At 67.6% G+C, this 55,864-nt stretch carries 53 protein-coding genes (2 of these 53 only partly in view); 28 read left to right on the forward strand and 25 right to left on the reverse strand.

The genetic code is table 11. From position 1 onward, the window contains the following. The 3 genes in view from prsK to AAHM44_RS02550 are tightly spaced (at most 49 nt apart) and all read left to right on the forward strand, a layout consistent with a single transcriptional unit that may run on beyond the window. Positions 1-302: the final stretch of an XrtA/PEP-CTERM system histidine kinase PrsK gene (gene prsK / locus AAHM44_RS02540; protein ID WP_342248896.1), read on the forward strand. It extends 1,771 nt beyond the left edge of the window; 302 of the gene's 2,073 nt are visible here — the last part of the coding sequence; its start codon lies beyond the left edge, outside the window; it ends in the stop codon at positions 300-302. Continuing rightward, positions 299-1,657, forward strand: a complete 1,359-nt coding sequence (gene prsR, locus AAHM44_RS02545; protein WP_184162015.1) for a PEP-CTERM-box response regulator transcription factor — start codon at positions 299-301, stop codon at positions 1,655-1,657. Before prsK ends, prsR begins: the two co-directional genes overlap by 4 nt. A 49-nt stretch (positions 1,658-1,706) precedes the next feature. Then, positions 1,707-3,728 carry a tetratricopeptide repeat protein gene (locus AAHM44_RS02550; RefSeq protein WP_342248897.1) on the forward strand — a complete coding sequence of 674 codons (2,022 nt, stop codon included), beginning with the start codon at positions 1,707-1,709 and terminating at the stop codon, positions 3,726-3,728. Here the strand turns inward: AAHM44_RS02550 and AAHM44_RS02555 are convergent. Then, entirely contained in the window at positions 3,688-4,359 is a 672-nt protein-coding gene (locus AAHM44_RS02555; protein WP_342248898.1) for a TetR/AcrR family transcriptional regulator, read from the reverse strand. The genes AAHM44_RS02550 and AAHM44_RS02555 overlap by 41 nt on opposite strands. An 84-nt stretch (positions 4,360-4,443) precedes the next feature. On the opposite strand from AAHM44_RS02555, the gene AAHM44_RS02560 reads away from it, so the two are divergent. From AAHM44_RS02560 to AAHM44_RS02575, 4 genes are all read left to right on the forward strand, one after another. After that, complete coding sequence (locus tag AAHM44_RS02560; RefSeq protein ID WP_184162024.1) at positions 4,444-5,184, forward strand: 3-oxoacyl-ACP reductase family protein; 741 nt, start codon at positions 4,444-4,446, stop codon at positions 5,182-5,184. Positions 5,185-5,258: 74 nt separating this feature from the next. Continuing rightward, positions 5,259-6,071 carry an ATP-binding protein gene (locus tag AAHM44_RS02565; RefSeq protein ID WP_269573716.1) on the forward strand — a complete coding sequence of 271 codons (813 nt, stop codon included), beginning with the start codon at positions 5,259-5,261 and terminating at the stop codon, positions 6,069-6,071. Positions 6,072-6,136: 65 nt separating this feature from the next. Further along, positions 6,137-6,487: a DUF3060 domain-containing protein gene (locus AAHM44_RS02570; protein ID WP_342248899.1), complete on the forward strand. Its 351-nt coding sequence runs from the start codon at positions 6,137-6,139 to the stop codon at positions 6,485-6,487. Positions 6,488-6,596: 109 nt separating this feature from the next. After that, positions 6,597-7,613: a sensor histidine kinase gene (locus AAHM44_RS02575; protein WP_342248900.1), complete on the forward strand. Its 1,017-nt coding sequence runs from the start codon at positions 6,597-6,599 to the stop codon at positions 7,611-7,613. Between the two features lie 3 nt (positions 7,614-7,616). Here the strand turns inward: AAHM44_RS02575 and AAHM44_RS02580 are convergent, their stop codons facing one another. After that, complete coding sequence (locus AAHM44_RS02580; protein ID WP_342248901.1) at positions 7,617-9,395, reverse strand: ABC-F family ATP-binding cassette domain-containing protein; 1,779 nt, start codon at positions 9,393-9,395, stop codon at positions 7,617-7,619. Between the two features lie 104 nt (positions 9,396-9,499). Between AAHM44_RS02580 and AAHM44_RS02585 the strand changes: the two genes are divergently transcribed. The 4 genes from AAHM44_RS02585 (at position 9,500) to AAHM44_RS02600 (ending at position 12,733) form a co-directional block, all read left to right on the forward strand. Then, a complete protein-coding gene (locus AAHM44_RS02585) occupies positions 9,500-9,805 on the forward strand; it encodes a hypothetical protein (protein ID WP_260395867.1) in 306 nt (101 codons plus the stop codon). A 19-nt stretch (positions 9,806-9,824) separates the two neighbouring features. Then, on the forward strand, positions 9,825-10,493 hold the full coding sequence (locus AAHM44_RS02590) for a response regulator transcription factor (protein ID WP_184162042.1): 669 nt from the start codon (positions 9,825-9,827) through the stop codon (positions 10,491-10,493). Positions 10,494-10,635: 142 nt separating this feature from the next. Then, on the forward strand, positions 10,636-11,943 hold the full coding sequence (locus AAHM44_RS02595) for a sensor histidine kinase (protein WP_184164921.1): 1,308 nt from the start codon (positions 10,636-10,638) through the stop codon (positions 11,941-11,943). A gap of 223 nt (positions 11,944-12,166) precedes the next feature. Further along, complete coding sequence (locus AAHM44_RS02600; protein WP_269573711.1) at positions 12,167-12,733, forward strand: hypothetical protein; 567 nt, start codon at positions 12,167-12,169, stop codon at positions 12,731-12,733. A gap of 63 nt (positions 12,734-12,796) precedes the next feature. On the opposite strand, the gene AAHM44_RS02605 is transcribed toward AAHM44_RS02600, so the two are convergent. Continuing rightward, positions 12,797-13,786, reverse strand: coding sequence for an LLM class flavin-dependent oxidoreductase (locus tag AAHM44_RS02605; protein ID WP_342248902.1), 990 nt, complete (start codon positions 13,784-13,786; stop codon positions 12,797-12,799). Positions 13,787-14,030: 244 nt separating this feature from the next. On the opposite strand from AAHM44_RS02605, the gene AAHM44_RS02610 reads away from it, so the two are divergent. Genes AAHM44_RS02610 through AAHM44_RS02625 form a run of 4 tightly spaced genes read left to right on the forward strand, consistent with a single transcriptional unit; the run spans position 14,031 to position 17,442 of the window. Further along, positions 14,031-14,702, forward strand: a complete 672-nt coding sequence (locus AAHM44_RS02610) for a pyrimidine 5'-nucleotidase (RefSeq protein ID WP_342248903.1) — start codon at positions 14,031-14,033, stop codon at positions 14,700-14,702. Next, positions 14,699-15,517, forward strand: a complete 819-nt coding sequence (gene dapD / locus AAHM44_RS02615) for a 2,3,4,5-tetrahydropyridine-2,6-dicarboxylate N-succinyltransferase (protein WP_269573709.1) — start codon at positions 14,699-14,701, stop codon at positions 15,515-15,517. Before AAHM44_RS02610 ends, dapD begins: the two co-directional genes overlap by 4 nt. 57 nt (positions 15,518-15,574) lie before the next feature. Continuing rightward, positions 15,575-16,339: a tryptophan 2,3-dioxygenase gene (locus tag AAHM44_RS02620; protein ID WP_342248904.1), complete on the forward strand. Its 765-nt coding sequence runs from the start codon at positions 15,575-15,577 to the stop codon at positions 16,337-16,339. Further along, on the forward strand, positions 16,336-17,442 hold the full coding sequence (locus AAHM44_RS02625; RefSeq protein ID WP_342248905.1) for a class V aminotransferase: 1,107 nt from the start codon (positions 16,336-16,338) through the stop codon (positions 17,440-17,442). Before AAHM44_RS02620 ends, AAHM44_RS02625 begins: the two co-directional genes overlap by 4 nt. Positions 17,443-17,490: 48 nt before the next feature. On the opposite strand, the gene AAHM44_RS02630 is transcribed toward AAHM44_RS02625, so the two are convergent. Then, positions 17,491-17,781, reverse strand: a complete 291-nt coding sequence (locus AAHM44_RS02630; RefSeq protein WP_342248906.1) for a UrcA family protein — start codon at positions 17,779-17,781, stop codon at positions 17,491-17,493. Positions 17,782-17,944: 163 nt separating this feature from the next. Here AAHM44_RS02630 and AAHM44_RS02635 point away from each other — a divergent pair, with 163 nt between their 5' ends. Continuing rightward, complete coding sequence (locus AAHM44_RS02635) at positions 17,945-19,513, forward strand: winged helix-turn-helix domain-containing protein (protein WP_342248907.1); 1,569 nt, start codon at positions 17,945-17,947, stop codon at positions 19,511-19,513. Here AAHM44_RS02635 and AAHM44_RS02640 read toward each other — a convergent pair. Both AAHM44_RS02640 and AAHM44_RS02645 read right to left on the reverse strand, forming a co-directional pair. Beyond that, entirely contained in the window at positions 19,510-19,941 is a 432-nt protein-coding gene (locus AAHM44_RS02640) for a CoA-binding protein (RefSeq protein ID WP_269573704.1), read from the reverse strand. The two genes, AAHM44_RS02635 and AAHM44_RS02640, sit on opposite strands and share 4 nt — an antisense overlap. Positions 19,942-19,945: 4 nt before the next feature. Then, complete coding sequence (locus AAHM44_RS02645) at positions 19,946-20,902, reverse strand: P-loop NTPase (protein WP_269573703.1); 957 nt, start codon at positions 20,900-20,902, stop codon at positions 19,946-19,948. 70 nt (positions 20,903-20,972) lie between these two features. Here AAHM44_RS02645 and hflK point away from each other — a divergent pair, with 70 nt between their 5' ends. The 4 genes from hflK (at position 20,973) to AAHM44_RS02665 (ending at position 26,278) form a co-directional block, all read left to right on the forward strand. Then, complete coding sequence (gene hflK, locus AAHM44_RS02650) at positions 20,973-22,100, forward strand: protease modulator HflK (RefSeq protein ID WP_269573702.1); 1,128 nt, start codon at positions 20,973-20,975, stop codon at positions 22,098-22,100. A 59-nt stretch (positions 22,101-22,159) separates the two neighbouring features. Next, positions 22,160-22,948, forward strand: a complete 789-nt coding sequence (gene hflC / locus AAHM44_RS02655) for a protease modulator HflC (RefSeq protein ID WP_269576552.1) — start codon at positions 22,160-22,162, stop codon at positions 22,946-22,948. 94 nt (positions 22,949-23,042) lie between these two features. Beyond that, positions 23,043-24,539, forward strand: coding sequence for a Do family serine endopeptidase (locus AAHM44_RS02660; RefSeq protein WP_269573701.1), 1,497 nt, complete (start codon positions 23,043-23,045; stop codon positions 24,537-24,539). Between the two features lie 71 nt (positions 24,540-24,610). Continuing rightward, entirely contained in the window at positions 24,611-26,278 is a 1,668-nt protein-coding gene (locus AAHM44_RS02665) for a helicase HerA-like domain-containing protein (RefSeq protein WP_184162076.1), read from the forward strand. 33 nt (positions 26,279-26,311) lie between these two features. On the opposite strand, the gene AAHM44_RS02670 is transcribed toward AAHM44_RS02665, so the two are convergent. From AAHM44_RS02670 to AAHM44_RS02680, 3 genes are read right to left on the reverse strand one after another with little or no spacing between them, the layout of a single operon-like run. After that, positions 26,312-27,379 carry an AI-2E family transporter gene (locus AAHM44_RS02670; RefSeq protein ID WP_342248908.1) on the reverse strand — a complete coding sequence of 356 codons (1,068 nt, stop codon included), beginning with the start codon at positions 27,377-27,379 and terminating at the stop codon, positions 26,312-26,314. A 32-nt stretch (positions 27,380-27,411) separates the two neighbouring features. Beyond that, on the reverse strand, positions 27,412-27,840 hold the full coding sequence (locus AAHM44_RS02675) for an SRPBCC family protein (protein ID WP_184162080.1): 429 nt from the start codon (positions 27,838-27,840) through the stop codon (positions 27,412-27,414). Then, positions 27,837-28,169, reverse strand: a complete 333-nt coding sequence (locus AAHM44_RS02680) for an ArsR/SmtB family transcription factor (protein ID WP_184162082.1) — start codon at positions 28,167-28,169, stop codon at positions 27,837-27,839. The genes AAHM44_RS02675 and AAHM44_RS02680 overlap by 4 nt, the downstream gene beginning before the upstream one ends. 87 nt (positions 28,170-28,256) lie before the next feature. Here AAHM44_RS02680 and AAHM44_RS02685 point away from each other — a divergent pair, with 87 nt between their 5' ends. Together AAHM44_RS02685 and AAHM44_RS02690 are read left to right on the forward strand one after the other, a co-directional pair. Beyond that, on the forward strand, positions 28,257-30,290 hold the full coding sequence (locus AAHM44_RS02685; RefSeq protein ID WP_342248909.1) for an OPT family oligopeptide transporter: 2,034 nt from the start codon (positions 28,257-28,259) through the stop codon (positions 30,288-30,290). A 4-nt stretch (positions 30,291-30,294) separates the two neighbouring features. Next, complete coding sequence (locus AAHM44_RS02690) at positions 30,295-30,912, forward strand: hypothetical protein (RefSeq protein WP_342248910.1); 618 nt, start codon at positions 30,295-30,297, stop codon at positions 30,910-30,912. A 164-nt stretch (positions 30,913-31,076) separates the two neighbouring features. On the opposite strand, the gene AAHM44_RS02695 is transcribed toward AAHM44_RS02690, so the two are convergent. From AAHM44_RS02695 to queF, 3 genes are all read right to left on the reverse strand, one after another. Beyond that, a complete protein-coding gene (locus AAHM44_RS02695; RefSeq protein WP_269573696.1) occupies positions 31,077-32,363 on the reverse strand; it encodes a glycoside hydrolase family 130 protein in 1,287 nt (428 codons plus the stop codon). 39 nt (positions 32,364-32,402) lie between these two features. Further along, positions 32,403-34,664, reverse strand: coding sequence for a glycosyltransferase family 4 protein (locus AAHM44_RS02700; protein WP_342248911.1), 2,262 nt, complete (start codon positions 34,662-34,664; stop codon positions 32,403-32,405). A 144-nt stretch (positions 34,665-34,808) separates the two neighbouring features. Then, positions 34,809-35,255, reverse strand: a complete 447-nt coding sequence (gene queF / locus AAHM44_RS02705) for a preQ(1) synthase (protein WP_269573695.1) — start codon at positions 35,253-35,255, stop codon at positions 34,809-34,811. Positions 35,256-35,309: 54 nt separating this feature from the next. On the opposite strand from queF, the gene AAHM44_RS02710 reads away from it, so the two are divergent. Genes AAHM44_RS02710 through AAHM44_RS02725 form a run of 4 tightly spaced genes read left to right on the forward strand, consistent with a single transcriptional unit; the run spans position 35,310 to position 39,766 of the window. Then, complete coding sequence (locus tag AAHM44_RS02710; RefSeq protein ID WP_269573694.1) at positions 35,310-36,134, forward strand: sulfurtransferase; 825 nt, start codon at positions 35,310-35,312, stop codon at positions 36,132-36,134. Continuing rightward, positions 36,131-37,318, forward strand: coding sequence for a cystathionine beta-lyase (metC, locus tag AAHM44_RS02715; protein WP_269573693.1), 1,188 nt, complete (start codon positions 36,131-36,133; stop codon positions 37,316-37,318). The genes AAHM44_RS02710 and metC overlap by 4 nt, the downstream gene beginning before the upstream one ends. After that, the gene (locus tag AAHM44_RS02720; RefSeq protein ID WP_269573692.1) at positions 37,315-38,586 is read left to right on the forward strand and encodes a mechanosensitive ion channel family protein; all 1,272 of its coding nucleotides are present in this window, start codon (positions 37,315-37,317) and stop codon (positions 38,584-38,586) included. Before metC ends, AAHM44_RS02720 begins: the two co-directional genes overlap by 4 nt. A 13-nt stretch (positions 38,587-38,599) precedes the next feature. Next, entirely contained in the window at positions 38,600-39,766 is a 1,167-nt protein-coding gene (locus tag AAHM44_RS02725; protein WP_446745941.1) for a GNAT family N-acetyltransferase, read from the forward strand. 84 nt (positions 39,767-39,850) lie between these two features. Here AAHM44_RS02725 and AAHM44_RS02730 read toward each other — a convergent pair whose 3' ends face one another. The 6 genes from AAHM44_RS02730 to AAHM44_RS02755 form a co-directional block, all read right to left on the reverse strand. Then, on the reverse strand, positions 39,851-41,632 hold the full coding sequence (locus AAHM44_RS02730) for a hypothetical protein (protein WP_269573690.1): 1,782 nt from the start codon (positions 41,630-41,632) through the stop codon (positions 39,851-39,853). Between the two features lie 65 nt (positions 41,633-41,697). Continuing rightward, a complete protein-coding gene (locus AAHM44_RS02735; RefSeq protein ID WP_342248912.1) occupies positions 41,698-43,212 on the reverse strand; it encodes a hypothetical protein in 1,515 nt (504 codons plus the stop codon). Between the two features lie 5 nt (positions 43,213-43,217). Next, positions 43,218-44,927 (reverse strand): hypothetical protein, encoded by a 1,710-nt coding sequence (locus AAHM44_RS02740; protein WP_342248913.1) that lies wholly within the window; start codon positions 44,925-44,927, stop codon positions 43,218-43,220. A gap of 54 nt (positions 44,928-44,981) precedes the next feature. Next, positions 44,982-46,109 carry a Vgb family protein gene (locus AAHM44_RS02745; protein WP_342248914.1) on the reverse strand — a complete coding sequence of 376 codons (1,128 nt, stop codon included), beginning with the start codon at positions 46,107-46,109 and terminating at the stop codon, positions 44,982-44,984. Positions 46,110-46,211: 102 nt separating this feature from the next. After that, positions 46,212-47,045: a hypothetical protein gene (locus AAHM44_RS02750; protein ID WP_342248915.1), complete on the reverse strand. Its 834-nt coding sequence runs from the start codon at positions 47,043-47,045 to the stop codon at positions 46,212-46,214. A 123-nt stretch (positions 47,046-47,168) separates the two neighbouring features. Continuing rightward, positions 47,169-48,386: an argininosuccinate synthase gene (locus tag AAHM44_RS02755; RefSeq protein ID WP_184162124.1), complete on the reverse strand. Its 1,218-nt coding sequence runs from the start codon at positions 48,384-48,386 to the stop codon at positions 47,169-47,171. A 119-nt stretch (positions 48,387-48,505) separates the two neighbouring features. Between AAHM44_RS02755 and AAHM44_RS02760 the strand changes: the two genes are divergently transcribed. Together AAHM44_RS02760 and AAHM44_RS02765 are read left to right on the forward strand one after the other, a co-directional pair. Then, positions 48,506-49,375, forward strand: a complete 870-nt coding sequence (locus tag AAHM44_RS02760; protein WP_342248916.1) for a hypothetical protein — start codon at positions 48,506-48,508, stop codon at positions 49,373-49,375. Positions 49,376-49,385: 10 nt separating this feature from the next. Further along, positions 49,386-49,805: a DUF1801 domain-containing protein gene (locus AAHM44_RS02765; protein WP_342248917.1), complete on the forward strand. Its 420-nt coding sequence runs from the start codon at positions 49,386-49,388 to the stop codon at positions 49,803-49,805. Here the strand turns inward: AAHM44_RS02765 and AAHM44_RS02770 are convergent. The 7 genes from AAHM44_RS02770 to AAHM44_RS02800 all read right to left on the reverse strand — a co-directional run. Beyond that, complete coding sequence (locus AAHM44_RS02770; RefSeq protein WP_342248918.1) at positions 49,793-51,055, reverse strand: cyclopropane-fatty-acyl-phospholipid synthase family protein; 1,263 nt, start codon at positions 51,053-51,055, stop codon at positions 49,793-49,795. The genes AAHM44_RS02765 and AAHM44_RS02770 overlap by 13 nt on opposite strands. A 101-nt stretch (positions 51,056-51,156) precedes the next feature. After that, complete coding sequence (locus tag AAHM44_RS02775; protein WP_342248919.1) at positions 51,157-51,894, reverse strand: molybdopterin-dependent oxidoreductase; 738 nt, start codon at positions 51,892-51,894, stop codon at positions 51,157-51,159. Next, positions 51,891-52,583: a cytochrome b/b6 domain-containing protein gene (locus AAHM44_RS02780; protein WP_269573681.1), complete on the reverse strand. Its 693-nt coding sequence runs from the start codon at positions 52,581-52,583 to the stop codon at positions 51,891-51,893. Before AAHM44_RS02780 ends, AAHM44_RS02775 begins: the two co-directional genes overlap by 4 nt. A 17-nt stretch (positions 52,584-52,600) precedes the next feature. After that, complete coding sequence (locus AAHM44_RS02785) at positions 52,601-53,359, reverse strand: sulfite exporter TauE/SafE family protein (RefSeq protein WP_342248920.1); 759 nt, start codon at positions 53,357-53,359, stop codon at positions 52,601-52,603. A 42-nt stretch (positions 53,360-53,401) separates the two neighbouring features. Beyond that, positions 53,402-53,830 (reverse strand): GNAT family N-acetyltransferase, encoded by a 429-nt coding sequence (locus AAHM44_RS02790; RefSeq protein WP_269573679.1) that lies wholly within the window; start codon positions 53,828-53,830, stop codon positions 53,402-53,404. Further along, complete coding sequence (gene rlmN, locus AAHM44_RS02795; RefSeq protein ID WP_446745943.1) at positions 53,827-55,011, reverse strand: 23S rRNA (adenine(2503)-C(2))-methyltransferase RlmN; 1,185 nt, start codon at positions 55,009-55,011, stop codon at positions 53,827-53,829. Before rlmN ends, AAHM44_RS02790 begins: the two co-directional genes overlap by 4 nt. Before the next feature lie 52 nt (positions 55,012-55,063). Beyond that, positions 55,064-55,864, reverse strand: the 3' portion of a protein-coding gene (locus AAHM44_RS02800; RefSeq protein WP_342248922.1) for an NAD-dependent epimerase/dehydratase family protein. 135 nt of this gene lie beyond the right edge of the window; only the last 801 of its 936 coding nucleotides appear in the window; its start codon lies beyond the right edge, outside the window; its stop codon occupies positions 55,064-55,066.

Here is a 55,864-nt window from a genome sequence, read left to right on the forward strand (position 1 = left end):
ACGAGCCCGTGACCCTGTCGGTTTCGGCGGACGGCGAGCGGGTGGCGATCGACGTGGTCGATCAGGGCTGCGGCATGTCGCCGGCCTTCATCCGCGACAAGTTGTTCAAGCCCTTCGTCTCGTCGAAGGAAGGTGGGTTCGGCATCGGCGCCTTCGAGGCGCGCCAGCTCGCCCATGCCATGGAGGGCCGCATTGAAGTGACCTCGCGCGAAGGCCGGGGCACCCGCTTCCGCGTGATCCTCAAGGCCGCGCATCCCGCCGATCTCGGCACCCGGGGCCACAATTGGGGGCGTGCCGCATGAGCGACAGCCGCGCCCTGCCCAAGCTGCTCATCGTCGAGGACGATGCCGGCCTCCAGCGCCAGTTGCGCTGGGCCTATGACGGCTATGAGATCTTCACCGCCTCCACCCGCGAGGAAGCGATCACCGTGCTGCGCGCCGAGGAGCCGCCGGTGGTCACGCTCGATCTCGGCCTGCCGCCCGATCCCGACGGCACCACCGAGGGGTTCGCCACGCTGGAGACGATCCTGTCGCTGCGCCCCGATACCAAGGTGATCGTCGCTTCGGGCCACGGCGCGCATGAATCGATGCTCCGCGCGATCTCGCTCGGCGCCTGGGACTTCTACCAGAAGCCGATCGACATCGACGCGCTCGGCCTGATCGTCGCCCGCGCCTTCCACGTCCATGCGCTGGAAGCCGAGAACCGCCGCCTCGCCGAGCGGGTCGAGGCGGGCGCGGTGCTGGGCGGCATGCTCACCGGCGCGCCGGAGATGCTCAAGGTCACCCGCACGATCGAGCGCGTTGCAAGCGCCGACGTGTCCGTCATGCTGCTTGGCGCCAGCGGTACCGGCAAGGAGCTGCTTGCCCGTGGGTTGCACGATCGCAGCGGGCGCAAGGGCCGCTTCGTCGCGATCAACTGCGCCGCGATCCCCGAGACGTTGCTCGAATCCGAGCTGTTCGGGCACGAGAAGGGCGCCTTCACCGGGGCGGTGAAGACCACCGAAGGCAAGATCGAGCTCGCCCAGGGCGGCACGCTGTTCCTGGACGAGATCGGCGACGTGCCCTTGCCGCTCCAGGTCAAGCTGCTGCGCTTCCTGCAGGAGCGCGTGATCGAGCGGGTCGGCGGGCGACAGGCGATCGCGGTGGATACCCGCATCGTCTGCGCCACCCACCAGGACATCGACGCGATGGTCGCCGACAATCGCTTCCGCGAAGACCTTTATTACCGCCTCGCCGAGATCGTCGTCCGCATCCCGAGCCTCGCGGAGCGCCCGGGTGACGCGGGGCTGCTCGCGCGCCATTTCCTGCAGAAATATGCCGCGCAGATGAACACGACCGCGCGCAGCTTCGCGCCCGACGCGCTCGCCGCGATCGATGCCTGGGGCTGGCCCGGTAACGTCCGCGAGCTCGAGAACCGGGTGAAGCGCGCGGCGATCATGGCCGAGGGCAAGCATGTCACCGCCGGGGATCTCGATCTCGAGGCCCAGGCGGAGATCGAGCCGGTCAACCTCAAGGCCGCGCGCGAGCTCGCCGATCGCAAGGCGATCCGCCATGCGCTTGCCCGCGCCGAGGGCAATATCTCCGGCACCGCGCGCCTGCTCGGGATCAGCCGCCCCACCCTCTATGACCTGATGAAGGCCTATGACCTCCAGCCCTAGGCGCCGCCGGCGCTCCTCTTCCCGGGGCATTCCGCTCCGGCGCCTGCTGGTGATCGGCGGCGCGCTCGTCGTGCTGCTCGCCGTGCTGGCCGGCGGATGGTTCGCGCTGAGTCCCGGCAGGATGGGCACGGCCGAAGCGGCGGAAGCCACCACCCGCGCCGAGGCGATGCTCAAGGCCGACAACGCCACCGGCGCGCGTGACCTTGCCGCGGAAGCGGTGCGCGGCGATCCCGACAACGAGAACGCCCATATCGTTCTTGCCCGCGCGCTGCTCGCGCTGGGCGACGGCGTGGGAGCCGAGGGCGAGATCCAGCGTGCGGTCGATGCCGGCTATGATCCCAAGGCGGTGCCGCAATGGCGCGCCGAAGCCTGGGTGCTGCAGGGCAAGACCGACAAGGCCCCGGCAGAGGCAGATAAGGCCCCCACCGCGATGCGCCCCTACGGACTTCGAATCCGTGCCCGCGCACTCACCGCCCAGAGCGATTTCGCCGGCGCCGGTGCCGCGCTGGACGAAGCGCTGCGCCTGGCCCCGGACAATGCCGGCGTCTGGATGGACATGGGACGCTATCGCTATGCGGCGGGCGACCTGATCGGTGCCGCCCAGGCATCAGACCGCGCGGTAAGGCTCGCCCCCGGCTATATCGACGCGCTGATCCTGCGCGGCGAAATCGTGCGCAGCCAATATGGCCTGGTCGCCGCCCTGCCCTGGTTCGAGCAGGCGCTGAAGCGCGACCCCGCCCGCCACGATGTACTGATCGAATATGCCGCGACGCTCGGGGATATCGGCCGTACCGTGGATGCTGTCACCGCCACCCGCCGCGCGCTGGCGGCGCGGCCGGGCAGCCCGCAGGCATTCTATCTCCAGGCGGTGATCGCCGCGCGCGCGGGCAATTTCGACCTTTCCCGCGCTATCCTCGAAAAAACCGGCGGCGCGATCAACGATCTGCCCGGCGTGATCCTGCTCGGCGGCACGCTCGCCCTGCAGAAGGGCGATTACGAACAGGCGATCGACAAGCTGGGCGACCTGGTCGGCATGCAGCCGATGAACATCACCGCCCGCAAGCTGCTCGCCTTCGCGCTGCTGCGCACCGATCGCGCCCGCAACGCGATCGACACACTGCGCCCGGTCGTCGCCCGCGCCGATGCGGACAGCTACGCGCTCACCCTGGTCGCCCGCGGCTTCGAGCGGATCGGCGACCGGGCAAGCGCCGCCCGCTTCCTCGATCGCGCCGCCTTCCCGGCTATCGGCGAAGCGAATGCGTTCAGCGCGGACGACAGCACCGCGACGCTCGCCGCCGATGCCGACCAGCGCCCCGACGATCCCCAGGCGACGCTGCCGCTGATCCGCGCCCTGATCGCCAGCGGCGACAAGGGCGGCGCCCTCACCCGCGCCCAGGCCATCGCGGCGAAGAACCCCGGCGCGCCCGCCGCCCAGATCGTGCTCGGCGACATGCTGATGCTGCTCAATCGCCCGGCCGACGCCGTCGCCGTCTACAAGCGCGCGGCCGACCTGCGCTTCGACGAGCCGACCCTGCTCCGCCTGGTCGAAGCGCTCGACCGCAGCGGCAAGCGCGAGGACGCCGCCAACGCGCTCGCGCTGTTCCTGTCGCAGAACCCGGGCAGCATCGCCGCCCAGCGCATCTCGGCGCACTGGCAGCTCGCCGCCGGCGACTATGACGCGGCGATCGACACGCTGGAGGACATCCGCGCCCGGATCGGTGACGGCGACGCCGCGCTCAACGGCGAGCTCGCCGCCGCCTATGCCGGCGCGGGCGAAACCGGCACCGCGGTCGATTTCGGCGAGGCTGCCTATGGCCTGGCCCCGGCCAATCCGGCGGTGGTCGACGCCTATGGCTGGGCGCTGTTCAAGGGTGGCGACAAGGAAGGCGGGCTGGAGCTGCTCCAGAAGGCCGTGATCCTGGCGCCGAAGCATCCGGGCCTGCGCTGGCACCTCGCCCAGATCTACGCCGCGCTTGGCCGCAAGGCGGAAGCGAAGCAGAATGCGGCGGCCGCGCTTGCCGATCCGAGCTTTACCGAGCGGGCCGAGGCCCAGGCGATGGCAAACGGGTAACGTCCACCCGGGTATCCCAGCCGAGCATCGCGACCTCGGCGACGCCCTCCAGCTCGGCCCGGCCCGCGCCATCGCGCGCCAGGATCGACATGCCGCTCTGTACCGTCTGAACGAAGCGGGCGAGCGCATCGAGATCGACAGCAGCAGGGATTTCCCCCTGCGCGACGCCACGATCGAGACGGGCGCGTAGCCGTTCGAAGGTGATCGCTCGCGCCGAGCGCACCCGCTCGCCAAGTTCGGCATTGCCTTCGCTGCCCACCGCCGAGAGCGTGACCATGCAACCGCGCGGCATATCGGCAAAGCAGCCCGTCAACGCCGCGGCGCTATCCATCAGCAGCGAGGACACCGCACCGCGCGCCGTGTCCGCCGCAAAGAAGCCTGCCCAGACAAACGCCTCGTTACTGTCGCGATAATGGCCCAGCGCTTCGGCATAGAGTGCCTCCTTCGAGCCGAAGGCGGCGTAGAGGCTTGGCGCGCCGATCTCCATCGCCTCTTTCAGGTCGGCGATCGACGTCGCGGCATAGCCCTTTTCCCAGAACAACCGCGTCGCCCGTTCGAGCGCACGCGCGCGATCGAAGGCGCGCGGGCGCCCGCGGGATCGGGTTTGCGTCTCTTCTCCAGAATTTTGCATCGATCGTTACATAATTCCCTTGACGCCCGCCTACAAGCTTCCCAGCTATTCTGTATCGATCACTATAGAATAAGGAACGGACGAATGACTGAGCTTCTCGGCAAGCGTGCATTGGTGACCGGCGCCTCGCGCGGCATCGGTGCGGGTATTGCGCTGGCGCTGGCGGACAAGGGCGCGGATGTCGCCATCACCTATGAGCGTTCGGCCGATCGCGCGGCCGAGATCGTGCGCGCGATCGAAGCGAAGGGCCGCCGCGCCATCGCCATCCAGGCCGACAGCGCCGATCCCGAAGCAGTGAAGCGCTCGGTGACGGAAGCCGTCGCGGCATTGGGCGGGCTCGACATCCTGGTCAACAATGCCGGCATCGCCCGCTACAGTCAGGTCGTCGACCTCAACCTCGAGGAGATCGACGCACTGCTCAACGTCAATGTCCGCTCGGCAGTGATCGCCACCGGCGCGGCGATCCCGCATCTCGGCGAAGGCGGCCGGGTCATCACCATCGGATCGTGCCTGGCCGAGCGCGTGCCCTTTGCCGGCTCGACGCTCTATTCGATGACCAAGTCGGCTCTGCTTGCCTTCACGCGCGGCCTGGCGCGCGACCTGGGCCCGAACGGAATCACCGCCAATCTCGTCCAGCCCGGCCCGATCGACACCGACATGAACCCGGCGGATGGAGATTTCGCCGACACGCTGCGCGGCCTCACCGCGCTTGGCCATTACGGCAAGCCCGAGGACGTCGCGGCAGTCGTCGCGTTCCTTGCCAGCCCGGCGGCGCGGTTCGTGACCGGATCGGTTGTAACCGTCGATGGCGGCATCAACGCCTGAGGAAACCCAGGCAATAGGCGCCGATAGGCAAGTTGGGGGTGAGCCGGCGGCGGCGCCACGCTATAGCCGCCCCCATGCACGAAGAAGTCCTTGCCCGCATCGCCGACGCACTCGACCGGCTGGCTCCGCCGCCGCCCCCGCCAGCCGACCTCGAGGCACATCCGGCCTATGTATGGCGCGGGCACGGACTCTCCCCGGCACGCGTGTTCGATCCGCTGCCGATCGAGATCCTTCGCGGCGTGGACAGCCAGCGCGAGGCGCTGGTCGGCAATCTCGCGCGGCTGTCGCAGGGCCATGCCGCGCAGGACGTGCTGCTCTGGGGCGCACGGGGCACCGGCAAGTCGGCGCTGGTCAAGAGCGCGGTCGCAGCGGTGCAGGCCGAGGGCGGCCGGCTGGCGCTGGTCGAGGCGGTGACCACCCAGCTCGATACGCTGCCCGAGCTGTTCGCGCTGCTCAGCACCACCGACCGGCCTTTCGCGATCTTCCTCGACGATCTCGGCTTCGACGGCGTCGGCGATGCGCGGGCGCTGCGCTCGCTGCTCCAGGGCGGGGCGGAGGCGAGGCCGGACAATGCCCGGCTGCTGGTCACTTCCAACCGCCGCCATCTCGTCACCCGCGACATTGCCGAGCAGGCGAGCGCGATCAATCCCCGCGATTCGGTCGATGACGGGCTGGCGCTGGCCGATCGCTTCGGGCTGAGCCTCGGCTTCCATGCCGTCGACCAGGATACCTATGTCGACATCGTCCGCGGCTATGCCGAGACGCATGGGCTGAGCTTCGATCCGGCCGAGGCGATCGGCTGGGCGACGCGGCGCGGCAGTCGATCCGGGCGCGTCGCCTGGCAATATGTCGTCGATCTCGCGGGACGGTCCGGCCGAAACCTCTGACCAGCAGAGGAACACCGCCCGCCGCTGCGCGTCTCCTTTCGGATTCGCAACGATGGGAGACGGCAATGCACGATTTTCGGAAACTGGCAGTGATGATCCTTGCGCCGATCGCGGCGAGTTGGGCATTGCCGGCCCAGGCGCAGACCGAGTTCAGCGGCGCGGGCGAGAATTCCGAGATCGACTGTAATGGCGGCACCGTCCAAATCGAAGGTGCCAGCAACACGCTGACGATCCGCGGCGCGTGCACCGGTCTGAACCTGACCGGCGCAGGCAACCGGGTCGTGATCGACCTCGCCACCAAGTCCACGATTCGGGTGGAAGGCGCGGATAACCAGATCCGCTGGCGTGCTCCCGGCGAGGCGCGGCCACGCATCAGCATGACGGGCGCCGGCAATCGGATCATGCGCGAGAAATGACCGAGAAGCTGACACCATGTCGTTGATTCGGCTTCACATAAACTAATCTGGATCAAAGCGACCGGCGGGAATGCTTGACTCTCGCCGGTGGCCGATGCCTCCTCCCTTCATGGGGCGAATAGGCGAAACCGATCTTGCCGACCGGCTGGCGCCGAGCGGGCGCGGCGCGTTGCTGGTGCAGCTGAGCTTCGGCCTGCTCATCACCGGGCTGGCCATTGGCCTGCGCGCGCTGATCGATGCGATCGCCCCGGCCGCCGGCCCCTTCTCGCTCGGCTTCCCCGCCGTCCTGATCGCCACGCTGTTCGGCCGCTGGCAGGCGGGCTTGCTCACCGGCGCGCTGACCCTGCTCTACAGCTGGTATTTCATCCTGCCCGAGCAGCACAGCTTCCTCCTGAAGAGTCCCGACGACATGGGCCGGCTGGTGCTCGCGACGATCAACTATGCCGCGGTGCTGCTGATCGCCGAGCTGTTCCGCCGCGCCGTGCCCCGTGCCACCCAGGAGCGAGATCGGGAGCTCGCCGAACGCGACCTGTTCCTTGCCGAATTCGACCATCGCGTGAAGAACAACTTCACCCTCGTCGCGGCGCTTCTGGACATGCAGCGGCGCCGTACGAAGGATGCGGAGACGCAGGAGGCGCTGTCCTCGGCGCTGACGCGGGTAGAGAGCATAGCCCGGGCGCATCGGCATCTTTATCGCGGCGGCGCGGCTTCGCCGGGCGATGTCGACATGGCGGTGTATCTCGAGGAGCTGAGCGCGGCGCTGGCCGAGGCGCTGTTCCTGCGCGGAGCGATCACGCTCGACTGCGTGTGCGACCATGCCGCCCTGCCCCGCGACCGCGCCGTCTCGATCGGGCTGATCGTCAACGAACTCGTGACCAATGCCGCCAAGCACGCCTTTGCAGGGCGCGAGAGCGGGCGGATCGAGATACGCTTCGAAACCGCAGCGCCGGGCTGGCTGCTTTCCGTGCGCGACGACGGAGTCGGCCTGCCCGCCGAGCCGAAGCCGCGCAAGGATGGAGGGCTCGGGCAAAAGCTCGTCGACGGCTTTGTCCGCCAGGCCCGGGGCACCGCGATTACGGAGACCGGAGCACAGGGTACGAAGGTCACCGTCGCGCTGGAAGCCTGAGCCTCAGCCCAGCGCCTCGACCATCTCGGCCAGTTCCAGCCAGCGCATCTCCGCCGCGTCCTTTTCATCCCGCAGCTTGCCGATACCGTCGCTGAGCTTCGCGAACTTGTCGGGATTCTTCGTATAAAGGTCCGGATCGGCCATCGCCGCTTCGTCCTTCGCGATCTGCGCCTCGATTTCCTCGATCCGCCTGGGCAGCAGGTCGTAGTCGCGCTGGTCCTTGTAGCTGAGCTTGGTCGCCTTTTTCGGCGCCTCCGGCGCAGCGGCGGCCTTGGGCGCCGCCTTCTTCGCATCCACCTTCGGGCGACGCTTGGCTTCCCAATCGGCATAGCCGCCGACCACCACATCGACCGTGCCCGACCCGTCGAGCCCCAGCGTCACCGTCACCGTGCGATCGAGGAAGTCGCGATCGTGGCTGACGATCAGCACGGTGCCTTCATAATCGGCGATCACTTCCTGGAGCAGGTCCAGCGTCTCGAGGTCGAGATCGTTGGTCGGCTCGTCGAGCACCAGCAGGTTCGAATGGCGGGCGAACTCGCGCGCCAGCAGCAGGCGCGAACGCTCGCCGCCGGACAGCGTGCCGATCTTCGCTTCCGCGATCGACGGATCGAACAGGAATTCCTTGAGATAGCCATGGACGTGCTTGCGCACGCCGAGAACGTCGATCCAGTCGCCGCCGTCCGCCAGCACGTCACGCACCGTCTTGGCCGGATCCATCAGGCTGCGCTGCTGGTCGATGATGACGCCGTTCAGCGTATTGGAGAGCTTGACCGTGCCCTCATCCGGCTGGATTTCGCCGGTTAGCAGCTTGAGCAGGGTCGACTTGCCCGCGCCATTGGCACCGACGATGCCGATCCGGTCGCCCTTGGTGACCCGGAAGGTCAGGTCCTTGATGATCGTCCGATCTCCAAAGCGCTTGGTGACGTGCTTGGCGTCGATCACCACCTTGGTGTTGCTGTCGTCAGCGGCGGTGACCAGCTTGGCGGCGCCCTGCGGTCCGATCATCGCGGCGCGGGTGGCGCGCATTTCCTTGAGCTTTTCGAGGCGACCCTGGTTGCGCCGGCGCCGGCCGGTGACGCCGCGCTGGAGCCAATGCTCCTCGATCTTCAGCTTGGCGTCGAGCCGCTGGGCGTTGCGCTCCTCCTCGGCATAGACTTGATCGGTCCAGGCTTCGAACCCGCCAAAGCCCACTTCGGCACGGCGAATCGCCCCGCGATCGAGCCACAGGGTCGATCGCGTCAGGCGGGTGAGGAAGGTACGGTCGTGGCTGATCACGATGAACGCGCCGTTGAAGCGGGTGAGCCAGTCTTCCAGCCATTCGATCGCGGCGAGATCGAGATGGTTGGTCGGCTCGTCGAGCAGCAGCACGTCCGGGTTCATCGCCAGCGCGCGGGCGATCGCGGCGCGGCGGCGCTCGCCGCCCGAGGCGGTCTTCGCCTCGCGGCTGAGATCGATGCCGAGCTGGTCGGCGATCGCCTCCGCCTCGTGCCGGGGCGGCGCATCGCTGCCCGAAAGGACATAGTCGAGCAAGATCGCGCAGCCCTCCATGCGCGGCTCCTGCTCGAGCAGCACGACATGGGTGCCCGGCACGATGGTGCGGCGGCCCTCGTCCCCCTCGATCGTGCCGGCGATCAGCTTGAGCAGGGTCGTCTTGCCCGCGCCGTTGCGCCCGATCAGCGCCAGCCGGTCCCGCTCGCCGACATAGAGGTTCAGCCCGCGGAACAGCCAGCCATGGCCCTGGACGAGACCGAGATTTTCAAAGGAGAGAACAGGTGCAGCCATGCGGGCCACCTAGGGGGTGGGACGATGTCCGGCAAGTTACAGCCGGCTGACTGGCACGTTCAGGGGCTATTCAATGCTCGGACCCTATGCCATCTCGCATGAAGATGTTGGTGACGCCCATCCTTTGCGCCTGCCTGGCGGCATTCGTGCCCGCCGGGGATGCGGCTGCGCAAGCGAATTGGCGCCAGGATTCGGACGGACCGCGCGCCGCCCGGCGCCAGGGCCCGCCGCTCTCGGTCCGCGAGATCGAGCGCCGGGTCGTGCCGCGCCTGCCGGGTGCCCAATATCTTGGTTTCGACTTCGATCCCGCGACGGAAGTTTACACGCTGAAGTTCCTGCGCAATGGATCGGTGATCTGGGTGGACGTCGATGGCCGCACCGGCGCGATCGTCCGCAAATCGGGCAGTTAGGCCCGCCGAGGGGAAACACATGCGACTTCTGATCGTCGAGGATGAGCCGACCCTGGGGCAGCAGCTCCGCAATGCGCTGGAAGGCGCGGGCTATGCGGTGGACCTCGCCACCGATGGCGAGGAAGGGCTCTATCTCGGCTCCAACGAGCAATATGACGCGATCATCCTCGACCTCGGCCTGCCCGAGATCGACGGCCTGACCGTGCTCGATCGCTGGCGCAAGGAAGGCAAGACCACCCCGGTGCTGGTGCTGACCGCGCGCGACAGCTGGTCGGACAAGGTGGCGGGCCTCGACGCCGGCGCCGACGACTATGTCGCCAAGCCGTTCCAGACCGAGGAGCTGATCGCCCGCCTGCGCGCGCTGATCCGCCGCGCCTCGGGCAACGCCTCGGCCGAACTGATCGCAGGCGACATCCGCCTCGACACCCGCTCGGGCAAGGTCACCAAGGCCGGCGAGCCGGTGAAGCTGACCGCGCAGGAATACAAGCTGCTGTCCTACCTGCTCCATCACAAGGGCAAGGTGGTAAGCCGCACCGAGCTGATCGAGCATATCTACGACCAGGATTTCGATCGCGATTCGAACACGATCGAAGTGTTCGTCACGCGCATCCGCAAGAAGCTGGGCGCCGACGTGATCACCACCATTCGCGGGCTGGGCTACAGCCTGGACGAGCCGGCCGACGCCTGAGTTGATGTCGAAGCTCGCCCAAAAGCTAGGCGAGCTGCGCCATCGACTGTTCGGCCGTTCGCTGACCGAGCCCGAGCCGGTCGCGCCCGGCGAGCCACAGCCGCGCCACTATACCCAGTCCACCGGATCGGTGAGCCGGCGCATGCTGCTGGTCGCTACCGCCTGGATCATGATCCTGCTGATCGGCGGCGGCGTGGCGCTCGACCGGGTGCTGGTGACCACGGTCACCAAGAATTTCGACGAGCAGCTCGACTATCTGCTCAAGGCGATGATCTTCTCGGCCGAACTCGACCAGAATGGCGAGGTGATGCTCAACCGCGAGCTCGCCGACCAGCGCTTCCTCGAATATAATTCGGGTGCCTATTGGCAGATCAGCGGCAAGGGGCATGAAGTGTTCCCGTCGCGCTCGCTGTGGGACCAGAAGCTCGCGGTCGACCAGCAGCACAACGACACCAACGTCCATGTCTATGACAGCCGCCAGCTGCCCGGCCAGCTGCTGCGCGTCGCCGAGCGGGACGCGACGCTGCCGGGATCGAATGTGCGCTGGCGCTTCCAGGTGGCGCAGAGCCGCGCGACGCTCGACGCGCAGATCGCCACGCTGCGGCGTACGCTGGTGCGCAGCTTCGTGCTGCTGGGGCTCGGCCTCATCATCATGGTGGCGCTGCAGACCTGGTACGGCCTGTTGCCGCTGCGCCGGGTACGCCAGGAGATCGCCCGGCTGCGCGCAGGCGAATCGACCCGGGTCGAAGGCAAGATGCCCGCCGAAGTGGCGCCGATGGTCGAGGAGCTCAACGCGCTGGTCGAGCATAACGACCGCCAGGCCGAGGAAGCGCGACTCCATGCCGGCAACCTGGCGCATGCGCTCAAGACGCCGCTCAGCGTGATCATGAACGCCGCCGCCGCCGGCCAGCCCGACCTCGCCCAGGCGGTGATCCGCGAGGCACGAACGATGCGCCGCCAGATCGACCATCACCTCGCTCGCGCCCGCGCCGTCGGCCGTCGCGGATCGGCACACAGCCGCGCGGCGGTATGGCCGTCGATCGAGGCGGTGGAGCGCGCGGTCGCGCGGCTCTATCCCAATGTCCGGATCGATATCGACGGGCAGAAGGATCTGGTGGCGCATATCGAGCGGCAGGACCTGGACGACCTGCTCGGCAACCTGGTCGAGAATGCCGCCAAATATGGCGGCGGCAGCGTGTTCATCACCGCCGGCGTGCAGGCCGGGTTCGTCGAGGTGCTGGTCGAGGATGACGGGCGCGGCATTCCCGAGGCGGACCGGATCCGCATCTTCGATCGCGGCGTGCGGCTGGACAGCGGCAAGCCGGGCACCGGCCTGGGCCTCGCCATCGTGCGCGACGTGGCCGAGATCTATGACGGTACCGTCAGCCTCGAGGAGAGCGAGGATCTCGGCGGGCTGCTCGTGCGGCTGCGGCTGCCCGCGGCGAGCTGAGCCGAACTGCAACAAACTGAAATTCTGACGCGACGAACCGGACGCAAACCGTCCGGGAACTCGCGGATTGCCCTCTTAATGTCCGTCGGGTCGCGTGGCGGCGCTGGTTCTGGGGCCAGCGTCGCCCAAACGCGAGGGTTTGAGATATTATTTTTCGTTTACAATATGTTAGCAATGATCTGCTAAACTGCCCGTTGGGGATTGTAGACGCAAAGGGACCAGCATGACTTCCATTTCATCGTTATCGCAGCGCCCCGATCCGCGCGCGCAGATGGATGCGCGGATCGCCGCGGCGGCATCGGCCGGCACGATCGGCAGCGACGACCAGAATGCGCTGAGCAGCGCGCTCGACACGATCGATACGAGCCTGGCTTCGGATCGCGCCAGCGGCGGCAAGCCCGGCGACATGAAGGACAGGATCAACGGGCTGATCGACAGCCAGGTCGAGAGCGGCACGCTGACCGACGACCAGGCCGAGGAGCTGAAGAGCTTCTTCGCGCAAGGCCCCGATGGCGCCCAGGGCGGGCCCGGTGGCCCGCAGGGCGCGGGCGGCCCGCCTCCCGGACCGCCGCCCTCGGGCACCAGCGATTCGGACGAGGATTCGACCAGCGATACCGACACCACCACGCAGATCAGCGAAGCGGCGGCGCGCCAGCTCGAAGCGATGACCGCTTTCCTCCAGAAGCTGCGCGACGCGGCGGCATCGGGTTCCGCCACCTATGGCAGCAACGCGGGGACGAGCAGCAATGGCAGCTCGGCGACCGGCTGGGTGATCGACCGCCAGGCCTGATCGCTCGCGCCTGTGGCGCTGAGGCGCGGCGCCGTTCCGGGGGGATCGGCGCCGCGTTTTGATTCAGAGGCCGCGCATCGCCTCGGCGGCGAGGGTGAGGCTCTTCTTGCGCGCATCGTGATCGAACATCGCGCTGGTCAGCATCAGTTCGTCGGCGCCGGTGCGGGCGATGAAGGCGGCGAGTTGCTCGCGGACCCTGCCGGGCCCGCCGATCGCGCTGGCCGACAGCACCTGGTCGAGCATCGCATTGCCGTGCCCACCCAGGCTCTCGCGATAGCCGGGCACCGGCGGCGGCAACTGGATGCCCTTGCCGGTGGTGCGGATCGCGACAAACGCCTGTTGCTGCGAGCTGGCGAGTAGCTCGGCTTCCTCGTCGGTATCGGCCGCGAAGACGTTGAAGCCGAGCATCAAATGCGGCTTGTCCAGCACGTCGGACGGGCGGAAATTGCGGCGATAGACGTCGATCGCCTGATCGAGCTGGCCGGGCGCGAAATGCGAGGCGAAGGCATAGGGCAGGCCGAGCATCGCGGCGAGCTGCGCGCCGAACAGGCTGGAGCCGAGGATCCAGATATCGACCTTCGCACCGGCGCCGGGGGTCGCGCGGATGCCGGTGCGGCCGTCATCGGCGAAATAGCTCTGCAACTCCGCCACATCGCGGGGGAACTCGTTGCCGTCGCTGTCGAGCCCGCGGCGGATCGCGGCGGAGACGCGCTGGTCGGAGCCGGGCGCGCGGCCGAGACCGAGGTCGACGCGACCCGGGAAGAGCGCATCGAGCGTACCGAACTGCTCGGCGACCTGGAGCGGCGAGTGATTCGGGAGCATGATCCCGCCAGAACCGATGCGAATCGTCGAGGTCGCCTGGCCTACATGCGCGATCACCACCGCGGTGGCTGCGCTGGCGATGCCGTCCATCCCGTGATGCTCGGCTACCCAGTAGCGGGTGTAACCGAGGCCTTCGACATGCCTGGCAAGGTCGGCGGCGTTGGCAAGGGCTTGCGATGCGGTCCCGCCCTGGATGATCGGGACGAGGTCGAGCAGGGAATAGGCTGTCATGCGCCGGGAGATGGGGAGCCCATCCGCCGACTGCCATAAAGTTTTGGTCTTCCGTGACGAAGCAATCATCCGTCGCGCTCATCATATCCGTCATCCCGCCCCATAAGCGCCATCCAGGCGAAAGCCGGGATCTCAGGCGAAGGCGGGGGAGGCACCGCACGCGCTCCCGGCTTTCGCCGGGATGACGCTATGAATAAGAAACACTTGCTTGATAGCCGCGCCCGCTGGGCCTAACCGCGCGGCCATGACCCCTGCCCTGTCGCACGTCCGCAACTGGATCTTCGATCTGGACAACACGCTCTACCCGGCGAGCGCGAACCTGTTCGCGCTGATCGATGCGCGGATCGGGCAATATGTCCAGAACCTGCTCGGTCTCGATCCGGTCGCCGCGCACAAGGTGCAGAAGGGCTATTTCCATGCGCACGGCACGACGCTGGCCGGACTGATGTCCGAGCATGGCACCGATCCGCATCACTATCTGGCGGACGTCCACGACGTCGACATGAGCGTGCTCGAAGTGAACGCGGCGCTGGTCGAGGGGCTCGCGCGGCTGCCGGGGCGCAAGCTGGTCTTCACCAATGGCGACGCGCCCTATGCGATGAAGGTGCTCGACCGGCTGGGCATGGGCGAGACCTTCGAGGCGATCCACGACGTGCACGCCACCCAATATCGCCCCAAGCCCGATCCGCTCGCCTATCAGGGGCTGTGCGAGGCCTATGACCTCGATCCCCGTGCCAGCCTGTTCGTCGAGGACATGGCGCGCAACCTCGCGCCGGCCAAGGCGATCGGCATGACCACGGTGTGGATCGACAATGGCTCCGAACAGGCGCCGGGCGACGCCGATCTTAGCTTCATCGACTATACCACCAACGACCTCGGAGCCTGGCTCCACAGCATCCTGGAGACTTCCGAATGACCGACCTGCAGACCATTATCGACGCCGCCTGGGAAGACCGCGCCAACCTCGGCTTCGGCACTGAGGGCGCCGTGCGCGAGGCCGTGGCCGAGGCGCTGAACCTGCTCGATCGCGGCGCAGCCCGTGTCGCCGAGCCCGTCGAGGGTGGCTGGCAGGTCAACCAGTGGCTCAAGAAGGCGGTGCTGCTGTCCTTCCGCCTCAATGACAATGTCGTGGTCCAGGGCCCGGGCGGCGCCAACTGGTTCGACAAGGTGCCCTCCAAGTTCGCCAACTGGGGTGAGGACGCCTTCCGCCAGGCCGGCTTCCGCGCGGTGCCCGGCAGCGTCGTCCGCCACGGCGCGCATGTCGCCAGGGGCGCGGTGCTGATGCCGAGCTTCGTCAATATCGGCGCCTATGTCGGCGAAGGCACGATGGTCGACACCTGGGCGACCGTCGGCAGCTGCGCGCAGATCGGCCGGAACGTCCACCTCTCGGGCGGCGTCGGCATCGGCGGCGTGCTCGAGCCGCTTCAGGCCGATCCGGTCATCATCGGCGATGGCGCGTTCATCGGTGCGCGCGCCGAAGTGGCCGAGGGCGTGCGCGTGGGCGAAGGCGCGGTGCTCTCGATGGGCGTCTATCTCGGCGCCTCGACCAAGATCATCGACCGCGCCACCGGCGAAGTGCATCGCGGCCATGTGCCGCCCTATTCGGTGGTGGTGCCGGGCACGATCCCGGGCGAGGCCGGCAAGCCGGGGCTCTACTGCGCGGTGATCGTCAAGACGGTGGACGCGCAGACCCGTAGCAAGACGGGCATCAACGAGCTGCTGCGCGACTGATTTAGTATCCAGCGTTACCGCTTTCATCCGGGCGGCGAGATGGCGTAGGGACGGATCATGACCGAAAGCATGACCTATGGACGCTATCTCGCGCTCGACGAGCTGCTCGCCGCCCAGCACCCGCTGTCGGACCGGCATGACGAGTTGCTGTTCATCATCATCCACCAGACCAAGGAGCTGTGGCTGAAGCAGGCGATCGCCGAGATTCGCCTGGCGCTCGACCTGGTCCGCGCCGACAAGCCGGTGGAGGCGTACAAGAGCCTCGCCCGGGTCAGCCGCATCCAGGCGGTGATGACGCTTTCCTGGGAAGTGCTGACCACGATGACGCCGAGCGACTATACCCGCTTCCGCGACGTGCTCGGCGCCAGCTCCGGCTTCCAGTCCGACCAGTTCCGCGCGGTAGAGACCTTGCTCGGCGTGCGCGGTGGCGGGGTGCCGGGGCCGCTCACCACCGAATTCTCCGCCCTGCCCAGCCTGTGGGACGAAGCCAATGCCGCGCTCGCCCGCGCCGGCTTCGACTTGCCCGCCGAGGTGCTGGCTCGCGACTGGGCCCAGCCCTATGAACCCAGCCAGGCGGTCGAGGATGCCTGGGCGCAGGTCTATCGCGAGACGGACAAATATTGGGAACTGTACCAGCTCGCCGAAAAGCTGGTCGATATCGACGACGCGCTGGCGACGTGGCGGCACAAGCACGTCCTCACCGTCAGCCGGGTGATCGGGATGAAGCCGGGGACCGGCGGCACGCCTGGCGTACCCTATCTCGCCTCGACGCTGTCGAAGCGCGCCTTCCCGGAACTGTGGACGCTCAGGACGCAGCTTTGAGCTACAAGCACCTCTTCCAGCGCGCCCTGGCTGCGGCGCCCGAGCGGCTGCACTTCGCGGCGCACTCGCACCATCTCTGGCCCGATGCCTCCTATCTCGGCCAGCTCGCCGCCTGGGAAGACGGGGTACGTCTTGCCGATCGAAAATGGGAGCGGGTGATGGGCGAGATCTGGCCCGCCGCCCAGCAGCACGTCGCCGCCGAGCTCAAGCTGCCTGATCCGAGCAGCATCGTCTTCGCGCCGAACACCCACGAGCTGCTGCTGCGCATCGCCTCGGCCCGCCCGGGGCCGTTGCGCATCCTTGCCAGCGACGGCGAGTTCCACAGCTTCCGCCGACAGTCGATGCGCTGGGAAGAAGCCGGCAGCGCGACCGTGGAGCGGGTGCCGCTCGAGGCGATCGTCGAGCGGGCAAAGGCCGGCGACCACGACCTGATCTTCGTCAGCCAGGTGCAGTTCGGCACCGGCCATGTGTTCGACCGGATCGCCGAGCTTGCCGCGCTGGCGGCGCCGGACGGCCCCTGGGTGGTGATCGACGGCTATCACGCTTTCATGGCGATGGAGGCCGACCTGTCGGCCGTGGCGGACAAGGTCTTCTACCTCGCCGGCGGCTACAAATACGCGATGGCCGGGGAAGGCTGCGCCTTTCTCCACGCCCCGCCGGGTTTCGGCATGCGACCGGAGATCACCGGCTGGTATGCCGAATTCGAGGACCTGGCGCTGCCGCCTGGCAGCATCGGCTATGCGCCCGATGCACGCCGCTTCCTGGGCGCTACCTTCGATCCTTCGGGCATCTACCGCTTCGTCGGGGTGCGCGACATGCTGCGACAGGAAGAACTGACCACCGCGAAGATCGCGGCGCATATCGACACCTTGCGCGCACAGCTGCTGGCCGAGCTACCGATCGAGGCCGAGCTGCTCAACCCGGGGAGCCCCGCGCGCTTCCTCGCGCTGCGCTCGCCCAATGCCCAGCGCTGGAAGGCCGAACTGGAAGCGGAGGATGTCATCACCGACGTGCGGGGCGACGTGTTGCGCATCGGCCTGGGCCTGTACCAGGACGGCCGCGATGTGACGCGGTTGATCGAGGCGCTTTCCTGGCTCCGCTGACAAAGCGACCGGGCACGCAATGCGCGTCGCGCCCGGCCGTGAGGGAGGTCATCGACGGGCGACCTGGGTGGCGCCCCAGCGCGCAGTGAGCTGGCGGGCGACGTCGCGCTGGACGCCGTCACGGCAGCGCTTGATCGCCACCGCCTCATCGGCGCCCGCACTCGCATAGGAACCGCAGACCTGCTCGGTTGCGACGGCGAGGCGACGATTGAGCTCGATGCGGCCCGCCTCGCTCTTCAGATCGAGATCGGCATGGCGGATGGCGACGCTGCGGTCCCCGGCCAGGGCCGGCGTAGCGAACAGCGTGGCGGCGGCGAGGGCGGCGATGAACTTGCACATGGGATGGCTCCTTTCCGTGGAATGCCGGCGTCGTTGCCGGATACCTCCTGATCGCCGGAAAGCCCGCCGGGCGAGAGGATGAGGAGCCGATGAAGAGCTGATGAAATGCCGATGATTCGCCGATAGGGTGGATTTCGACACTTGTTGCGGGGATGGGGGAAAGGTGGAGAGCCGCATCGACCTTGCGCATGAACCGGTATTCCGCCTCGGGCCGATCGAGGTGCGTCCCGCCCTGCGCCAGCTTGCGCGGGAGGATGGCAGCGAGGAAGTGCTCGAACCGCGGGTGATGCAGGTGTTGGTCGCGCTCGCCCGGGCGAACGGGGCGATCGTCAGCCGCGACGACCTGACCCGCAGCTGCTGGGAAGGCCGGGTGGTGGGCGAGGACGCGATCAATCGCGTCGTCTCGCGCCTGCGCCGCGCCGCCGAGGGGATCGGCCAAGGCGGCTTCCGGATCGAGACGATCACCAAGGTCGGCTACCGGCTGCTGCGCGAGGGCGAGGGCGGCACGCCCGCACCGGCGCCCGACAGCCCGCTCGCCCAAGCCCGCGCCGAGGCCGATCGCCTCCGCCTCGATCGCCGCGCGATGCTCGCAGGAGCCGGACTTGCAGTGCTCACCACGACTGGCGCGATCGGCTGGTATCGCTGGTCGCAGCCCCACAAGACTGTGCCAGATGATGTGAAGCCGCTGCTCGATCAAGCGATGGCCTCGATACGCCAGGGCACGCCGGAAGGGCTCAGCCAGGCAACCGGCCTGTTCCGGCGTCTGACCGAGCTGCACCCCGACCAGCCCGATACCTGGGGAGCACTCGCGATCGCCTATGCGATCGGTGCGGGTGGCGGCAGCCCCCGGAACGAAGCGGCGATGCGCATGCGTGCCGAGCAGGCCGCTGCCCGCGCGCTGCAGCTCAATCCGGCCAATCCCTATGCGCGCCTTTCACGGGCGATGCTCGATGCCGCAACCGACAGCTGGCTGCGGGACGAGCGGCTTTGTCGCTCGATCCTCACCACTCGCCCCGACATCGAATTCGCCTGGGGCATGCTCAGCGGCGTGCTGCTCTCGGTCGGGCGCTGCCGCGAGGCGGCCGACACATTCGTCCAGTTCTGGGGAAAAGGGCTCCCCGATCCTTCGCGCGCCTATACCCGTGCCGTGGCGCTTTGGGCCGCCGATCGGCTCGACGAGGCGGACAAGGCGATGGAGGAAGCGATGGCGCTGTTCCCCACCCATTTCGCGGTGTGGTTCACGCGCTTCTACCTGCTGCTCTATACCGGCCGCGCCGCCGATGCGCTGGCGATGTCGCGCCGGACCGACCAGCGGCCCACCGGTATCCCGGCCGACAATTTCGCGATGATCGAGGACGTCGCCCAGGCGATGATCACCCGCGCGCGCGCCGACATCGACCGGGCGATGGCGAGCAACCTGGCGGCGGCGCACAAGGGTGCGGGCTTTGCCGAGAACACGATGCAGTTCGCCGCCGCGCTGGGCCGGGTCGATACCGCGTTCGAAGTGGCCGAGGGCTATTATTTCGGCCGGGGCTTCGAGGTCGGAGAGCTGCGCTTCCAGCCCGAGCAGCGCGTCTGGACCCGGCGGGCCAACCGCCGCACGCGGCTGCTGTTCATACCCTCCACCGCGGCGATGCGCAGCGACCCGCGCTTCGGCAAGCTGGTCGAGGAAATCGGGCTGGAGCGCTATTGGCGCGAGACAGGATCCGTGCCCGACTACCGCAAGACCTAGTCCTGCTCGATCGGCGCGACGCCGAGCCGCGGGATCTCGATCGCGGGGCAGCGGTCCATCACAACCTTGAGCCCGGCCGCCTCGGCGCGGGCCGCCGCTTCCTCGTTGATCACGCCGAGCTGCATCCACACCGCCTTGGCGCCCGCGGCGATCGCTTCGTCCACCGCCTCGCCGGCGGCCTGGGGACGGCGGAAGATATCGACCAGGTCGACCGGCTCGATCTGCGACAGGTCGCGGAACACGAACTCGCCGTGCACATGCTCGCCGGTGATCTGCGGGTTGACCGGGATCACCCGGTAGCCATGCCGCTGGAGGAAGGCCATCACGCCGTAGCTGGGACGATCGGGCCGGTCGGACGCGCCGACCATCGCGATGGTGCGCACGCTTTCGAGCAGCGCCTTGATGTCCTCGTCCCGCGTCAACGGCATTGCTTCATCCTTTCAGCCAGTCGTCCACCTGCCCGGCCAGTCCTGCAAACAATTCGGCCTGCGTACCGTTCCCGGCAGCCGGCGGCTCGCCCGCGTCGGATGCCGTGCGGATCGCCATTTCCAGCGGTATCCGGCCGAGGAAGGGGATGCCCAATTTTGCCGAAATATCCTGGGCGCCGCCGGTGCCGAAGGGATTCGAAACGCCCTCGCAGTGCGGGCAGACATAGCCCGACATGTTCTCGATCAGGCCGATAATCGGCACCCCGGCCTTGTTGAACAGGTCGATCGCCCGCGTCGCGTCGATCAGCGCGAGATCCTGCGGGGTCGAGACGATCACCGCGCCGGCCGGCTTGTGCTTCTGGATCATCGTCAGTTGCACATCGCCCGTCCCCGGCGGCAGATCGAGCACGAGCAGATCGGTCTCGCCCCAATCGGCATCGACCATCTGGCCGAGCGCACCACCCGCCATCGGGCCGCGCCAGGCGATCGCCTGCCCCTCGGCAACCAGCCCGCCCATCGACAGCATCGGCACGCCGAACCGGGTCTGGACCGGCAGCAACACTTTATCACGCGCCTGCGGCTTCACCCCTTCGACGCCGAGCAGGCGCGGCTGCGAGGGGCCATAGATATCGGCATCGACCAGCCCGACCCTGCGCCCGCGGCGCTGGAGCGCGATCGCCAGGTTGGCGGCCACGGTGGACTTGCCCACCCCGCCCTTGCCGCTCGCCACCGCGATCAGGCGCCGGGTGCGCCGCTCGCTGGTCATCAGAACGCGCACTTCCTCCACCCCGGGGAGCGCGCCGGCGGTGCGGCGGATATCGGCTTCCAGCTCCTCGCGGCTGGCCTCGGCCAGGCCGGTCACGTCGAGGACGATGCTGGCGCGGCCGCCTTCGAGGCGGCCGGTGGCGCGGCCGGCGGTGATCGGGGCGAGCGCGGCGTTCAGGGCTTCGGTATCGGTCATCGCGTGGCAGATAGGCGCACAATCGCCGCGCGCCACTGTAAATCCGCGCGCGCCTGCTTATAAAGGTCGAATGGCAAACCTCTTTGGCTGGCTCAACAAGGCCGGCAACTTGCAGAACGAGGCTCCGAAGAGCCCCTGGGGCTCTGGCAGCGGCGGCGGAAATGGCGGCGGCGGCTCGGGCGATGGCAAAGGTGGCTCCGGCGGATCGGGCGGCTCGGGTCCCCGCAATCCCTGGTCCTTCCCGCCCGAGGGGCGGCGTCCCCGCTCCGGCGGCGGTGGCGGCGGAAATGGCGGCGGCAACGGCCCGTTCGAGGACCTGCTGCGCCGCATGGGCGGCGGCGGCCTGCCGGTGCCCCCGGGCGGCGCCAAGCTCTGGCTGCTCGTCGTCGGCGGCCTGTTGCTGGCCTGGATGGCCTTTACCAGCTTCCACGCGATCGGCCCGCGCGAGCGCGGCGTGGTCACCACGCTCGGCCGCTATAGCGGCACGCTCGGCTCGGGCCTGCAGTTCACCCTGCCCGCACCCTTCCAGATCGTCGAGACCGTCGATGTCGGCAGCGTGCGGACGCTGAAATTCCCCGAGAGCGGCGCCAACCTGATGCTGACCGGCGACCAGAACATCGTCGATCTCGCCTATTCGGTGAACTGGTACATCTCCGACGCCGCCGACTATTCCTTCCAGATCAAGGACCCGACCGAGACGGTGAAGGACACCGCCGAAAGCGCGATGCGCGCGGTGATCGCGACCACGACTCTCAACGAGGCGATCGGCGAGGGCCAGGGCCGCATCTCGACCGATGTCCAGGCCGCGATGCAGAAGATCCTCGACGAATATCATTCGGGCATCCGCATCCAGAGCGTCGCGCTGACCAAGGCCGCCGCGCCCGAGCAGGTCGACGACGCCTTCAAGGCGGTGCAGGCCGCGCAGCAGGGCGCACAGGGCGCCCGCAACAATGCCAATGGCTATGCCCAGCAGGTGATCGCCGTGGCGCAGGGCGAGGCCGCCGAGTTCGACAAGATCTACGAGCAGTACAAGACCGCTCCCGAAGTCACCCGCCGCCGCCTCTATTACGAGACGATGGAGCAGGTGCTCGCGCGCACCAACAAGACGATCGTCGAGGCACCCGGCGTCACCCCCTATCTGCCATTGCCGGGGATCCGCCCCGATGCGGGCAAGGCCCAGCAAGGAGAGCAGAAGTGAGCTGGCTGCGTAGCCCCATCGGCATCGCGGTTTCCGCGATCCTCCTGCTCATCGTCGTGATGAGCACCGTCGCGATCGTGCCCGAGACCAAGCAGGCGGTGATCCTGCGACTCGAAAAGCCCTATCGCACGGTCAATCAGTGGCGCGCGGGCGAGCAGTTCGGCCGCACCAATGCCGGCCCGATCCTGCGCATCCCGTTCTTCGACCGGATCGTCTGGGTCGACAAGCGGGTGCTCTCGGTCGACCTGCCCAACGAGCCGGTGCTCTCGACCGACCAGCTCCGCCTGCAGATCGATGCCTATGCGCGCTTCCGCGTGACCGATCCGCTCAAGATGGTCGTCACCATCGGCACCGAGGACCGCGCGCGCGACCAGCTCCAGCCGCTGTTCCGCTCGGCACTGCGCAACGAGCTCGGCAAGCGCCCCTCGGCGATCCTGCTCAGCCCCGAGCGCGGCCAGGTGATGGACAATATCCAGAACTCGCTGCAGCAGCTCGCTGCGCAATATGGCGTGTCGATCGTCGACGTGCGGATCAAGCAGACCGAGCTGCCCTCGGGCTCGCCGCTCGACAGCGCGCTCGAGCGGATGCGCACCGCGCGCAACCAGGAAGCCAAGACGATCGAGGCCCAGGGCATGAAGGATGCGCAGATCATCCGCGCCAATGCCGATGCCCAGGCGGCGCAGATCTATGCCCAGGCATTCAACAAGGATGCGGACTTCTACAATTTCTGGCGCGCGATGCGGTCCTACCGGACGACGTTCCTGAACAACGATCCGGCAAAGGGCGAAACGTCGATCATCCTGAGCCCGCAGAACAGCTATCTGAAGGAATTCATGCAGCAACGATGACGCTGTCTATCCGTTCATATTCAATCGCCGTTCAGCATTTCGGCGCAAAAATCCGTTTCGAACGCTTTTCCTTCGTCTGAGAGGACTCACTCACGTGCGTTATGCCTACGCCCTGACCACCGCCATCCTGCTGAGCGGCGCCGCCGCCACGATGACGCTCAACCAGCCCGCGGGCGCCCAGACCGCGCAGAACGAGCCGGGCGCCATCCAGGCGTCCGCGCCCCGCGCCGGCGCGCCGATGAGCTTCGCCGACATGGTCGCCAAGCTGCAGCCGGCGGTCGTCAACATCTCGACTACCCAGCGCGTCACCACCAACGCCAATCCGCTCGCCGGCACGCCGTTCGAGGCATTTGGCGGCGGCAACCAGCCGGTGACCCGCCAGGCCCAGTCGCTCGGCTCGGGCTTCATCATCTCGGCCGACGGCTATGTCGTCACCAACAACCATGTGATCGCGGCCGGCGCGCAGGGCGCCACGGTCGAATCGATCACCGTCACCCTGCCCGACAAGCGCGAGTTCAAGGCCAAGGTGATCGGCAGCGACGTCCAGTCCGACCTCGCCGTGCTCAAGATCGAGGGCGCCAACCTGCCCTTCGTGAAGTTCGGCGATTCGGCCAGCGCCCGCGTCGGCGACTGGGTCGTCGCAATCGGCAATCCCTTCGGCCTGGGCGGCTCGGTGACTGCCGGCATCGTCTCGGCACTGCACCGCGTCACCGGGTCGGGCGGCGCCTATGACCGCTTCATCCAGACCGATGCCTCGATCAATCGCGGCAATTCGGGCGGCCCGATGTTCGACCTGAACGGCAATGTGATCGGCATCAACTCGCAGATCCTGTCGCCGACCGGCGGCAATGTCGGCATCGGTTTCGCGATCCCCGCGGAAGAAGCCAAGCCGGTGATCGACACGCTGATGAAGGGCCAGAAGATCGCCCGCGGCTATCTCGGCATCCAGATGCAGGACCTGACCGACGACATCGCCGACGGCCTGGGCGTGCCCAAGGGCCGCGGCACCGTGGTCGCGCGCACCGAGCCGGGCCAGCCGGCGGACAAGGCAGGGCTCAAGCAGGGCGACGTGATCGTCAAGGTCGACGGCAAGGACGTCACCCCGGACCAGACTTTGTCCTATCTCGTGGCGAACGTGAAGCCGGGCACCAGCATCCCGCTCGAGCTCTACCGCGACGGCAAGCCGATGAAGCTGACCATCACCGTCGGCACCCGCCCGCCCGAGGAGCAGCTCGCCCAGTTCGATCCGAACGACGAGAACTCGCAGGCGCCGGGCGCCGATTCGGACACGATGGCGGCCGCCTCGCTCGGCGTGCAGGTCACGCCGCTTACCCCGCAGATCGCGCAGAGCGTCGGCGTCAATCCGAGCACGACCGGCGTGGTCGTGGTCCAGGTGAACCAGGCCAGCGACGCAGCCGGCAAGGGCCTGCAGCGCGGCGACGTGATCACCACGGTGAACCGCGTGGCCGTGGCCAATGCAGGGGACGTCGCCAAGCAGGTTGCCGCCGCCAAGGCCGCGGGCAAGACCAACGTCCTGCTCTGGGTCCAGCGCCGCGCACTCGGCCGCTTCGTCTCGGTCGGCATCAACTAAAACCACGCCCAATCGGGCTGACGGATGCCCGTTTCTCCTCTATTCCGATCTCCCAACCAAGGAGATCGGACATGGCGGGAGAGACGGGCATCTTCATTGGCGCAGGTGCCGGCGGCGCAAATCCCCAGAGCCTGGTGCTCAAGCGCGCCAACCGCCACGGGCTGATCGCCGGCGCCACCGGCACCGGCAAGACGGTGACCATCCAGGGGATCATCGAGGGCCTGTCGAACGCCGGCGTTCCCTGCTTCGTCGCCGATGTGAAGGGCGACCTTTCCGGCCTGGCCATGGCCGGCTCCCCCACCGCCAAGACGCACGAGATCTTCAAGGCGCGCGCCGCCGAGATCGGCCTGGCCGACTGGGCCTATGCCGACACCCCGGTGCAGTTCTGGGATCTCTATGGCGAGCAGGGCCATCCGATCCGCACCACCATCTCCGAGATGGGGCCGTTGCTGCTTTCGCGGCTGATGGACCTCAACGAAGTGCAGGAAGGCGTGCTCACCATCGCCTTTACCGTCGCGGACAAGGACGGGCTGCTGCTGCTCGACCTGGACGACCTGCAGTCGATGCTCGCCCACTGCGCCGAGCGCGCGGACGAGCTGACCGCGACCTATGGCAATGTCTCCAAGCAGTCGGTCGGCGCGATCCAGCGCGCGCTGCTCCAGCTGCGCAGCCAGGGCGGCGCGAACTTCTTCGGCGAGCCGGCGCTGTCGATGGAGGATTTCCTCGGGCTCGACGACAAGGGCCGCGGCGTGGTCAACATTCTGGCCGCCGACAAGCTGATGGCGAGCCCCAAGCTCTACGCCACCTTCCTGCTCTGGCTGCTCTCCGCGCTGTTCGAATCGCTTCCGGAAGTCGGCGATCCGGACAAGCCCAAGCTCGCCTTCTTCTTCGACGAGGCGCATCTGCTGTTCGACGACGCGCCCAAGGCGCTGCTCGACAAGATCGAGCAGGTCGTCCGGCTGATCCGCTCCAAGGGCGTCGGCGTCTATTTCATCACCCAGAACCCGATCGACGTGCCCGACACGATCGCCGGCCAGCTCGGCAACCGGGTACAGCATGCGCTGCGCGCCTTCACTCCGCGCGACCAGCAGGCAGTGAAGGCGGCGGCGACCACCTTCCGCGCCAATCCCGATGTCGATGTCGAAAAGGCGATCACCGAGCTGAAGGTCGGCGAGGCCCTGGTCTCGGTGCTGCAGGACGATGGCTCGCCGAGCCCGGTGCAGCGCACGCTGATCCGGCCGCCGGCATCGCGCGTCGGGCCGGTCACCCCGGTGGAGCGGGGCGTGCTGGTGCAGACCGATGCGATCGGAACGAAGTACGACACTTTGGTCGATCGCGAATCGGCGGAGGAGCTGCTTGCCGCCAAGTCGGCCGAGGCGTCCGCCGCCGCGGCCGAGGCCAAGGCGCAGGACGAAGCCGAGAAGGCCGCGGCGGCCAAGGCCAAGGAAGATGCGCGGCTCGCCAAGGAAGCCGAGCGCCAGCGGCTCGCCCAGCAGCGTGACGCCGATCGCCAGGCCCGGCTCGACGCCCAGGCCCAAAAGGCAGCGGAGCGCGAGGCGGCGAACAATCCATGGAACCGGGCGATCACCTCGGCGACGCGCTCGGCCTCCTCGGCGGCGGGCCGCGCGGTAGCGAACGAAGTCTCCAAGGCGGTGTTCGGCAAGAAGAGCGGCGCGGGGGCGAGCATCCTCGGCGGGCTGGTCCGCGGGGTGCTGGGGGGATTGTTCAAGGGACGGTAGGCGCCTCGCCCCTTTGCTTTCGCCGGGGAGCAGTCAGGTTTCGGATAGATTCGCTGCCGCCGGCGCCAGGAACTCCCGCCACAGCATCACCAGCACCGCCATCACCGCCGGGCCGATGAACAGGCCGAGCAGGCCGAGCGTCTCGACGCCGCCGAGGATGCCGATCAGCACCCAGAGGAAGGGCAGCTGGGTCGCCCCGCCGATCATCGCCGGGCGGAGGAAATGGTCGGCGATGAAGATGATGACGAGCCCGATCGCGACCACGACGATCGCGCCGACCACCGATCCCTGGAGCAGCAGCAGTATCGCGGCGAGCACGAACAGCAAGGGCGCGCCGAACGGGATCATCGCGGCGATGGCGGTGGCACCGCCGAGCAGCAGCGGGTGCGGCACGCCGGCGACCAGGTAGACGATCGCCATCAGCGCGCCGACGCCGAGGCCGACCAGCACCAGCCCGTCGATCGTGCCGCGCACCGACCGGATCGCCTGCGTCCCTACCCGCTCGCCGGCCGGACCGAACAGCCGCGACACGGCGATGCGTCCCTGCGCGATCAGCGCGTCGCGGTCGCGCAGCACGAAGAACAGGGTGAGCAGGGTGAAGCCGAACACCACCGCGCGGTGCGCGACATTGGCGCCGATCGCCCGGGAGTGGGTGAGCCACTCGCTGCCGCTCAGCAGGCGCAGCTGCTCGGCAGCATCCTCGGGCCGGGCGAGATGGGTCAGCCACCAGTCGCGAACGGCCTGGCTGCCGACCGGCAGGCGGGCGACCCAGTCGGGCACCGGCACGCCCTGCGCCTGGGCCTCGGCGATCAGCCGGGTGATGTCATGCGCCTCGCGCAGCGCCTGGCCGATGCCGAAGCCGAGCGGGATCAGCACCACCAGCGCCGCGAGCAGGGTGATGATCAGCGGGATGACGATGCGGTGCGAGCCGTGCAGCATCGCGCGCAGCTTGAGATGCAGCGGATCGACCGCGATCGTCAGCACCACCGCCCAGAGCAAAGCCGCGATGAAGCCATGCGCGACCCAGAGGCCAAGGAGCAGCAATGCGCCCACCAGCGCCAGGCGTGCGGCGCGCTGCGCCGTCTCGGTTCCCGTGTTCATTCCGCCAGCGTAGCGTCGCAACGCCCGATCGTTCAAGCGAGCGCGGCGGCAACCCCCTCCAGCCGATCGAGGAACTTGCCCCAGCCGAAGCGCGCGCCGCCATAGTTGCTGGCGTTGGTGAAGCCGCTCTGCTCCATCCGCAGGCGCGTGCCGCCCGCTACCGGCTCGAGCGTCAGCGTCACCACCGATTCGAAGCGCGGCATCGCTTCCTCGCCGCCGCCGGTATCCCAGCTATACGAGAGCTGGCGCCCCGGTTCGATCTCGCGCACCGCGCAGTCGATCCGCCCGCTCCAGCCCGGCGCACCTGGGCTCTGCAGCGTGAAGCGGTGGCCCTGCTCGGCAGCGAAGTCATTGGGCAGCAGCCATTCGGCGATCAGATGCGGCTGGGTGATCGCGCGCCACAGCTTCTCCGGCGGATGCGCAAAGTCCCGCTCCATCACCAGGGTGCGCGTCTCGGTCATTGATCCATTCTCCTGAGCAGGTCCTCGAGCCGATCGAAGCTGTCGGCCCACATCGCCTCGTGCAGGCGCATCCAGTCGAGCAGCGGCGCGAGGCCGCGGGGATTGGCGCGGTAGTGCGTCTCGCGCCCCTGTGGCCGGTCGAGCACCAGCCCCGCGCCCTTCAGCACCGCGAGATGCTTGGACACCGCCGGCTGGGAGATTCCCGCTCCCTCGGTCAGCGCACGCACCGTCAGCTCGGATCGCGCCAGCCGCTCGAACAGCGTCCGCCGGGTGGGGTCGCCCAGCGCGCGGAACAGCGCGTCGGCGGCGGAGTGGGCTATCGGCTCCATGCGCCAATCCATAACCATGTGGTTATTCAAATCAACCCGCCGCAAAAAATGCTGTCCTCGCCGGGCCTGCGGTGCCAGTTTCCCGCGATGACCGATACATCCAGCTCCGCTCGGCCGATGGCCGAGCTCACGCTCCGCGGCATCATCCTCGGCGCGCTGATCACCATCCTGTTCACCGCGGCGAACGTCTATGCCGGCCTCAAGGTCGGCTTGACCTTCGCTACCTCGATCCCGGCCGCGGTCGTCTCGATGGCGATCCTCAAGGCGTTCAAGAGCGGCACGATCCTCGAGAACAACATCGTCCAGACGATCGCGTCCGCCGCGGGCACCCTCGCCGCGATCGTGTTCGTGCTGCCGGGCCTGATCATGGTCGGCTGGTGGTCCGGCTTCCCCTATTGGACGACCGTCGCGGTGTGCATCACCGGCGGCGTGCTCGGCGTGATGTTCTCGGTGCCGCTGCGCCGCGCGCTCGTCACCGGCACCGACCTGCCCTATCCGGAAGGCGTCGCCGCCGCCGAAGTGCTCAAGGTCGGCTCGGGATCGGGCGCGGGCGACAAGGAGAATGCGGCGGGCCTGCGCACCCTGATCGTCGGCACGATCTTCTCGGGCGTGTTCGCGCTGCTCGGCAAGATGAAGCTGGTCGCCGAGGAAGCGGGCAAGAATTTCGCGGTCGGCGGCACCGCCACCGGCTGGTCGACCAGCTGGTCGATGCTGCTGATCGGCGTCGGCCATCTCGTCGGCATCTCGGTCGGCGCGGCGATGTTCTTCGGCATGCTGATCTCCTGGACGGTGCTGGTGCCCTATTTCGCCCATGGCGGCGACATCAGCGGCGGGATCGACGCGCTGGTCGGCTCGACCTTCCGCGGCCAGGTGCGCTTCATCGGCGCGGGCACGATCGGCGTCGCGGCGATCTGGTCGCTGCTCAAGATCATCGGGCCGATCATCGCAGGCCTGCGCTCCGCCCTTGCCGCCTCGCGCGCGCGCCAGGACGGCCAGGCGCTCGACATCACCGAGCGCGACATGCCGATCGGCGTGGTCGCCCTTATCACCCTCGCCACGCTTGTCCCGATCGCCTGGCTGCTGTGGACCTTTTCGGCCGGCGGGCCGGTGCACGATCATGCTTTTGCGGTGATCGGCGGATCGCTTGCCTATGTCCTGATCGTCGGCGTGCTGATCGCGGCGATCTGCGGCTACATGGCCGGCCTGATTGGTGCGTCGAACTCGCCGGTCTCGGGCGTCGGCATCCTTGCCGTGCTCGGCGCCTCGCTGCTGCTGGTGGCGGTGTTCGGGCATGAGGCCGATCCGTCGCGCACCAACGCGCTGATCGCCTATGCGCTGTTCACCACCGCGATCATCTTCTCGATCGCGACCATCTCGAACGACAATCTCCAGGACCTCAAGACCGGCCAGCTGGTCGGCGCGACGCCGTGGAAGCAGCAGCTCGCGCTGATCCTGGGCGTGGTGTTCGGCTCGCTCGCCATTCCGCTGGTGCTCGACCTGCTCAAGAACACGCTCGGCTTTGTCGGCATGCCCGGCGCCGGCCCCAATGCGCTGTCGGCGCCGCAGGCCGCGTTGATCTCGTCGATCGCCAAGGGTGTGCTCGGCGGCGACATCGACTGGAACCTGATCGGGCTCGGCGCGCTGATCGGCGTCGGCGTGATCATCGTCGACGAAGTGCTGGGCAAGACCGGCAAGATGCGCCTGCCGCCGCTCGCCGTCGGCATGGGCATCTATCTGCCGATGGGCCTGACCCTGCTGATCCCGGTCGGCGCGCTGATCGGCCATTTCTACGATCGCTGGGCCAAGCGCCAGGCCAACCCGGAATTCGCCGAGCGGATGGGCGTGCTGGCAGCGACCGGCCTGATCGTGGGCGAGTCGCTGTTCGGCGTGGCCTTTGCCGGCATCCTTGCCTGGGCCAACCGCAACTCGCCGATCCCGCCCAACGACGCACCGCTGGCGATCATGCCGGAAAGCTTCGAGGGCATCGCATTGTGGATCGCGCCGCTGCTGTTCTTCGGGCTGATCGCGGTGTCCTATGCGATGACGCGCAAGCTGGTCAGCAAGACGCCGACGGGCTCGGGGCCGGAGACCCCGGCGGACGATATCGCCACCTATCGCTGAGCCGATGCGCCGCCTCGACAAGTTGCCGCCCGCCTTCAAGCGCTATGCGAAGGTAGGCGGCGCTTTCGACTTTGCCGTGTTCGATGAAGCCGGTGACAGCGAGGCGGAGTCGGTCGAGGCGATCCGCCGCCTGCTGGGCGACGATCTCGACGAGACGGCGTTGCGCGCGGCGGGGCATCGGCGGATCAGGCTCGCCGAATTCCTCGGCGCGCACTGCCATCCGGAAAGCCGCAAGCTGATCAAACGCGGCACCTGGCGGACTACGGACGGCCAGGAACTGGTCGATCCGCCATTCAAAAAGGTCGAGCGGCTCGTGCTTTCCGGCGGTGGCTATGCGATTCCACTTCCCGGCGAGGGCGGCCAGTTTGCCCGCGCCTTTGTCGAGCCGCCCTATGGCCTCGACGCGTCGCCGCACGAGATTCAGGAACTGTTCGGCGAGATCCTCGGTTTCCTGCTGCCGCCGGACGAGCCGCACGGCATCCTCGACTGGGCCAGCCCGAGGCTGGCCGAGGTCTCGCCCCGCTTCGAGGCGGGCATGGAATGGTGGGGCGCGTTCCTCTTCACCATCCACCAGCCTGAGCGCGGCCGGCTGATCGCCTTTGCCGCCTCGACAACCGACTAGGGTCCGTACCGCGACTTAACTGTTCCCGGCGAAGGCCGGGCCCCAGTTGCAATGTCGTTCGAGAGTCTCCGGCGCCATCGAAAGTACGCCGAGGCTGGGCCCCGGCCTTCGCCGGGGAACTGAGAAGGCAGAAAGACAATGGCGGAAGTTGATCCGCTCCGGCCTCAGGCCATCTGGGCGAGCATCGAGGTGATCGGCACGAAGGCGAAGGCGACCGAGCTGTCCGCCACGCCGTACGGGATGAACAGCTTGTCGCCGTGCTTGATCGCGCCGCAGGTGTAGACGACGTTGGGCACATAGCCCTCGCGGTCCTGGTCCGCCGCCGCCAGCAACGGCTCGGCCGAGCGCGCCAGCACCTTGGACGGGTCGTTCTTGTCGAGCAAAGCCGCGCCGATCGAGTATTTGCGCATCGCGCCGACGCCGTGGGTGAGGATCAGCCAGCCCTCGTCGAGCTCGATGGGCGGCCCGCAATTGCCCATCTGGACCAGCTCCCAGGGGAATTTCGGCTTGATCAGCAGCTCGCCGCCTTCCCAGCTTGTGATGTCGTCCGAGGCATGGAGGAAGATGTTCTCGCCGTCCTGGCGCCCGAGCATCATGTAGCGGCCGTTCACCGTGCGCGGGAACAGCGCCATGCCCTTGTTCCGCGAGGCGCTGCCCGACATCGGCACGAGATCGAAGGTCCGCCAGTCGCGCGTGCGCAGCAGCTCGGACTGGATCACCGAACCGTTATAGGCGGTATAAGTGCCGATCCATTCTTCCTCGCCGTCGTCATGGCGGAAATGGGTGATGCGCAGATCCTCGAGCCCGTTCGACTGCGCCTTGGTGATCGGGAAGATCACCGTGCCCGACAGGGTCGAATCGCGGTGGCGATAGACGGTGACCGGTCCCTCGGGGATATGCGCCTCGTCCTCCTCGCGCGCGTCCGCCGCGGTGGCGAAGGGCGGCTCGGGCGCCAAGGCCAAGTCGTTGCCGTCGGTGATGATGCCTTCGCGGAAGGCGACCGAGGAGATATGCCCTTCCCCAACCGCGCGCAGGCTCATCAGGATGCGCAGGCTGCCCGGCGGCATGCCGGTCTGGTCATAATGCGGCACCGCGCTGGGGTTCATCAGCGCGGCGGCGGCATAGCTGTATTCATGGCAGAAATAGGCGCCGATCAGCTGGCGCTTCTCGTCGCCGATCTGGCTGCCGTCGAGCCCGAGCATCCCCTCGATCTCGTCATAGCGCGTCATGAACACGCGACGCGTCTGCCAGTGGCGCGCCTCGAAATCCTTGAGCACGATCTCGAGCTGGCTGCGCGCCTCGCCCGGCGACATCGCCAGCACTTCGGTCACCAGCCGCTCGCTGCGGCTCGGGCCCGACCCGTTGGAGGTCCAGGCGATATGGAAAGGGCGGACCACAACACGCGAAGGATCGGCCTTCAGGCGCAGCGCATGATTGAAAATATCGAGCATCCGGCTCCCAGCCATTGTCCCCGCACCGGCGCGAAATCGTTACGCGACGGCGGCTCGCAACGGTGTTGCCATGTTTTCGGTCGCTTTTGAAAGAGCCGAAATCGCGCAATTCGCCAGCTGGAGTGCCAGAATCGACTCGGCGCCCTGATTCCGGTTCAAGCCGTGCGGCATCAGCCCGTCGAAACAGCCGCCATCCTGGGCGCTGGCGAGCGGCAACTCCAGATCATTGGCGCCGAGATACCAGCGATAGGCGCGCACCGCTTCCTCGACCCAGCGATTCTCGCCGGTAGCCTCATGCGCGGCGACACAGGCCTCCACCGTCGCCTGCGCCTCGAGCGGCTGCTGGTCGAACTGCATCGGCGCGGCATAGGCGCGGCCGAAACTCTCGGTGCCGACGGCGCGGAAGCGTCCCTCGGGCGAGGTCTGCTGGGCGACGATCCATTCGAGCGTCTCCAGCCCGACGCTGGTGAACTCGCTGCGCCCCAGCGCCACGCCGGCGCGCAGCAGCGCCTCGGGCAGGCGGGCATTGTCATAGGCCAGGACGATCTCGAACCAGCTCCATTCCGGACGACGATTGCCGTCGAGCAGCTCGATCAGCTCCGCGCCGAAGCGAGTGAGGATCTCGCGGCTGCGGGCGTGGCCCGGATGCGCATCGAGCATCGCGGCGGCCCCCAGCATCGCAAAGGCGCGGGCGCGCGGGCTGCCCAGCTCGAGGGCGATGCCGGCCGTGGTATCGAACAGCGCCGAGGCCCAGTCGCGATGCTTCTGCGCCCTGGCATCGCGCGCGGTGACGCCAAGCGACCAGAGCGCGCGGCCGTTCGAATCCTCGGAGCCGACATCCTCGCACCAGGTGCGATCGAAGTTCATGAAGTTGCGGAAGCGCCGGAGATCCTCGTTCCAGGCATATTGGACGAAGGCGGCATAGACGCTGGTCCATTTGTCGCGCAGCGTCTCGTCGATATCGCCGATCTTCGACATCAGGATCAGCGCGCGGGCATTATCGTCGATGCAATAGCCATGGCGGCGATCGGGCACCGAATAGATCGAATGCTGGAGCATGCCGGTGGCGTCGCTCATCCGCTCCACCGCGGCGATATCGGGCTTGAGCGGACGCAGCTCCTGCTTCGCCCGGCCGACCCGGCGCGGGCGCGCGGCGACGATCCGGACCAGCGCATCCATCGCGGTTTCGGCAAGGCGCGGCCACAGCATCGTGCGGCCGCGGGCATAGGCGCGCTCGGCCAGCGCCATGCGCGCCGGCTTGTCGGCGAGCAGGCGGCTGATCTCGCGGGCGAAGGCATCGCTGTCGCCGAAGCCGACCAGCACGCCGTGATCGTCGGCAAGGATTTCGGTGGCGTGGATATAGGGAGTGGAGACCACCGGCTTGCCGACCGCGACCGCATAGGAAAGCGTGCCCGAGGTGATCTGCGCGGGATTGGGATAGGGCGTCGCATAGACGTCAGCCGCCTGGAGATAATCGAGCAGTTCGTCCTGCTCGACGAACCCGTCGACAAAGGCGACATGGTCGGCCACGCCCAGCTCGGCGGTGAGCGCCTTCAACCGGTCGCGATAGGCTTCGCCTTCATGCGCGACGAGATTGGGATGGGTGGCGCCGAGGATCACATAGAGCGAATCGGGCCGCGCCCGGGCGATCGCCGGCATGGCGCCGATCATCGTCTCGATGCCCTTGCTCGGCGCGAGCAGGCCGAAGGTGAGGATCACTTCGCGGCCCTGCCAGCCGAAGCGCGGCTTGAACGCCTGCGGATCGGCGAACGGGCGATCGGGCACGCCGTGCGGGATCATCGCGACCTTGCGATCGTCAACGCCGTGGACGCGCTTGAGGATCTCGCGGCCCTTCTCGGCCATCACGATCACCTGCGAGGCGCGGCGCAGCAGCGCATCCATCACCCGGCGCTGATCGGCATTGGGGTTTTCGAGCACGGTGTGCAGCGTGGCGATCACCGGGATCGACAGGCGATCGAGCAGCGCGATCAGATATTCGCCGGCGGGGCCGCCATAGATGCCATATTCATGCTGGACCCAGAGCGCCTGGGCGCCCGAGGCCTCGATCACCCGGGCCGCGCCGAGATAGGCGGCGCGGTCCTGCTCGGGGATCGAGGCGGTCACGGCATCGGGATAATCATATCGGCCCGGATGATCGTCCATCGCATAGACGTCGACCTTGAGGTCCGGGAAGCGCTGCCGGAGCGCGGCATAGGTATCGGTGGTGTAGGTCGCGAGTCCGCACTTGCGCGGGAGGAAGTTGCCGATCAGCGCGATGTGCTGGATATTCGGGGCTTTCATGCGCCGATCTTTCCTTTCGCTATCGCAAACTCAATTGCGTGTTGCCCCCACGCTCACCCTTCCAAACTCACTGTTTTCAATAAGGTTTCATCATGCTGCAACGCAGCACAATACGACTATCAAGTCGTCTTGTAAATCTGGCGTTCAGCCGCGGCCGCGATAGCCCGGAACGCCCTGATCGGGCACCCAGACACCTTCCGGCGGCGTGCCGGACTGCCAGAAAACATCGATCGGGATACCACCGCGGGGATACCAGTACCCGCCGATCCTGAGCCATTCCGGTTTCATCTCGTCGAACAGGCGCTGGCCGATGCCGACGGTGCAATCCTCATGGAAGGCGCCGTGGTTGCGGAACGATCCGAGGAACAGCTTGAGCGACTTGGATTCGACGATCGTGTCGCCGGGCACATAGTCGATCACCAGATGCGCGAAATCGGGCGCGCCGGTGATCGGGCAGAGCGAGGTGAACTCAGGTGCCGCGAAGCGGATGAGATAGCGGGTGCCCTTGCGCGGATTGGGCACATAATCGAGCTCGGCTTCTTCCGGCGTGGCGGGGAGAGTCGAGGTTTTTCCGAGATGCTTGGCGTCCATCCGGGCCATGTAGGCGTTTGCGCGCCGCTTTGCATCCTCCTAGGACATCCCGCCATGGATAGCCTCGTAACGACCGAATGGCTGGCCCGGGCCGACAATGTGCTGGTGCTGGACGCGACCTATACCTCGACGATCCCCGGATCGCCGCCGCGCGATCCCCGCGCGGAGTTCGAGGCCGAGCATATCGCCGGCGCGCGCTTCCTCGATCTCGATACGCTGATCGACGAGACCAGCCCGCTGCCCTCGACCGTGCCGACCGTCGCCAAGATCGCCGAGCGGCTACGCGCGCTGGGCGCGGATACCGAGACGCAGATCGTGCTCTACGACAATGGCCCGCACCACACCTCGTGCCGGGCCTGGTGGGTGCTGCGGCTCGCCGGCGTCGATGTCGCGCTGCTCGATGGCGGCATGGCCAAGTGGAAGGCCGAGGGGCGGGTCTGCGAGGAAGGCCTGCCATGGACCGAGCCGGGCGGCTTCGTGGTCCGCCCGCCACGTTCGCGCGTCCGCACGCTCGACGAGATGAAGGCCGAGACCGGGCAGATCGCTGATGCCCGCTCGGCGGCGCGCTTCACCGGCGACGAGGTGGATCCGCGCGCTGAAGTGGCGGCCGGGCATATCCCGGGATCGCGCAACGTCCCCTATCCCAAGTTCTTCAATGCCGACGGCACCTGGAAGACACCCGAGCATATCCGCGCGGTGTTCGAGGAGCATGGCATCGACCTGGGCCGGCCGCTGGTGACCACCTGCGGATCGGGGATCACCGCGGCGATCCTGGCGTTCGGCGCGCACCTGCTCGACAACGAGGCCGCACTTTATGACGGCAGCTGGACCGAATGGGGTAGCCGTCCCGAGACGGCCAAGGCATTGGGCCCGGCATGAGCAGCGAAAAGCACGACAAGACCAAGGTCGTTTCCGCCGGGCGGCGCAAGGAATGGACGCAGGGCATCGTCAACCCGCCGGTGTGGCGCGCCTCGACGATCCTCTATGACGATGTCGCGCATCTGCGGGCGAGCGGCGCGCGCGATACGCATCACCGGCTGTTCTACGGCCGGCGCGGGACGCCGACCCAATGGTCGCTGGCGGACGCGCTGACCGAGCTGGAGCCGGGCGCCGAGGCCACCCTGCTCTATCCGTCGGGCGTGGCGGCGATCGTCTCGACGCTGCTCGCGCTGCTGTCGCCGGGCGATCACCTGCTGGTGCCCGACAGCGCCTATGACCCCACCCGCAACTTCGCCAACGGGCTGCTCAGGCGGATCGGGGTGGAGACGACCTATTACGACCCGCTGATCGGCGAGGGCATCGCGGCCCTGTGCCGCGAGAACACCAAGGTGATCCTGCTCGAGAGCCCCGGCAGCCTGACATTCGAGGTGCAGGACGTGCCGGCGATCGTCGCGGTGGCGAAGGATCGCGGAATCGCCACGGTGCTCGACAATACCTGGGCGACGCCGCTGCTGTTCCCGGCGATCCAGCTGGGCGTGGACTATACGATCCTGGCGGCGACCAAATATGTCGTCGGCCATTCCGACGTGATGCTGGGGTCGGTCACCGCGGCGCAGGGCAGGTACCAGGCGCTGCGCGACACGACATACCAGCTGGGCCAGACGGCAAGCCCGGACGATGCCTGGCTCGGCGCGCGCGGCCTCAGGACCATGGCGATCCGGCTCGAGCAGCATGGCCGCGCCGCGCTGCAGATCGCCGAGTGGCTCAAGACCCGGCCCGAAGTGGCGCGGGTGCTCCACCCGGCGCTGCCAGATTGCCCGGGGCACGAGATCTTCCTGCGCGATTTCCGCGGCGCGTCGGGACTGTTCTCCTTCGTGCTGGACGGCGGCGGCGAGAAGGAGCGCGCGGCGCTGATCGACACGCTCGAGCATTTCGGTATCGGCTATAGCTGGGGCGGCTATGAGAGTCTGGCGCTGCCGGTAGACCCGCAGCGCTTCCGCACCGCGACCGAGTGGAAGGCCGAGGGGCCGGTGGTCCGTCTGCAGATCGGGCTCGAGGATCCGGACGACCTGATCGCGGACCTCGACCGCGGCCTCGCCGCATTCCGGGCGGCACGCGGATGATGCAGCGCTTCGGCGACTGGCTGGCGGGGCACAATCTGCCCTCGCCACCCGAGCTCACCGAAGCGGGGGTTGCCGTCGGCCTGGTCGTCGCGGCGCTCGGACTGGGCTGGATCGCCGGGCGCAGGATCGGGCCGCGGATCGCCGAATACTGGTCGCGCGACGCCGATCACGGGCCGTTGTTCAGCGGGCGGATCTGCGAGGTACTGCGCTACGGCGTCGCCACGCTGCTGCTGGGCGTCGTCCTGGCCGGCTGGGCCTGGCACCCGCTCGCCGCACTGGGGCTGGGGCTGGTCACCGGGACGACCGCGGCGATGTTCGCGGTGGCGGTACTGCGCGGGCTGCACATGCCGCGCTCGGTCGCCTGGACCGCGGCCGCGATCGCCTTTGCCGCGATCTTCAGCCACGCGATCGGCGGGTTCGCCGCGACGCGCGAGACGCTGGAGCGGGTCGGCATCGACATCGGCACGCGGCGGCTGACGCTGCTCTCGCTGCTCAGCATCGGGGTGACCGTGCTGACCCTGTTCGCCGGCGTGCGGCTGTTCAACCGCATCCTCACCCAGTGGATTGCCGGCGCGCGCGGCTTCGACCCAACCCAGAAGCTGCTGTTCCAGAAACTGGCGGCGATCGCGACGGTGGTGATCGCCTTCTTCGTCGGCATCGACCTGCTCGGCATCGACCTGACCGCCTTCGCGGTCTTCTCCGGCGCCTTCGGCCTCGCCATCGGCTTCGGGCTGCAGAAGACGATCGGTAACCTGATCGCCGGGATCATCCTGCTGATGGACCGCTCGATCAAGCCGGGCGACGTGATCGTGGTGGGGGACAGCTTCGGCTGGGTGAACAAGATCGGCGTGCGCGCGGTCAGCGTAGTCACCCGCGACGGCAAGGAGCATCTGATCCCGAACGAGATCCTGATGACCCAGGAAGTGGAGAACTGGTCGTATACTGACCGCAACGTCCGCGTCCGCATCCCGGTGACCGTGTCGTACGACTGCGACCTCAAGCTCGCCCAGGAGCTGATGCTGCGCGCCGCCAAGGAAAGCCCGCGCGCACTCAACGACCCGCCGACCAATGTCCGCCTCTCCGCCTTCGGCGAGAGCGGGGTGGAGCACGAGATCCTCACCTGGATCAGCGATCCCGAGAGCGGCGTTGGCAACGTGAAGAGCGACGTGCTCAACCGGCTCTGGGCGATGTTCAAGGAACACGGCATCGCGCTGGCGCTGCCACAGCGCGAGGTGCGGCTGCTCGGGCACGACGAGAAGCAACCTTAGGCCATTGCCCTGGATGGGGGGCCGTCCCTATCTTGCCTGCGTGCCCGCCTCGTCCGTGACCGCCCGCATCGCCGATGGAGTCAGCTCGATCCTGCCGGGCGACTGGGACGCGTGTGCGGGCAACCGCAATCCCTTTGTAAGCCATGCCTTCCTGTCGATCCTCGAGCGCTCGGGATCGGTGAACCCGCGCGCGGGCTGGCAGTCGCTGCCGATCGTGATCGAGGATGGCCAAGGCCGCCCCGCCGCGATCGCGCCCGCCTATGCCAAGAGCCACAGCCAGGGCGAATATGTGTTCGACCATGCCTGGGCCGATGCCTGGGAGCAGGCCGGCGGCCAATATTATCCCAAGCTCCAGATCGCCGTGCCCTTCACCCCGGTGCCCGGACCACGCCTGCTGCTGCGCGACGGGGCGCTGGCGCCGGGACTGATCGCAGGCATCGAGGCAGTTACCGACCAGAACCGTCTGTCCTCGGCGCACGTGACCTTCCTCGACGACGCGCAGCTGCCGCTGTTCGAGCAGGCAGGCTGGCTGGTGCGCGCCGGCACCCAGTTCCACTGGGCGAACGAGGGCTACGCCAATTTCGATGACTTCCTCGGCGCGCTCGCCAGCCGCAAGCGCAAGGCGATCCGCAAGGAACGCGCTGCCGCGATCTACGGCCTGGAGATCCGCCACCTGAGCGGTGCCGAGATTACCGACGCGCATTGGGACGCGTTCTGGAACTTCTACCAGGACACCGGCAGCCGCAAATGGGGCCGCCCCTATCTGACTCGCAGCTTCTTCACCCTGCTCGGCCGCGAGATGGCCGACAAGGTGTTGCTGATCTTCGCCTGCCGCGACGGCGTGCCGATCGCCGGCGCGCTCAACCTGATCGGCGCCGACACGCTCTATGGCCGCTATTGGGGCTGCACCGAGGAAGTGCCCTTCCTCCATTTCGAGCTCTGCTATTACCAGGCGATCGACGCCGCGATCGAACGCGGATTGCAGCGCGTCGAGGCCGGGGCGCAGGGCGAGCACAAGCTGGCGCGCGGCTATTCGCCGGTCACCACCTGGTCGGCGCATTACCTGCCCGATCCGGGCTTCCGCCGCGCCGTGGCCGACTATCTCGAGCGCGAGCGCGAGGCCGTGGCGCAGGAACAGGAATATCTCGGCGAGATGACGCCCTTCCGGCGGGGTGCTTGAGACAAATCGAGATTCAGTCTGCCGAATAGCTATCTCGCTCCCCGGCGAGCGCCGGGGAATCGCAATGGCTGAATGCCGTATGCCCTAGTGTTTTGCCTTCTTGTGCTTCGCCGCCTTGTGCGTCGGGCTGGGCGACGGCGTAGGCTCAGGCGTCGGCACCGGCGATTCGATCGGCTCGGGCACCGGGCTCGCCTCGGGATCGGGTAGGCGGCTTTCGCCGCCATGGCCTTCGCGCAGGATGATGTCGCGTTCCCAGCGCGGCACCGGCAGCTCGCCGGGCTTGATCACCGGCGCCGGCACCGAATGATCGATCTTGAACAGCGCGCTGGCGCCGTCGCGCCATAGCGGGATCAGGCCCTGCTCGAAGCGCGGATCATAGTTCGGCGTCTCGATCATCCAGACATAGTCGAACGCATCGCGCGGGAAGCGGGCCAGCGCCCAGGCGACCGGACGCCAATATTCGCGCGGGCACTGCACGTCGGTGACGATCTGCGAGGGATCATGGGCGAAGCGCTTGGCTGCTTCGTAGCGCACAGTGAGCAACTGGCCGCCGGCCATCGACCATTGGTCGTTGGTATAGGCGAGCTTGCGCTCCAGCGCGAGCGCGGGGACGTGCTGGAGGCGGGTCTGCTTCCACTCGTAGCGGCAGGTCTCGCCGACAAAGGTGATCAGGCGGGCGCCCTGCGGCAGATGCTCGAGCGCCTTCAGTTCGCGATCATAGGTGCCGCTGTAGAGCAGGAAGCTCCAGGTCGTCGCACCGATGCGGACGCAGAAGAACGCCATGCCGAGTGCCGCGACGGTGGCGGCGCCACGGATCGACAGGCCGGGCTTGGGCCGGATCGCGAGGATGCCGATCGCCAGCAGGAACGGCACCAGGCGCATGTCCGCATAGGCCGAGCCGAACACGACGCGCGGCAGCAGCGCATAGACCAGGGTCAGGAAGATCGCGGACAGCGCGAGGTTGCGCGAATATTGGATGTTCGGATCGCGCACCGCCTTGAACAGCAGCAGGAACAGCACGCCGACCGAGGCGAGGTCGAACAGCTGCCAGCGATCGCGGAAGACCTGGGTGATCCAGAGCATCTTCGCGCGCCAGTTGAACATGTCGAAGGTCTGGCCCGAGACATGGTCGCCCGAGCGCCACAGAACCATCATCACGGCGGGCGGGACGAGCACGATGCACTGCAAGCCGGCAAAGAAGCAGGGAAGGATCCAGCCGCCGACGATATCCTTGTACCAGGGCAGCTCCGGATTGCGGCGCAGATCGTGCTGGCGGATCAGCTCGGCCGAGAAGGCGAGCACGCCGAGCAGGCCCCAGCCATAGGTGTGGCAGACCCAGATCAGCACCGAGACCGGCACGAACACCAGCGTGCGGAAGGTGAACTTGCCGAGCCGCGCCAGCCGCAGCCACCAGCCGAAGGCGAGCAGCGCGAACGCCATCGACAGCGCGAAATTGACGAAGCCGAAATGGAAGGGGAAGGCATAGGCGAGCGGCAGCGCGAACAATGCGGTCGCCGGGATCCGGCCATGCACTTCGCGTGCAATCCACAGCATGCCCGCCACGGTCATCGCCGGAATCGCGACGACGATGATCTTCACCGCCAGCTCGAGCCCGAAGACATAATGGAGCGGGATGACCAGCAGGTCGACGCCCAGATTGCCCATCAGGCTCCAGCGGAAGTCGTACCATTCCTGGAGGAAGGGATATTGGTCATAGGTGAACTGGACACGGTAGCGCCCCATGTGACCCGGCAGATCGACCAGCGGAGGGATGGTCGGCCAGATCAGCGGAATAATGGCTATGAAGGTGCAGAGCGCCACGAACCATCGTGTCTGCCACCATTGCAACGCGTCGCCCCTGTCCATCGTGGCTCTTTAGGCCGAGCATGGCCGTGCCTACAAGCCAGTCTTGTCTATGAATCCGATGGGAATCAGCGGTGCACCCGGTAGAGATGGTCGGTGCCGTCGCTCCAGACCTCCGAAAGCTCGGCCAGCACGCGCGGATCATCGATCTGCGGTTCGATCAGCCAGACATAGTCGAACCGGCCGCGTGGCAGCCCGGCGAGCGCACCGCGCAGGTCGCGCAGTCCCGCTCCCGTTGCGCAGGGCCGGTTGGTGATCATCTCCGACGGATCCACCGCATAGCCCTTCACCCCCGGGGCGATGACATGCATCAGCCCGGTCGAGCCGAGGTCGAACTGGTCATTGGCGAACGCGCCGCGGCGGACCACGACCATGCTCGGCAGGTGGTTCTTGCGGAACAGCGCCCAGGGCGGCTTGCAATTGTTGGTGACGAAGCCGGCGACGCGGCTACCATAAGGGATGTGCTCGACCACGGCGAGGTGGCGATCCCAGTCGCGCGCCTCGATCGTCATGCTGGTGAAGGTGCCGGCGATGCGGATCAGGCAGAAGACCAGGCCGATCATCGCCATCCGGCGCAGATCGTGCCGGCCCGCCTCGGCGCGCGGCACCACCGCGAGCAGCGCCATCATCACGCCATAGGGTGCCAGCCGGGCATCGGCATAGGCGGTGCCGAACGGCATCACGACAAAGGCGGCGCACAGACCGAGCGTCACCACGCCCAGCTGCGGCGCGAACCGCCATTTGGGCGAGCGGGCGGCGTGGTAGAGCAGCAGGCCGATCGTCGCGACCGAGGCGACGTCGAACCATTCCCAGCGATCGCGCAGCACCATGCCGATCCAGCCGGGCTTGAGCCGGAAGCTCTCCAGCCAGTCGCTGGTGCCGGCGCCGTCGCCGGGGGTCCAGCGCAGCAGCATGACGAAGGGAAGTGCGAGCGGCAGGCAGTTCAGGCCGGCCCACCAGATCGCCGCGATCCAGCCGCGCCCGGCGGCACGCTCGCGCATCAGGTCGGACAGGAAGGCGAAGCAGCCGAGCACCAGCCAGCCGAACAGGTGCGCCCCCCAGATGAGCCAGGCGATCGGCACGAACAACGCGGCACGCAGGCGGAGGCGCTGCTGGCGGCCGAGGCGCAGCCACAAGGCGAAGGCGTTGAGCGCCAGCGCCATGGCCAGCGTGTAGTTCAGGAAGCCGTAGAGAAAGATCATGCTGTAGGCGAGCGGCAGCGCGAACAGCGCCGCGGGCTGCACCCGGCCATGCGCCTCGCGCGAGACCCACAATAGGCCCGCCACGGTGAGCATCGGGATGGCGACGACGATCAGCTTCACCGCCGGCTCGAGCCCGAGCAAGGGCGCGAGCAGGTACACCAGCACATCGACGCCGAGATAGCCGATCGCGCGCCAGTGGAACTCGTACCACTGGTTGAGCGTCGCGGCGTCGGTGCCGAGCATCACCCGGTAGCGGGCCATATGGCCCGGCAGGTCGAGCAGCGGCGGCGGGCTCGGCCAGAGCAGTGGCACGGCAGCAGCCAGGATCGCGGCGAGCGCGAACCAGCGGGTCTGCCACCATTCCAGTTCGGGCCGTTCCATGTCGATCAATGCCGCGTGCCGATCCGGTAAATGCGCGGTGCGTCGCCCTTGTCGAGCGGCACCAGCCATTCGGGGATTACCCCGCGGCCAAGCTGCGCGGCAAGGCTCTCGGGCTGGGCGGATTTCGCCATATGGTCGAGGTCGCCGGGGCAGAAGGCGACATAGTCGACGCCCCATGCACGGGCGATCGCTTCGGACTGGGCAGGCTGGCGCATGAAGAAGTCGTACATGGCACGGTTCCCCTGGTTGTTGCGGTGATAGGGTGCGGCGATCACGCGGTGCGGCGTCGCGGCGAGAGCATAGGCACCGAGATCGAGCGGTGTGAGCAGGCGGCCGGGCGGAAGCGCGGCGAGCCGGGCAAGCGCATCGGGCGCGGTGCAGTTCGGGCCGGGTTCGACTTTCGGCGGGAAGAGCGCGGCGGCGGCGATCGGATAGAGGATGCCGGTGGCAGCGATCCAGGCACCGGCCAGCGCCAGGGCGTTGCGCGCGCGGGCCGCGGTGATCGTCACCGCCAGCGCGGGAGCCGCGAGCAGCGCGCCGGCATAGGCGCCGCGGAGCTGGAGCAGGGTGATCGCGAGGCTGGCCAGCTGGAGCGCGACGAGCAGCCACCAACCCGGGCTGCGAGACTTCCAGGCGATGCGGGCGCTGGCGAGAAGGCCGACCAGCGCAAGGCCGGCATAGGCGATGGCGCTGGCCGGAGGGGCTGCGAACAGGGGCTGCGCCTCGCCGACCTCGGCCAGCCAGAGCCGGGCAAGCAGCGGATCGACCGCGCCATAGGGATGGAGGCATTGGGGGGCGAACGCCAACATCGCGACCAGGACGAACAGGCCGGCAATACCAGTGGCGATCAACCGTGCGCGCAGGCTGCGCGGAGCGGATATGGCAAACAGAGCGAGGCCGAGCGGCGCCAGTGCGGCGCACTGGGCGGCGCGCCATAGCAGGCCGGTGAAGCCGTCACAGGCGAAAACATTCCAGCCGCTGGTGCGGAATACCACCCCCGCCCCGACCAGCGCGAGCGGCAGGACAAGACCGAAACCAAACAGGCGGCTGCCAGCACCGGGAGCGTCCGTGACCCATAGGATCACCATTGCGGCGCCGGCCACCGCGAGCAGCGGCACCGTCTCCAAACCGACGACCAGTGATGCGGTGATCGCCAGGGCCGCGATCATGCCGGCGCGGAAGCTTCCGGTGCCGAGCAGGGCATGGACCAGCAGCAAGAGCAGCACCATCTGCAGCGCATGGTGATCGATGCGGCCGGGCATGAACAGACTGATCGCCGGATAAGCCAGGGCAGCGAGCAGGATCGCGGTGGCCGACGGCGCGCCGAGGCGCCGGGCGATCGCGCCCGTCAGCACCAGCGCGGCGAAGAACAACAGGGCGGGCGAAACGGTGAGCGCCGCCAGCGTCGCGGCGTGCGCGCCCAGCAGCGGGGTGAGCGCGAGAATCAGCGCGGCGGGCACCAGGTCGGCGAGCCGCGACCAGTGCATCTCCAGCCCGGGCGCGGCGCCTAGGCGATGCTGGGCGAGATCGGCGAATGCCTGGCCGCCGAGCCAGTCGCGAACTTGTTGGAGCCGGACCATGTCGTCGGTATCGGGCAGGCGCAGCGCGGCGAGATCCTGCCAGTCGCGCAGCGCCCAGGCCACACCCAGCACCATAGTCAGCAGCAGCGCGACGCACAGGTCGCGCCACACTGCTCGGTGCGGGCTCGTTTCCATGCCCGCACGCTAGGCCGTTTTGGTTAATCGCGCGTTAGAAGCCGCTTCCGGGCCTCACGCGATCCGCACCTTGCCGATCCGGTTGATGCCCAGCTCGCTGAACCAGATGTCGCCGTCCGGCCCCTGGACGATACGGTGCATCACCGTGCCGCGCGACGGCGCGCGATAATAGCGGATATCGACCCCGCTCAGGTCGCCCCTCTCGGCATGGAGGATGTCGGCTGAGAGGCGGACGATATAGTCGTCGGCCACCGGCCCGCTCGGTGGCGGGCTAACATATTGCTGGACCCAGAGATTGCCCTGATCGTCAAAGGCCAGCCCCGCCAGGATGGCGTTCGCCGCAGTGAGCGGCACCGGGAATTCGGTGATCGATCCGTCCGCCTCGACCCGGCCGACCTTGCCGCCGGCTTCCTCGCCGAACCACATGCGACCATCCGGCCCCGGAACGATCGCGATCGGGCGGCTGTTGGCGGTGGGAATGGCGATCTCGACCGGCGCACCGCCCTCCGCCGGGATGCGCGCGATCCTGCTGCTGGTCAGCTCGGTGCACCACATCGCGCCGTCCGGCGCCGCGGCGAGATAGATCGGCACCGCACCCAGAGTCGGCAGCGCATAATGGCGCACTTCGAAGCTGTGCGGATCGACGCGGCCCACCGTGTTGGTGAGCTTGCCGGTAAACCAAAGCGCACCGTCCAACCCGATGCCGAGCCCGTGCGGACGCGTGTTGATCGGCGGATCGATGCCGGGGCCGTGGAGGCGGACATCGACGAGCCGGACGATGCTGCCGTCCGGATCGATCCGGGCGAGCTGGCCATGCCCTTCGAACGTCACCCAGAGCTGCCCGTGGAGATCGAACTTGATGCCGTGCGGCAGGCTGCCCTTCGGCATGGCGAAATAGGTTGCCTGCCCGTCGAGCGTCACCCGGGCGATGTGGTCGTAATTCTGGCCCGAGACCCAGAACACCTCGCCACCATGCCGCTGGTCATAGACCAGCTCATGCGTCGAACCGCCGCCCTCGACACAGCAATGGGTGGAATCGGCGGCGGCGCAGCCGCTGGTCGGCGCGGCCCCGGGCCAGGCCAGCGGATATTCGATCACCTGTCCGGCGACGCACGGCGTCGTATCGATCGCCGCACCGTGATCCATGTGATCCATGCCGTGATGCATCGACATGTCGTGCATAGCCGTTCCCCCTGAAAGTCGCGGAGGAAGCTATGCCTGGCCCTATGATCGCACAATGCGCGGCCATCGGGAGAAGCATCGGTTTCGGCAATATCGCGGCCGTCAGCGCGACACGATCCAACGGCCATCGCGGAAGCGATACAGATTCGGCGAGATGCAGCGCTGCTGGCTGGCGCAATCCTCGCGCACCGTCTGCTTGAACTGCTCTAGCCGGGGTCCGTCGGGCATGCGGGCGACGAAGACCATGTCGTCCGCGACGACGGTGACGAACAACTCGGGTCCGGCGACATCGGCGATGGCACGCCAGGCCTTGGTGTCGGCAAGCAACGTGGCGAGATAGGGCTGCTCCGCGAAGAGGACCGGGTTCTGCGCCATGGCGGAAGGGCTGGGCAGCGCGGGAAGCCCAGCTCGGGTCTGCTGCCAGGCGCGCGCCCAGGCCTGACCGCGGGTGAGCTTGAGCGTGCCGAGCGCCTCTGGCGGCACCGTCGATACGCTGTCCGGGGCGTTGGACACCAGCACCGCGAACAGATCCTCGCCGATCGGCTCCGCGACGATCGCCGGGACGTGCCGCACATATTGCGCGTCGCGCACAGCGATCCGCAACGATTCCGGAGTCGGCGCCGGCGGCATCGGGTTCCGCAGAACCTTGTCGAGGAATTCGGTCCGCACCGCCGTGCAATCCGCGGCCGGAGCGTGGCGGCAATAGCCATAGACGCGGTGGAAGTTCAGCGTGCTTTCGGTCCGGCCGCCACCCTTGAGCGATACCGACAGCGGATCATCGCGCTGCACGACGGTGACGCCGGGTACCCGCTGCTGAATCTGCCGGATCATCTCGGCAACGAAGCGCTGCTCGTTGCTGACCTGAGCGCTGCATCCCGTGCCGGAGAGCAGGGCGCCGCACGCCCCCAAAACCGCCGTCCGCCGCCTGATCGCCATCTCGCTTCCCCTCGAATCGATGAGAACAAAGCGATAACAGAGTGCCGCCGGAACGGACGGGAACCATGTCCGAACCGGACATAGTTACGGCGGGCGCACCAAGGCGCCCGCCGCATATTGGGATCAGCCCTCGCGGCGACCCAGCAGGCGCAGGCGGAGCGCGTTGAGCTTGATGAAGCCCGCCGCGTCGCGCTGGTCGTACGCGCCCTGGTCGTCCTCGAAGGTCACGACCTTCTCCGAGTACAGGCTGTACGGCGACTTGCGGCCGGTGACGTTCACGCTGCCCTTGTAGAGCTTGAGGCGGACGGTGCCGGTGACCTTTTCCTGGCTATAGTCGATCGCGGCCTGGAGCATCTCGCGCTCCGGCGCGAACCAGAAGCCGTTATAGATCAGCTCGGCATAGCGCGGTGCCAGCTCGTCCTTGAGGTGCGCGGCGCCGCGATCGAGGGTGATCTGCTCGATGCCACGGTGCGCGAGGTGATAGATGGTGCCGCCCGGCGTCTCGTACATGCCGCGCGACTTCATGCCGACGAAGCGGTTCTCGACCAGGTCGAGACGGCCGATGCCGTGCTTGCGGCCGAGCTCGTTGAGCGCGGTGAGCAGGGTGGCCGGGCTCATCGCCACGCCGTTCAACGCCACGCCGTCGCCACGCTCGAAATCGATCGTGATAACTTCCGGCTCGTTCGGCGCGTCTTCCGGGTTCACCGTGCGCGAATAGACATAGTCGGGCACTTCCTCCCACGGATCCTCGAGCACCTTGCCCTCGGACGAGGTGTGGAGAAGGTTCGCGTCGGTCGAGAAGGGCGATTCGCCGCGCTTGTCCTTGGCGACCGGGATCTGGTGCTTCTCGGCGAACTCGATCAGCTTGGTGCGGCTGGTCAGGTCCCACTCGCGCCAGGGCGCGATCACCTTGATGTCCGGATTGAGCGCGTAATAGCCGAGCTCGAAGCGGACCTGGTCATTGCCCTTGCCGGTGGCGCCGTGGCTGACCGCGTCGGCGTTCACCAGCTTGGCGATCTCGATCTGGCGCTTGGCGATCAGCGGGCGCGCGATCGAGGTGCCGAGGAGATACAGGCCCTCATAGAGCGCGTTGGCGCGCATCATCGGGAAGACGAAGTCCTTGACGAACTCCTCGCGCAGATCGTCAATGAAGATGTGCTCGGGCTTCACGCCGGCCATCTCGGCCTTTTTGCGCGCCGGCTCGAGCTCCTCGCCCTGGCCAAGGTCGGCCGTGAAGGTCACGACCTCGCACTGATATTCCTGCTGGAGCCATTTCAGGATCACGCTCGTGTCCAGGCCGCCCGAATAGGCGAGCACGACGCGGTTGATCTTGTCTGACATGGGCGACTCCGAAGGATGTGCGGGAAAACCGGGGCGCTCTAGGGTCCATGCGCCGCTTCCGCAAGTTTTGTGGCTGGGGCATGCTCTACGGATACGACTCGGGAGGGGAAGACGCGCCCATGGCTTTATTGCTGCCGCTGCTATTCCTGGCTGCGACGCCCTGCCCCCGCGGCGAGCGGATCATGACCTGGCAGGGCATGACAATGCGCCGCCACGAAGCCCCCGAGGGGATGGACGGCGTCACGATTTCCTTTTGCCGCGCCGGGGGCCTCGTCCGCCGGTTCGATCAACCGGACGCCCTGCGCTGGGATGGGTTCAAGGTGCTCGACCTGGATGGCGACGGACAACCGGAGCTGGCCAGCAGCTATTGGACAGGCGGCGCGCATTGCTGCTTCACGCAGGTCGTTTTCCGCACCAACGGCAAGGGCGGTGTGATCGCGACCCGGCTGGCGCAGCAGGACTATGGGGAATCGAGCTGGCGCCGCCTGCCCGGATATCCGCGCCCGGTGATGCTGCTCTACGACTTCAGCTCGGCCTATGCCTTTGGCGGCTTCGCGGAGACCGTGACGATGCCCTATGTGGTCGAGATCGGACCGCAGGGCTTCCGCCTTGCCGCGCAATTGATGCAGGCGCGCGAGCCTGGCTGGGGACCGGCGGCATTGCGGGACGGCCCTGCGGCCTGGGCCAGTTTCCTGCGCCGCAATGATGGCAACGATACCCGGCTGGCCAGAGTCCAGGCGCCCGAGAAGCGGCTGGAAGCGCTACACGGGCTCGTGAAGGATGATCCGGGCAAAGGGGTGCTGCTCCGCGCCGCCGAGGAGCATATCAAGCTCTACTGCTATTATGATGCCCGGTGCGACGTGCCGGGCCTGATCCGCGCGATCGAGGGGCCACGGCCCGGCATGCTGGGTGGCTTCCCGGAGCTGGTGAAAACGATGCGGGAATCGAACATCAGCAAGCTGCGCCGTGCGCCGGCAGGCTGGCGATAGGAGACGGGCAATGGCCGAGCTCAAGACCAGGGCGACGGAAGTGAAGGTGGCGGATTTCATCGCCGCGGTGCCCGATCCCGTGCGCCGCGCCGATGCGGAGACCGTCTGCGAGATGCTGCGGCGGCTGACCGGCGAGGAACCCAGAATGTGGGGGCCGACGATCATCGGCTTCGGCAGCTACCGCTACACCTATGACAGCGGCCATTCGGGCGAGATGTGCCGGATCGGCTTCTCGCCGCGCAAGGCGGAGACAGTGCTCTATGTGCTGACCGGCCAGCCCGAGCAGGAACCGCTGCTCGCCAGGCTGGGCAAGCACCGGACCGGCAAGAGCTGCCTCTATGTCCGCAAGCTCGCCGATGTGGACCTGGCGGTGCTGGAGGAGATCACCCGCACCGCCATTGCCCATATGGACGTGACCTACCCCGCCTGACCGGCCTGACGGAGGGTCACCTTGTGCGGCTCGTGCAGCGCGCGCTCGCCCTCGAACATGTAATCGCGGGTGAGCGGCAACGCGTCGCGCGAGCGCGAGAATTGCAGCTGGTAGTTGACCAGGCCGCCATATTGGAAGCTGACATGGCAGCCGGCCAGGTAGAAGCACCACATCCGGTAGAAGCGCTCGTCGTACAGGCCGACGATCGCATCACGCGAGGCGACGGCGCGCTCGTACCAGTGCCGTAGCGTCTCGGCATAATGAAGGCGCAGCACCTCCACATCGGTCATGAAGTAGCGCAGCCCCTCATAGCCCTTGGCGATCTCGGACAGCGCCGGGATATAGCCGCCGGGGAAGATGTATTTGAGCGTGAACGCATCGGTGACGCCGGGGCCGCCGGCGCGGCCGATCGTGTGGAGCAGCATCACGCCTTCCGGCGTCAGCAGCTCGCGCACCTTGCGGAAGAAGGTGCGGTAATGCGGCGTACCGACATGCTCGAACATGCCGACCGAAACGATCCGGTCGAACTGGCCGCTGAGGTTGCGATAGTCGATCAGCTCGAACTTCACCTTGTCCGCCACGCCCGCATCGAGCGCGCGCTGGCGAGCGACCTTGAGCTGTTCCTCGGACAAAGTGACGCCCAGCACCTCGGCGCCGGTCTTCTGGTGGATGTAGAGCGCCATGCCGCCCCAGCCGCAGCCGATGTCGAGCACCTTCATGCCCGGCCCGATCGCCAGCTTGGCGACGATGTGCGCCTTCTTGTCGAGCTGGGCCTGCTCGAGGCTGATGCCCGGCCCACTGAAATAGGCGCAGCTATATTGGCGATCGGTATCAAGGAAGAGATCGTAGAGCTTGCCCGACAGGTCGTAATGATGCGCGACGTTCTTCTTAGAACGGTGCTGCATGTTGATCCGCCCGATGCGGAACATCAGCTTGTCCAGCACCGCCTTGAAGGCGCTGGGCGACAGGGCCGAGCTATTGTCCTCCCAGAGATTGTTCGCGGCGAACAGCACCACCATGTCGAAGATGTCGCCATGTTCGATGACCATGTCGCCGTCCATGAACGACTCGGCGGCACCGAGCGAAGGATCGCGCAGGATGCGACGCACCGCGCGCGCTCCGAAACGGACCGTTACCGGCTTGAGTGTGGCGTCCGGTTCACCGAAAACCCGTTGCGTGCCATCCGCGTGGATGGCGGTCAGTTGTCCGCGCTTGATTGCGCGTGCGAAAAAACGATCAATCAACGCCATTTAGCCGTCACCACCATCCAGGGTTAACAGCCCCCCATAAGCACCTTAGGGATGTACGGGATTTCCGCAATATTTCCGCACCTGCGAAGAATCCGACACAATCAGATGCCGGCGTACCATTCATAGCCGGCGATATCCTCCCAGAAGCCGCCCTTGCCCCGGCCGATTCCGGCCAGGCTGGCCACCGCTTCGATGCGCATGACGTATTTTGCGTGCTTGTAGCCGAGCTGGCGCTCGACCCGCAGCCGCAGCGGCGCGCCATGCCCCACGCCCAGCGCCTGGTCGTTCATCGACCAGGCGAGGATGGTCTGGGGATGGAAGGCATCGATCAGGTCGATCGATTCGTAATAGGGGATATGGCGCTGGCCGAAGACATCGGCGCAGTGGAAGACGATGTAGCGGACGCCGTCCCTGAGGCCGGCGAGGCGGAGCACCTCCTCCAGCCGCGGCCCCTGCCATTTGCCGATCGCGCTCCAGCCCTCGACACAATCGTGGCGGGTGATCTGGGCGCGCTGGGGCAGCGAGCGGAGCTGGGCGAGGCTGAGCGACAGCGGTTGCCGGACCATCCCGCCCACCTGCAGCCGCCAGTCGGCGAAGCGATTGGCGGCGAGGGCGTTGTACTCGGGCGTGTTCGGATTGTTGGTGCCGTTGGTGCGGAAGCGTGGGCTGCGCTGCTCGGGACGGAACTCGGCGGCGAGCGCGCCGCGGCCGACCACCGCGCGCTGGAGATAGCGATGCGCTTCGTCGGCATCGAGCAGCACCGGGCTGCCCGTCCAGGCATCGCAGCCGGCGAGCAGGGTCGCACCGCCGGAGACGATCAGGCCTCGCCGGGTGATCATGCCGCTTCCTCCAGGTCCTCGGGCGTCTTCCACCAGCCGGTGATCATCGAGCGAACCTCGTTGACGGGACCGGCGAGGATCACCAGCGTCAAATGCACCACCGTGAACAGGCTGAGCAGCGCCATCGCGATGAAATGGAGCGAGCGCGCCGATTGCCGGCCGCCGAACATGTCGGCCAGCCAGGGCCACATGCCGGGTGCGAGCGCGAGGCCGGTGAAGATCAACAGGGGCAGCAGGATGAAGAGCACCCCGGCATAACTGGCCTTCTGGAAGATGTTGTACGCCTTCGGATCGGCGGGATCGTGGAAGCGCAGCTGCCAGTGTGCCTCGAGATCCTGCGCGAGATGCGCCGGCGCCAGCTCGGCCCTGCGGATGCGCAGGTCTCGCTGGATGTGGCGGTTGAGCAGGCTCCAGGACAGATAGACCAGCAGCGAGAAGGCAAGCACCAGCGCGAAGGCCAGGTGCCAGTGCCGCGCGCCGGCCAGGTCATAGCTGGAAGGCAGGGTCAGCCAGCCGGGCCATTGCGGCAGCTTGAGCCAGGCATGGTCGAAGTTCGCGCCGTAATTGCCCCAGTAGAGCCGGGGATGGGCGTTGAAGATCATCAGCCCGCTGGGGATCATCACCAGCACGGCAAGCGCGTTGAGCCAGTGCCAGAGGCGCGTGATCAGCCGGTGGCGATAGACCTGCATGGTCCCTCCCTAGCGCATCATCCGTAAGCGCGCATGAAGAAGACAATGGTGGTGCCCGCGGTCACCAGCAAGGTCCATATCCGCACCAGCCGGTGCGAGAGCTTCTTGCCGACCCAGGCGCCGAGCCAGCCGCCCAGGATCCCGCCGAGCAGCATCGGCAGGCAGGCGGTCCAGCGCACCATGCCCATGCCGATGAAGATGAAGGCCGCCGCGAAATTGGCGACGGCGAGCATCAGCGTGCGGATCGAGAAGAGCGAGCGCGGGTCGGCCGCTGCCAGCAGGCCGTAGACCGCAGTGGTGATCAGCCCCACCCCGCCGCCGAAATAGCCGCCATAGACGCCCAGCAGGCTCTGCGCGGTCACCAGGGTGCGCGGGCCGATGGTGACGCGGGCGTGCAGCCAGTCAGAGGCGCGCTTGCCGAAGAGCATCACCACCAGCGCGAACAGCAGCAGCCAGGGGATGATGAGGTCGAAGGCGCGGGTGGGCGTGAGCACCAGCAGCGTGCTCCCGACCAGCCCGCCGGCAAAGGTGATCCCGGCCAGCACGCGCACCGGCATGCCGCCGACCGGGGCCAGCTCGTCGCGATAGGCCCAGGCGCTCGCGCCTGCACCGGGAAGCAGCGCGACATTCGAAGTGGCGTTGGCGATGTTCGAGGGCAGGCCGAGCGCGATCAGCGCGGGCAGGGTCGCGAAGGTACCGCCCCCCGCCAGCGCGTTCATCGCGCCACCCAGCGTGCCGGCCACGGCGGCGAGGATCAGGTCGGAAAGGTCCAGCACAGGGCCCCCTTCCCGTGACGGTCGACACTTGTCGAGGAGTTTCTAGGGCTGGAGCGGCAGATGCCAGTGCAGCGCGTCCGCCGCCTGAGTGCGGACAAAGCCATGGCGCGCGAAGAAACGGCCCGCCTCGGGATTATCGGCCAGCGTCTCGAGGCGAAGCGCGGACAGGCCCTGTTCGCCAGCCCAGGCCCGGGCTTCGCCGAGCAAGCATTGGCCCACACCCTGGCCGCGCCGGACGCGATCGATCTCGATGCGGCGCACTTCAGCCGAATCGCCGTCGCGGGTGCAGGCGATGTAGCCCGCGACCTGGCCATCGACCCGGGCCAGCGCCAGCATCCGTGCCGCGCGGGGCACCGCGAAGGCGTTGTCGAAGGGATAGGCCCTGCCCGACGGGTCAAAGGCGAAATCGCAACCGGCAAGCCATGCCGGATCGAGCGTCGCGACCCGTTCGATCGCGACGCTGGAACTCAACCGAGCGCCGCCATCTTTTCCTCGGCCTCGCGGTCGAGCTGGGCGCGGCTCTTCTTCTCGGCCGCGGTCTTGAGCTGGCCGCAGGCGGCGTCGATGTCGCGGCCGCGCGGGGTGCGGACCGGCGCCGAGATGCCTGCCTCGAAGATGATGTTCGAGAAGGCACGGACACGCTCGGGCGTCGAGGTGTCATAGGGCGCGCCGGGCCAGGGATTGAACGGGATCAGGTTCACCTTGGCGGGCAGATCATACTTCTTGAGCAGGCGGACCAGCTCACGCGCCTCGGCATCGCTGTCGTTCTTGTCCTTGAGCATCACATATTCGAAGGTGATGCGACGGGCATTGTTGGCGCCGGGATAATCGGCGCAGGCCTGGAGCAGCTCCTCGATGCCGTACTTCCTGTTCAGGGGCACGATCTCGTCGCGGACTTCCTTGGTGACCGCGTGGAGCGACACCGCGAGGTTCACGCCGATCTCCTCGCCGGCGCGGGCCATCATCGGCACCACCCCCGAGGTCGACAGGGTGATGCGGCGCTTCGACAGCGCCAGGCCGTCGCCGTCCATGACGATCGACAGGCCATCGCGGACATTGTCGAAATTGTAGAGCGGCTCGCCCATGCCCATCATCACGATGTTGGTGAGCATGCGGCCCTCGGGCTGGCTCGGCCATTCGCCGAGCGCGTCGCGCGCCAGCATCACCTGGCTGACGATCTCGCCGGCGGTGAGGTTGCGCACCAGCCGCATCGTGCCGGTGTGGCAGAAGCGGCAGTTGAGCGTGCAGCCGACCTGCGAGGAGACGCAGAGCGTGCCGCGGTCCGCATCGGGGATGAAGACCATCTCGTAATCCTGGCCGTCCGCCGAGCGGAGCAGCCACTTGCGCGTGCCGTCGGTGGAGACCTGCGCCTCGACCACTTCGGGGCGGCCGATCACGAACCGCTCTTCCAGCCACGGGTGCTGCGCCTTGGCGATATCGGTCATCGCCGAGAATTCGGTGGCGCCGCGATTGTAGATCCAGTGCCAGATCTGCTTGGAGCGCAGCTTGGCCTGCTTGGGCTCGAGCCCGGCATCGGCGAGCACCGCGCGCATCTGGTCGCGGGTGAGGCCGATCAGGTCGGTACGGCCGTCCTCGCGCACCACCGCGGGGCGGGGCACGGGCACGGGATCGATGTGCCCGGGAATGGGCATGGGCGCGGCCGAGACTGTCTGCATGGCCGCGCACATAGTCTATCCCGCGCGATTATTCCAGTGACCCCAGCCCCTTGAGCGTGACCCGCAGCGATTCGACCAGATCGGTGCGAGGTTCCTCGCCAAGGAAGGCGACCAGCTCGCGATTGTCGAGGCGCATGGGGTGGGCCCAGAAAGGGCGCATTTCCAGCAGCTCGCGGATCGTCGGATTGAAGGGCGCGGCGAGCGGGAGCAGGGCCCAGGGGAGCGGCTTCGCCTTGACCTTGCGGCCGAGCGCGGCGCCGATGGCGGCCACCAGCGCGGTGCCGTCGCCGTCCCAATGACCGGCGAAATGATAGCGGGCGAAGCGGGGCAGCTCGGTCTCGCGATCGAGCAGACGGGCGAAAGTCTCCGCTACGTCAGGGAGATAGGCCCAGGCGTGCCCCGCGCCCTTGCTGCCCGGATAGGTGACTGCGCCGACCGGCTTGCCGGGGGTAATCATGCCCTGGGAAAGCCAGCCATTGCCGGGCCGGGGGCCATAATAGTCGCCGGCGCGCAGGATCAGCGCGCGCACCCCCGAATCCTCGATTCGCGCCTCCATCGCCTTGCGAATCAGCCCCTTGCGGGTGGCCGGTTCCTGGGGCGAGTCGACCCGGGCGACCGGCTGTGCCGCGGGGTCGTAATTGTAGATCGTCCCCGGCAGGGCGAGCCGTGCATCATTGGCCCAGGCGGCCTCGATGCTGCTCTCGATCATCGGCAGGACCAGCTTGCCCCAGTCGCGATAGCCCGGCGGATTGACCGCATGGACCAGCGCATCGACGCCCTTGGCCGCGGCCAGCACGTCCGCCCGGATCATCGCATCCCCTTCGAACCA

The sequence above is a fragment of the Sphingomonas sp. OTU376 genome, from assembly GCF_038440415.1.
GTDB lineage: Bacteria > Pseudomonadota > Alphaproteobacteria > Sphingomonadales > Sphingomonadaceae > Sphingomonas > Sphingomonas kyeonggiensis_A.

Excerpts from the sequence above, each read along its gene's own strand:
- rlmN (WP_446745943.1), bottom strand. The coding sequence starts at position 55,011 with ATGCCCATTCCCGGGCACATCGATCCCGTGCCCGTGCCCCGCCCCGCG.
- AAHM44_RS02685 (WP_342248909.1), top strand. The coding sequence starts at position 28,257 with ATGACCGATACATCCAGCTCCGCTCGGCCGATGGCCGAGCTCACGCTC.
- AAHM44_RS02680 (WP_184162082.1), bottom strand. The coding sequence starts at position 28,169 with ATGGAGCCGATAGCCCACTCCGCCGCCGACGCGCTGTTCCGCGCGCTG.
- AAHM44_RS02555 (WP_342248898.1), bottom strand. The coding sequence starts at position 4,359 with ATGCAAAATTCTGGAGAAGAGACGCAAACCCGATCCCGCGGGCGCCCG.
- AAHM44_RS02640 (WP_269573704.1), bottom strand. The coding sequence starts at position 19,941 with ATGCCGTTGACGCGGGACGAGGACATCAAGGCGCTGCTCGAAAGCGTG.
- prsR (WP_184162015.1), top strand. The coding sequence starts at position 299 with ATGAGCGACAGCCGCGCCCTGCCCAAGCTGCTCATCGTCGAGGACGAT.
- AAHM44_RS02645 (WP_269573703.1), bottom strand. The coding sequence starts at position 20,902 with ATGACCGATACCGAAGCCCTGAACGCCGCGCTCGCCCCGATCACCGCC.
- AAHM44_RS02630 (WP_342248906.1), bottom strand. The coding sequence starts at position 17,781 with ATGTGCAAGTTCATCGCCGCCCTCGCCGCCGCCACGCTGTTCGCTACG.
- AAHM44_RS02755 (WP_184162124.1), bottom strand. The coding sequence starts at position 48,386 with ATGTCAGACAAGATCAACCGCGTCGTGCTCGCCTATTCGGGCGGCCTG.
- hflC (WP_269576552.1), top strand. The coding sequence starts at position 22,160 with ATGAGCACCGTCGCGATCGTGCCCGAGACCAAGCAGGCGGTGATCCTG.
- AAHM44_RS02770 (WP_342248918.1), bottom strand. The coding sequence starts at position 51,055 with ATGGCGTTGATTGATCGTTTTTTCGCACGCGCAATCAAGCGCGGACAA.
- AAHM44_RS02590 (WP_184162042.1), top strand. The coding sequence starts at position 9,825 with ATGCGACTTCTGATCGTCGAGGATGAGCCGACCCTGGGGCAGCAGCTC.
- AAHM44_RS02560 (WP_184162024.1), top strand. The coding sequence starts at position 4,444 with ATGACTGAGCTTCTCGGCAAGCGTGCATTGGTGACCGGCGCCTCGCGC.
- AAHM44_RS02695 (WP_269573696.1), bottom strand. The coding sequence starts at position 32,363 with ATGCTCGATATTTTCAATCATGCGCTGCGCCTGAAGGCCGATCCTTCG.
- AAHM44_RS02600 (WP_269573711.1), top strand. The coding sequence starts at position 12,167 with ATGACTTCCATTTCATCGTTATCGCAGCGCCCCGATCCGCGCGCGCAG.
- metC (WP_269573693.1), top strand. The coding sequence starts at position 36,131 with ATGAGCAGCGAAAAGCACGACAAGACCAAGGTCGTTTCCGCCGGGCGG.
- AAHM44_RS02580 (WP_342248901.1), bottom strand. The coding sequence starts at position 9,395 with ATGGCTGCACCTGTTCTCTCCTTTGAAAATCTCGGTCTCGTCCAGGGC.
- queF (WP_269573695.1), bottom strand. The coding sequence starts at position 35,255 with ATGGACGCCAAGCATCTCGGAAAAACCTCGACTCTCCCCGCCACGCCG.
- AAHM44_RS02670 (WP_342248908.1), bottom strand. The coding sequence starts at position 27,379 with ATGAACACGGGAACCGAGACGGCGCAGCGCGCCGCACGCCTGGCGCTG.
- AAHM44_RS02740 (WP_342248913.1), bottom strand. The coding sequence starts at position 44,927 with ATGGAAACGAGCCCGCACCGAGCAGTGTGGCGCGACCTGTGCGTCGCG.
- AAHM44_RS02595 (WP_184164921.1), top strand. The coding sequence starts at position 10,636 with ATGCTGCTGGTCGCTACCGCCTGGATCATGATCCTGCTGATCGGCGGC.
- AAHM44_RS02765 (WP_342248917.1), top strand. The coding sequence starts at position 49,386 with ATGGCCGAGCTCAAGACCAGGGCGACGGAAGTGAAGGTGGCGGATTTC.
- AAHM44_RS02690 (WP_342248910.1), top strand. The coding sequence starts at position 30,295 with ATGCGCCGCCTCGACAAGTTGCCGCCCGCCTTCAAGCGCTATGCGAAG.
- AAHM44_RS02735 (WP_342248912.1), bottom strand. The coding sequence starts at position 43,212 with ATGGAACGGCCCGAACTGGAATGGTGGCAGACCCGCTGGTTCGCGCTC.
- AAHM44_RS02610 (WP_342248903.1), top strand. The coding sequence starts at position 14,031 with ATGACCCCTGCCCTGTCGCACGTCCGCAACTGGATCTTCGATCTGGAC.
- AAHM44_RS02745 (WP_342248914.1), bottom strand. The coding sequence starts at position 46,109 with ATGCACGACATGTCGATGCATCACGGCATGGATCACATGGATCACGGT.
- AAHM44_RS02720 (WP_269573692.1), top strand. The coding sequence starts at position 37,315 with ATGATGCAGCGCTTCGGCGACTGGCTGGCGGGGCACAATCTGCCCTCG.
- hflK (WP_269573702.1), top strand. The coding sequence starts at position 20,973 with ATGGCAAACCTCTTTGGCTGGCTCAACAAGGCCGGCAACTTGCAGAAC.
- AAHM44_RS02780 (WP_269573681.1), bottom strand. The coding sequence starts at position 52,583 with ATGCAGGTCTATCGCCACCGGCTGATCACGCGCCTCTGGCACTGGCTC.
- AAHM44_RS02620 (WP_342248904.1), top strand. The coding sequence starts at position 15,575 with ATGACCGAAAGCATGACCTATGGACGCTATCTCGCGCTCGACGAGCTG.
- AAHM44_RS02605 (WP_342248902.1), bottom strand. The coding sequence starts at position 13,786 with ATGACAGCCTATTCCCTGCTCGACCTCGTCCCGATCATCCAGGGCGGG.
- AAHM44_RS02665 (WP_184162076.1), top strand. The coding sequence starts at position 24,611 with ATGGCGGGAGAGACGGGCATCTTCATTGGCGCAGGTGCCGGCGGCGCA.
- AAHM44_RS02700 (WP_342248911.1), bottom strand. The coding sequence starts at position 34,664 with ATGAAAGCCCCGAATATCCAGCACATCGCGCTGATCGGCAACTTCCTC.
- AAHM44_RS02760 (WP_342248916.1), top strand. The coding sequence starts at position 48,506 with ATGGCTTTATTGCTGCCGCTGCTATTCCTGGCTGCGACGCCCTGCCCC.
- AAHM44_RS02710 (WP_269573694.1), top strand. The coding sequence starts at position 35,310 with ATGGATAGCCTCGTAACGACCGAATGGCTGGCCCGGGCCGACAATGTG.
- AAHM44_RS02575 (WP_342248900.1), top strand. The coding sequence starts at position 6,597 with ATGGGGCGAATAGGCGAAACCGATCTTGCCGACCGGCTGGCGCCGAGC.
- AAHM44_RS02730 (WP_269573690.1), bottom strand. The coding sequence starts at position 41,632 with ATGGACAGGGGCGACGCGTTGCAATGGTGGCAGACACGATGGTTCGTG.
- AAHM44_RS02565 (WP_269573716.1), top strand. The coding sequence starts at position 5,259 with ATGCACGAAGAAGTCCTTGCCCGCATCGCCGACGCACTCGACCGGCTG.
- AAHM44_RS02750 (WP_342248915.1), bottom strand. The coding sequence starts at position 47,045 with ATGGCGATCAGGCGGCGGACGGCGGTTTTGGGGGCGTGCGGCGCCCTG.
- AAHM44_RS02585 (WP_260395867.1), top strand. The coding sequence starts at position 9,500 with ATGTTGGTGACGCCCATCCTTTGCGCCTGCCTGGCGGCATTCGTGCCC.
- dapD (WP_269573709.1), top strand. The coding sequence starts at position 14,699 with ATGACCGACCTGCAGACCATTATCGACGCCGCCTGGGAAGACCGCGCC.
- AAHM44_RS02775 (WP_342248919.1), bottom strand. The coding sequence starts at position 51,894 with ATGATCACCCGGCGAGGCCTGATCGTCTCCGGCGGTGCGACCCTGCTC.
- AAHM44_RS02725 (WP_446745941.1), top strand. The coding sequence starts at position 38,600 with ATGGGGGGCCGTCCCTATCTTGCCTGCGTGCCCGCCTCGTCCGTGACC.
- AAHM44_RS02570 (WP_342248899.1), top strand. The coding sequence starts at position 6,137 with ATGCACGATTTTCGGAAACTGGCAGTGATGATCCTTGCGCCGATCGCG.
- AAHM44_RS02675 (WP_184162080.1), bottom strand. The coding sequence starts at position 27,840 with ATGACCGAGACGCGCACCCTGGTGATGGAGCGGGACTTTGCGCATCCG.